The organism is Candidatus Arthromitus sp. SFB-turkey (assembly GCF_001655775.1).
GTDB classification, from domain to species: domain Bacteria; phylum Bacillota; class Clostridia; order Clostridiales; family Clostridiaceae; genus Dwaynesavagella; species Dwaynesavagella gallinarum.
Genome location: NZ_LXFF01000024.1, coordinates 1 through 57,671 on the forward strand (window position 1 = coordinate 1; position 57,671 = coordinate 57,671).

Genomic DNA, 57,671 nt, shown 5'->3' on the forward strand with positions numbered 1-57,671 from the left:
CATTATAAAAATGAAATGGAATTTACCACTGATAAGATGCTTAATTCTTCAAAGGAAAATTATAAGGAAGGAATTCTAGAGTATCCAAAACTTGAAAAAATTATACCAGCAAAATTTCATGAAATAACAAATAATCTTTTAATTGATTTCAAAACACTTAGTGATGAAGATTTTTATGATAAATACGAACTTATTGATCGAATAGATTATGATGATTATATTGAACAAAAGAAAAGATCTGAATTACTTGGGAGAGTTTTAATTTATTTGTTAATAGATAATTGGTATATTCTAGAATTTGATGAATTAGACGCACTTGAAGAAGTTGATCATTATAAGGATTTTTGGGGTAGAAGAAAAGTAAAGCCAGTATGTTTTTGTTTAGATGAAAATTGTTGTTATATAGCGTATATACCAAAGTCTTCAAAAATCAAATCAATATTTAACATAGATATTGTAGATATTAAAGAAATTGAAGGATTTGATGAGTATGAAGAATACTTTGGACAATTTGATAATGAATAAAAAACAACTAGATTCTTCTAGTTGTTTTAAAAAAGATTTTGTTAATTTTTACACGATTCAATGTAGTTATTTATTTCATCTAATGTAGCATATGAAGAGATAGCACCTTTTTTTGTTGTGCTGTATGCTGCGTAGTAATTAGAAAATAATAAGTATTTTTCTAATGTAGCATCACTTATTTTATCGAGTTCTTCAATGTTTATATTGTCTTTGAGTAAATTAAATAAAAATGAACCAATAAATGAATCTCCTGCACCTGTTGTATCAATTGCGTTTACAACATTTCCAGCTACTTTTATAGTTTTATTTGGAGTATGTGCTTCAGAACCATCTTTTCCTTTGGTAAAAATAATTAATTTAACATTTCCTTTAAACAAAACTTCTTTTGCTTTTTCGATATTATCAAATCCAGTTATAAATTCTAATTCTTCATCAGATATTTTTAAGATGTTAGCAAGTGGTAAAAATTCAAGTATAGCATTTCTACAATCTTCCTCTTTGTTCCAAAGAGGAAGCCTTACGTTTGGATCAAAACTTATTATTGAATTATTTTCCATTGCATACTCTATAGCTTTTTTGTGAGCATATTTCATAGGACATTCAATTAAATCAACTGAACAAAAATGAAGACTATGACAATCATGAAACCATTCTTTTTTTATTTCAGATTCTTCTAAGAGCATATCTGCACTTGGGTTTCTATAAAATGAAAAATCTCTATTTCCATTTTCTTTTAGTGAAACAAAAGCAAGTCCTGTATTTGCTTTGTTAGTTCTTAAAATATAATTTGTATCTATATTTGCTTGATTTAGAATATCTATTATATAATCTCCAAAAGCATCATTTCCAAGTTTTGAAATAAAGCTAGATTTTCCACCAAGTTTTGCAACTACAGCACTAACATTAGCAGGTGCTCCTCCAGCTACTCTTTCAAAATTTTGTACTTCTTTTAAGGAACAATTTTTTTCATTTGGAATAAAATCGATTAATGCTTCACCAATACTTATAACTTTTTTCATATTTAATCTCCTTTTATGTTAAAGCTTCCCATCTCGTAAATTTCAACCTTTAAATTTTCACCAGTTAAGTTTATTTCACGTACATTTTTATCTGGATAAAATCTAGATGTAAATACTTCTTCACCATTATTTAAAAATATTTCTATAGAAGATGTATCAACAAATGCTCTTAGATTTTCTATTCTTTCAAGCTTACAACTTCTTTTAGTTCTTCCAAACCCTATTTCATTAAAGCTTAAACTAAATAATTTTTCCTCTGATGAATATTCGAGAATTGCACCTTTTTTTATAATTAATTTAAAATCATTAGATTTTTCAAAATCAATATTTATTTCAAAAGTATCAAAAGCTTCATCAACTAAAGTTTTTTCAACTTTAAAATCTTTTTTAGTTTTTCTAAGACTTTCTAGTTCACAAATAGGTATTTGAATTAATTTGTTATTATTTATTTTTAATTCTCTTGGAATTGTTAAAGCGTGTTGCCAATGATATTCAGTTGTTGGATTAGTATATAAATCTTGTATGTCAGGAAGTCCCATCCAACCTATTAATATTGTTCTTTTCTTAGAATCAACAAATGTTTGAGATGCGTAAAAATCAAATCCTCTATCTATTTCATTAAAATCACTTAACTTATAATTTGAAGTTTTATAGTCTCCTTCTATGAAGTAATATCCTGTTTGATAAATGTTGTTATATTTTATATCATCAGGTTCGATACCTTGAGGTGACATAATCAATATATTTTTATTTTCTAATTTTATTAAATCTGGACATTCCCACATATATCCAAAAATTTCTTTGCTTTTTATAGTGTTTATGAATTTCCAGTTTTTCAAATCATGACTTTCAAATAAAAGAATTTGTCCCACGTTTTGTTTATCTCTTGCCCCTTGAACCATATAAAATTTATCGTTTTCAATAAATACTTTTGGATCTCTAACATGACAAGTTAAGTTATCTGGATAGTCAGAATTTCTCATTAATAAAGTTTTGTTTTCAAAATTCTCTCCATCTTCACTTACTATTAAAATTGTATTATGTTCTCTACCTGAATTTATATAATCGTGATTTCCTATGTTTTTAACATTTCCAGTATAAAATATATACATTTTATCATTATGAACTAAAGTTGAACCAGAATAAGCACCATGGCAGTCATACGGTTGATCGGAAAAAATTTTTGCTCCTTCATCTTTCCAATTTATAAAATCTTTAGTTGTATATAGTCCCCAAAATTTAGTTCCACCATTTGAATCGAATGGTGAATATTGGTAAAAAATATAATATTTTCCTTTAAATTCACAAAGACCATTTGGATCATTTAACCAACCAACAGGAGGCATTAAATGAAATTTTAATCTATGGTAATCTTCATTAACTTTTTCTTTGAAAGTGTTTTTATATAGTTTTACTAATTTTTTAAAGTCTCTATTTAAAGCATTCATAATATATCTCCTATCTAAAAGGTGTCATTAAAGACACCTTTTAAGTATTTATTTAGATTCTTTCCAACCAAGAGCTAAAGCTGTGAAAAATGCAACTCCAACCGATATAACCATCATTATTAAATAATGAACTGGTGCATGTAAATGAAGTAATAGACCAAATATTCCTGTTACTCCAGTTCCAGTTGCTCCAAGATTTACAATTGATGCATATAAAGCTCCAGCAGCTCCTCCAATTGCACCAGCTATAAATGGTTTCATAAATCTTAAGTTAACACCAAATATTGCAGGTTCAGTTATACCAAGCATGGCACTAATTGCTGCAGGAAATGCAAGAGATTTTATTTTTTTGTCTTTAGATCTTATAGCTACTGCAAGTGTTGCCCCACCTTGAGCTAAGTTTGCTGCTGATGCTATTGGTAACCAATAAGTTAAGCCGTACTGTGATAGTTGACCTAAATCAATAATTGAATACATGTGGTGAATTCCAGTTACAACAGTTGATGAGTAAATACCACCAATTATTGCAGAACCTATTCCAAAAGGAATTTGAACTATTTGTCGTACACCTGATAAAAGACCATTTTCTAAAAATACAAAAATTGGACCGACTATAGTTAAAGTAAGATATCCTGTTGTAAATAGTGTAACTAATGGAGTTACAAATAAATCAAGAGTTGAAGGTACTATTTTGTGAAGTTTCTTTTCAATAATGCTCATTATAAAAACAGCTATAACGATTGGTATAACATGCCCTTGATATCCAACTAAAGGTATTTCATAGAGTCCAAACCAAACGCTTTGCATTGTTTGATATCCATCTGAAGCAACGGTCCAAGCGTTTTGAAGATCTGGATGTATCATAATCATTGCCATAACAGCACCTAAAAATTGATTTGCACCAAACACTTTTGCACTACTGAATCCAATTAAAATTGGTAAAAAGATATATGCTGCATTACTAAATATTTTTAAGAATACAAACCAAGATGCACTAGTGTTAATTGATAAGAAACCGTTATTAACACAAAACATTATAGCTTCGGTGAGTCCCATCATGAGACCACATGCAACTATGGCAGGAATTATTGGAACGAAAATATCTCCCAAAACTTTTATAATTTGTTTTAATTTGTTTTGATTTGAAGTTGCCACGTTTTTTAATTCTTCTTTTGAAATTTCTTGTTGACCTGTTAATTTTGCAAATTCAGAATAAACATGATTAACAATACCTGTTCCAAAAATTATTTGAAGTTGACCAGATGCAAAGAAAACCCCTTTTACACCTTCTATTTCTTCAATAGCTTCTTTGTTGACTATTTCATTATTTTTTATAACTAGTCTTAATCTAGTTGCGCAGTGGGCTGCTGAAATTACATTTTCAGAAGTACCTATTTCTTTTACGATACTTTCTGCAATTTTTTTATAATCCATATGGATGTTCCTCCTTATATATTTTTGTAACTATATATAAATCCAATTAGATATTTTATATAAAAAGAATTATGTTTGTAAACACTCTTACTTGTTAAAATAAAATTGTTTTTGTTTAAAAAGTTTTGAAGTTTAAATGAAAAATTAAATTTAAAAGGAAGTATAGAAATTAATTTATACTTCCTTTTTTTTTTAGTAGTTAGTAATGGAAAATGTTTAAATATTGATTTTGGAAGGGAAAAATTGTAGAATATTGTAGTTTGTGGTTATTAATTTAAAATTATTTTACAAAAGATTTAAGTAGAAGATAAATTTCAATTTTTAAAATTAAGGAGGTATTGTTTGATAAAATGAAAAATCGAAAAAATAATAATTTTTCTATTTCTAAGTTGTTTTTTGCTATTGCTTTTATAATTGTAGTTTTTACAGCATTTTTCTATTATGAGCAAGTTTTAAAATATACTTATGAAGATAGAGGGGTACATGAATTTGTAGCTACAAAAATATCAACAGGAGAAGATGTATACCGAATAGGTTGGGGAATTGGATTTAAAAGAACTTTTTATACAGTGCATTATGAGTCGATTGATGGTGAAAATTATAGATGGTCAAGACGTTTAAGTGGAGAAAAAGAAGTAGAAAGATTAATTGAAAATGATGGTGAACAACTTAGTTTACGTGTTTTATATATTCCAGAGAAAAAAGAAGTGGTTGTAACTAAATTTGATACATTAGAAGGATATCTCAAAAATTTAAATATAAAATATCTCATACCAATTGGTTTAGGAATTGGATATATGATTATATATTTTGTATTTTTAAGAAAACGATTTAGAAAAAAGATTGATTTGATGAGAGATAGTAGATGTGATATGTATTTAGTGAAAAAATACAGGGATGATATGAAAAGTGATATAGAAGAATATAAAAAAGTTGCAGAACAGGCAGAGGGACATGCTTTTAATTCGGTTTATGCGTCTATTATTAATATGAGATTTTACGCACTAAGATACGGTTATATACTTGGTAGTGATTTAAATCAATTACATAAGGAATACTTAGAAATTAGCAATGATTTTCAAAAAATTGACTATTTAGTTCACAGCAATAACATTGTGGATATACTTGCACTTGGAATATTATTTGAAGATTCTATAGAAAATCTTAAAAAAATAGTAGAGCTAGGTAACCTTTCTAAAGTAAACGATATTGTGTTTGATTATCTTGCTAATGGTTGTGGAATTAAAAGGACATTTAATTCAAAGTATTTCCAAGATGATGACAATAAGATTTTAACAGAAATTATTCAATTGGCTCAAATAGATAATAAACAAGCATCTGAAAAATTTATAGATTACATAGAAAATGAATTTCCTAAAAATTATTGGGGAGAAGATTGGACAGGAGATGTTGGAGAAAAATTTTTAGGGGTATGTCTTTATGCTTATGCTGCTATTGCAAAAATTTTAAATTTAGATGATAGTTCGTTAAAGGACAATCCTTATTACACTTATGATCTTGTTCATTATAAAAAAGGAATGAAATTTTTCCCAGAAGAAACAGGAGATATGTTTAAAAACTATAAAAAAGGTATTTCTGAATATAAAGAATTGGAAAAATTAATTCCTGTACAATTCCATGAAGAAGCAAATAGAGTTTTTCTTGATTACAAAACTCTCAGTGATGAAGAGTTTTATAAAAAGTATAATCTTGAGCATGCAAGTCGTTATATGTGGAAAGTAGAAGATTACATTGAACGCAAAAATGAACCTTATTTATTTGGATTTCTATTAGTTTGTGTATTAGCAGATTATGGATACTTACTTGAAATTAAAAAACCAGAAGAAATTGAAGAATATGCGTTGTATAATTTCTGGGAAGATATGGAAGACATTGAGGTAAAAGCTGTAAATTTCAATGTTGATAATGGAAATTATTATTTAGCGTACATTCCTAAAGATGTTCAAATTGATTCTATTTTAGATGTAAAAATTGAAAACGTTAAAGGTTTAAGAGAATTTGATAAATATAAAGAAGAATTTTAATAGATAAAAAGGAGTTTATATTATGGCATATTTTTCTGTAACTATAAAAGCAAAGAAATCTTTATTTAGAAGGATACCTAAGTTAAATTTAGAAAAAATACTTAAAAATTGTAAATTGAGTTTTGGAAGCTATAATGATTTTTATATTTTAGAAGAGGATAACACGTATGATGATATGATGACTGTTTATAATCCTGAAAAAATTGGACGAGGTATATGTTTAGATTTTAAGGAAATTGGGAATGGTGAATTAACATTAGCTTGCATAGTACCAGCAACACCTACTGAAATAGATGATTTTTTTAATATAATTCGTGAAGTAAAGTCTCAATATAAAAATATGGAAATATATTTTGAAGATGAAAAAGTAGATGAAGATAAGTTTTTTGGTTTAACTAATACTATTTTAAATGTTTCTCTTGACTATTTAAAGAAAGATTGTTCTAAAGACTCAAAGATCGTTCATAAATTAGCGTGTTTTCCTTATACATTTTCAGATGAACAACGAAATTTATTTAAAAATGCAACTGATTTAAAAGAATATGAAGATTTATTACATAATGTACAAAGCAGAGATTCTTATTATGCAAAACCAACACTTAGAAAATTTCCAACAAATGATGGGATTTTAGCATGTTATGTTTTTACAAGTGATTGTGAAAGTATATTTCCTATAAAAGGAAATATATTTTTACACCGAAATAAATTTGAAATTAGTGATAGTTGTATTAATTTTTTTATAGGAGAAGCGAGACTTATAGATGGAATATATAAGTATGATGAGTTTATTGAATACGTATTAGATAAAGGTGTTGAGTATTTTGATAAAGACCACATAATAGTAAATATGTCTGATGAAGAAGTGCTTGAAATGGTAGAATCTTTACAGAAAATAGATTTGATGTAAAAGTTAAAAATATTTTTAGGTTTAATATTTGAATTTTTAATTTGAGAATACTCTTTCAAAAGGGTATTCTTTTTTATTTGTAAAAATATTGAAGAAAAAATTGAGTTTTAATATAATTTATTTATAGTATGTAGATTAAATGAGGGGATGATATATGTTTAAATATTTTATATATTTTATATATTTTATACTTGGAGTAGTAACTTATTTTTTAATATCGATAATTTTAGAATTCATGTAAACGTTTCATTGATTATTTAAAGAAAGATTGTTCCAAAAACTCAAAACTTGTTTAAAATTTAGCATTATTTTCTTATATGTTTTCAAATCAATAATGAAATTTATTACATGATTTATAAAACAGTTATTATAGAAAGCTGAGATTTAAAAAATTTAAATTTTATGTATAATCTAGTAAAAATATGTAGAATAAGTAGTATAAATTATAATCAAATTATTTTACAATAATTTTACCAAAATATTATAGAAATAAGAATTCACATATATTAGAATATAAGACGGAAATAAAATTAGATAATTTTCATCTTGCGTCTTAGAGTTTGAGTGTGACAGAATAATGTTTTTTATAATTAAAAGTGTGTTTAAAGAGGCAATAATAATTGCTGATTTGACAATATATTTATTTTTATTAAAAAAAGGAGATAAATTATGAAAAAGCGTGTTACACGTATGATGGCAGGTAGTTTATTAGCATTGTCACTTTTAACTGGATGTGTGGGTTCTTCAACAACTGAAGAAGATAGCTCAAAAATTGAAACACTAAATGTAGCTTTTGTACCTTCCAAAGATCCAGATCAAATTATTACAGCAACAGAGCCGTTAAAGGAAATGTTGAAAACTGAGTTAGAAAAAGAAAGTTATACAGTTGATAATGTTAACATTACAGTTGGGACAAGCTATGAAGCTGTAGGTGAAGCTTTAGTTTCTGGAACTGTAGATGTTGGATTTATTCCAGGTGGTACATATGTTTTATACGATGATGGTGCGGAAGTACTGTTAACATCAACAAGAGATGGTTTAAGTAAAAATTCTGAAAATCCAAAGGATTGGAATGATGGAATGCCAACAGAGTATATAGATGAGCAAGCTGTTTTTTATAGATCACTTATTATTGCTGGACCTTCTGAAAAAGGACAAGAACTTAGTCAAAAAATAAATAATGGTGAAGAATTAACTTGGGAAGATTTAGATAGTGCTAAATGGAGTATACTTGGTCCAACTTCATCAGCTGGATATATTTATCCAACACTTTGGTTGAAAGATAATTATGGTAAAGGATTATCAGATTTAAGTAATAAGGTTCAATCTGATTCTTATGGAAGTTCTGTTGCTAGGTTAGCTTCTGGACAAGTTGATATTGCTGTTATTTATGCTGATGCTAGAATTGATTATGCTGATAAATGGAATAGTGATTATGGAAGAGATTTATCGGTTTGGGAAGAAACTAATGTTATTGGTGTAACACCTCCTATTTATAATGATACGGTTAGTGTAAGTAAAAATTCTAAGATTATGACAGATGAGTTTAAAAATGCTCTTTCAAGAGCTATGATAAATATTGCTAAAACAGAAGAAGGAAAAGAGGTTATTTCGATTTACAGTCATAAAGGTTATGAACCTGCAAAATCTTCTGATTATGACAATGAAAGAAAAGTTCAAGAATTAATTCGTGAACTAAATGCACAATAAAATTAGGATTTGAGCAGGGTTTTTCCCTGCTTTTTTTATAAGTAAAAAGAAAGAAGGATTTTTATGATTGAATTTAAGGACGTTTCTAAAATATATCCAAATGGTGTTAAAGGGCTAGATAATATAAATTTAAAAATTGATCAAGGTGAGTTTGTAGCAATTATTGGATTATCAGGAGCAGGAAAATCTACGCTTATTAGAACTATAAATAGGATGATTGATATAACTAGTGGAAAATTAACTGTAAATGGTAAAGAAGTAAATAATTTAAAAGGAAAAGAACTTAGAAAATTTCGTCGTAAAATAGGAATGATTTTTCAATCTTTTAATCTTGTTACAAGAACAAGTGTAATTAAAAATGTTTTAACTGCAAAAGTTCCAGATATTCCATTTGTTCGTTCTGCATTTAGTATTTTTACGAAAGATGAAAAACTTCAGGCTTTAGAAGCCCTTGATAAAGTTGGTATTGTTGAAAAGGCATTTATAAGAGCAGATCAACTTTCTGGAGGACAGCAACAACGTGTTGCACTTGCAAGAACTTTAGCACAAAATCCCGAAATTATTCTGGCAGATGAACCAGTTGCAGCCTTAGACCCAATTACTGCACGAAGAGTTATGGAGGATTTTAGAAAGATTAATAAAGAAATGAATATTTCTATTTTGATTAATATTCACCATGTTGAACTTGCGTTAAATTATGCTGATAGAATCATAGGTATACGAGATGGAAAAATTGTTTATGATGGTAAAGCTGAAGACGTTACTGAAGAGATTTTAGATGATATTTATAAAGGAAAGGCGGATGGAGTGGCGTGAAGAAAAATTTTAGCAAATTATTTCTGCCTCGCAAATTAAAGTTAAGCAATGGAAAAGAAGTTTTAGAATACCCTTCAAAGACACCATTAATAATTTTATTGTTAGTTATCGCTATAGTTGTGTCAGTTAGAATTACAGGATTTAATTTAATGACATTAATAGAGAGAGGAAAACAGTTCTTTACAATTATTGGGCAAATGTTTCCTCCAAAATGGGATTACATAAATAAAATTTGGACGCCTTTGTTTGATACAATTAAAATGTCATTGTTAGGTTCTGTTATAGGTTCTTTAGCTGTTATACCTTTTTCCATTATAGCTTCTAGCAATATTGTAAAAAATAGGTTTATTTTGTCGATATCAAGATTATTCTTAAGTATTATTCGTACTCTTCCAACTCTTGTTATTGCTTTAATAGCAACTTATGTATTTGGATTGGGTACTTTTGCTGGTACTGTTGCTATAGCGATTTTTACTTTTGCTTATGTTGGAAAAAAGCTTTATGAACAAATTGAAACAGTAGATATGGGAGCTTATGAAGCAGCTCAAGCACTTGGAGCAAGTAAGCCAAGAAGTTTCTTTAATGCTATTATTCCACAGGTTTTACCAGCGTATTTGTCTACTTGTCTATTTTGTTTTGAAGGTAATGTTCGTCATGCTGCAATTTTAGGTTATGTTGGAGCAGGTGGATTAGGATTAATTTTAAATGAGAAAATAGGGTGGAGAGAATATAGTAGTGTTGGTATGATATTAGTTGCGCTTTTTTCAGCTGTAGTTATTATTGAAATGTTAAGTCATTATCTTAGAAATAAATTGACGTAGGAGGATTAGTATGAATGAGAAAATTTTAAAACAATATGAAAAGGCTCCACGTAATTTTGGTATCAAAATAGTAATAACACTAATTTGTGTTATGCTTATTGTTTGGTCAGGGACAGCTGTGGAATTTAATGAAGTTTCAAGTAATGGATTGAAAATTGCAAAAAATATTTTCTTGGGGATATTTAATCCAGATAAACAGTTGCTTTTTAATTTTACAACAGCAGGTGTTGCATATCTCTTACTTGAAACAATTTGTATTGCATTTTTAGGTACACTTGTTGGGGCAATTCTTGCCATACCTTTTGCTTTTATTTCAGCAACAAATATTGTTCCAAAATTTTTAAGTGTTATTGGAAGATTTATAATAATGGCGATTCGTACAGTTCCGTCTATTGTTTATGCTTTAATGTTTATTAGAGTAACTGGACCTGGACCTTTTGCAGGACTTTTAACAATGTCTCTTTCGTCAATAGGAATGATTTCTAAAATGTACATAGAGTCGATTGAAGATTTAGATACAAAAATTTTAGAATCTTTAGATGCTTGTGGATGTAATTTTTTTCAAAAAATACGTTATGGAATATTACCTCAACTTTTTCCAGATTTTATATCAACGGTAATATATCGTTTTGATATGAATTTAAGAGATGCTAGTGTTTTGGGGATTGTTGGTGCTGGTGGAATTGGTGCACCTCTAATTTTTGCAATGAATGCTTATAGGTGGAGTGAAGTTGGTTCTATTATAATTGGATTGATTGTTCTTGTTTTAATTATAGAATTCTTTTCTACAAAAATTAGGGTTAAATTGGCTAGGGGGTAATAATGAAACAGGTTTTAAGGATTATTTTTACATCAGATGTTCATGGGTATTTTTTTCCTACAGATTATAATGATAGAAATGAAAAACCTATGGGATTATTTCATATTGCTTCAAAATTTAATAAAGATGAAAATACTCTTATTATTGATGGAGGAGATACACTTCAAGGTTCACCTTTTACATATTATTGCAAACTTAAAGATAAGCCCGAAATAATTTCAAAAATTATGAATGAGGTTGGATATGATATTATAACTATTGGAAATCATGATTTTAACTATGGATATTCATATTTTGAAAGATATTTAAATAGTTTGGATGCGGATTGTGTATGTCAAAATTGTTTTGATTCTCAAAATAAAGTTTTGTTTCCTTATAAAATATTCACTATGAAAAATGGGTTTAAAGTTGGAGTTGTTGGATGTATTACAGAATTTGTTAATTTTTGGGAGCGTAAAGAGAATTTAAACGGAATCTATATTAAAAATGTTTTTGATAGTGTAAAGCAAGCCTATATGGAAATTAAAGATAAAGTTGATGTAAGTATATGTGTTTATCATGGTGGTTTTGAATGTGATCTCAATTCAGGAGAGACATTAGAAACGTCTGGAGAAAATATTGGTGGAAAAATCTGTCGTGAACTTGGATTCGATATTTTATTAACGGGACATCAACATGTAGGTATTGAAGGAAAATATTTTTATGGTACTTATGTAGTGCAAAATTTATTTAATTCTTTAAGTTTTCAGGAAATAAATATTTTTAAAGAAGATGATGAAAAAATTATAAATTCTAAAATGATTTTATCAAAAGATATTGAAATTGAAGATAGAGAATTACCTTTTAGAGATGAGGAAGATAGTGTACAAAATTGGTTGGATAATGTAGTTGGATATTTAGATAAAGAACTTTTTCCTAAGAGTCATTTAGAAATGGCCGTTAATGGTTCAGAGCTTGCAGATTTTATAAATAAAATACAAATAGAATTTAGTAGAGCAGATATTTCTTGTACAAGCTTTGCGAATAAAGTAACTGGATTTCCTAAAGAAGTTCGTATTAGAGATGTTCTTTTGACATATCCATTTCCAAATACTTTGGTGGTTTTAGAAATTACAGGAAAAAATTTAAAAGATGCTCTAGAGCGTATGGCAGAATATTTTGATATTAAAGATGGAAATATATGTATATCGGAAAGATTTTTGAAACCTAAGATTGAGCATTATAACTTTGATTATTTTCTTGGAGTTGAATATGATATTTCCTATGAAAAAAATATTGGAGAACGTATTTCGAATATAAAAGTTAATGGAAATCCTATTGAAAATTCACAAATCTATAAAATATGTATGAATAGTTATAGAGCCAGTGGAGCATGTGGATATGATATGTATAAAAATTGTAAGGTTATAGAAAAATCTAAGGAAGAAATTTTTGAAATTATTGTATCTTATATAGAAAAATTGAAACATAAAAAATCTTGATTTTGTAGTCGTATTATTGAAAAAATAGTACGACTATTTTGTTTTAAATTGATAGATTTTTATGTTATACTTGTATGTGTTAAGGGGTTGTTTTAAAATTTATGTAAAGGATTACAAAAAATAATTATAAAGGATGTTTTAGAAAATGAAAAGATTAGGAATTTCAATTTATCCTGAAAAATCTAGTAAGAAAGAAATTTTAGATTATATAGATTTGTCTTCGGAAATGGGTTTTTCACGTATTTTTTCATGTTTGTTATCGGTTAATAAGAGTAAAGATGAAATTAAAAAAGATTTTATTGAAATAAATAAATATGCTAAATCAAAAGGATTTGAGGTAATTGTTGATGTAGCACCAAATATATTTTCAAATTTAGGTATAAGTTATAATGAGCTTGAGTTTTTTGATGAAATTAATGCTGATGGTGTTCGTTTAGATATAGGATTTACTGGCAATGAAGAAGCTATTATGACATTTAATAAATATAATTTAAAAATTGAAATCAATATGAGTAATAATGTTCATACAATTGATACAATTATGGATTATATGCCAAATCGTTATAATTTGTATGGATGTCATAATTTTTATCCACATATTTATAGTGGTTTAAATTTAGATTATTTTATTAAGTGCACTGAGCGTTTTTTAAAATATGGAATTAAAACAGCTGCATTTGTTACAAGTCAAAATAAAAATACATTTGGTCCATGGCCTGTTACTCAAGGGTTGCCAACTTTAGAGATGCATAGATTTCTTCCTTTAGATGTTCAGATTAAACATTTTTTAGCTATTGATTGTATTGATGATATTTTAATTTCAAATTGTTATCCAAGTTATGAAGAATTAAATTCTTTAAAAAATTTAGATATGCGATTAATAACTTTTGATGTTGAAATGAAGAAAGATGTACCAGAAGTTGAAAATGATATTGTATTTAAAGAATTACATTTTAATCGTGGAGATAAAAGTGAAAATATGATTCGTTCTACTCAAAGTAGATTGAAATATAAAGGATATGAATTTAAATTATTTAATGCACCTGAAATTATTAAACGAGGTGATATTGTAATTGAAAGTAGTAAGTATGGTCATTATGCTGGAGAATTACAAATTGCATTAAAGGAAATGAAAAATACGGGAATGTCTAACGTTGTGGGAAAAGTTTGTGATAATGAAATATTTTTATTAGACTATATAAAACCTTGGCAGAAATTTAAATTTAGAAAGAAAGATTAATTAAAAAAATAGATAAATATAATTTTTGACAAATATATAGCAAAACAAGTACAAATTAATATTTGTACTTGTTTTTTTGTTTACAACTTTATTATTATTAGTGTATAAAGCGTTATAAAAAGGGGTGATTATTTTGGATTTATATATTCTTGTATATTTATTGAGTAATATTTTTTTAACATATATTATCAATAAATTCATGTATCTGTTTTATGAAAAATGTAGAGTAAATAAATATATTGAATTTTGTATTTATAGTTTATATTTTGTTTTAATAACGCTTGTATTTTTGAATTTTGGTAATCCGGTTATAACTGTAAGTTTTAATATATTATGTATTTTTTTATTTACTTTGACTTACGATTGTATAAATTTAAATAAAAGTATTGCCGTAGCTTTTATAATATATTTGATATTGTTTTCCGTAGAAGCAAGTGTAGTAATTTTGATTAATTTTAATAGATTTTATGATGTTAATTTAGATAATTATAGAAATATGATTTCATTAATTATTAATAGTGTTATATATGTAGTTGTATATAATTTTATGTATATAAAAAAAATAAATTTTAGAAAAATGGATATTATTTTTTTGAATAGATATTGTTCTTTTTTTATATTTTTTCCATTTATATCAATATGCTTAATTATCATTGGTTCTATTTTTTTAAATAATATTTATTTGATAATTATATTAAATTTAGTATTACTTTTTTTAAATATATTTACTTTTAAGTATTGTAATTTTATTTATGGTATGTATAAAAGTTTTTTAGATAAGTTTTTAAATGATAAGCTTAAAAATTATAAAAGAGAAGTAGAAATTTTTGGAGATGGAATTGATTTTAAAAAGTATATAAATTCTAATAATTATGTTATAAATTCTATGCTAAATTTTAAAATTAATAATATATATGAAGAGGTTAAATTGACTTTTGATGTTTCTATTGAAGAAAATTTGAGGATAAATTTAAATGACTTGATAATTATTATTGGAAATTTAATGGATAATGCAATTTCAGGAGTAAAGTCCACTTTGAAAAATGAAGAAAAATACATAAATGTAAAAATTAAATATGTTAAAGGAACAATTATTTTGAATATAAAAAATTCATTTAATGAAACAAAATTGATGAAAAAAGGAGCAAAAATATTTAATAAGAAAAGAAAATTTCATAATTATGGATTAGGACTTTTGAGTGTTAAAGAAATTGTTGATAAGTATAAAGGAGTTTTAGAAATAAAATTTAGTAAAAGTAATTTTGAAACGTATGTGTTACTTTATGATGTGAAAGTTTAGTAATAAAAGTTAGATTAATCTAATAAATATAAAATGATTTTTAAAATTTTATATTTAGGAGATTTTTATGAAAAAATTATGTTTAAATTCATTATTTGTAAAATTAGGAACTATAGTTGCGAGTTTATCATTTGTAGTAACTGCTTTTAATGTTAATACAACTTGTGTTGGATTTATACATCAACCAGAATTACCTGAGGGAGCAAAGGATCTTCGTAGATTTTAATAATGAAGGTTATTAATAATTTTACAGAGTTTCTTATTAAAAACAATATTATTGAAGAAAAACGTAGAGAAATTTATGCGTATGGATTAAATCAGTTAATTGTTTATTTATATAATTTTTTAACTGTAATAATTGTAGGCTGGATTTTTGGAATGGTTTGGCAAAGTATAGCATTTACTGTATTTTATATGATGATACGTCCGTATGCTGGAGGATATCATGCAAGAACTCCAAAAATGTGTTATGTATTTTCTTTAATGATGATTATAGCAGTCTTATTTTTAATTAAAATAATTCCTTTAAATGGATTACTTTATTTGTTGATTTATGCTGTTTCAAGTATAGTAATTTTTAAATTATCTCCTGTAGAAGATGAAAATAAGCCTCTTGATAATATTGAAAGGGTTGTTTTCAGAAAAAGAGCCATTAAATCACATATTATATTGAGTTTATGTTGTTTGATTTTTTGGTTTGTAGGATTAAAGGAGTTGTCACCATGTGTAGTATTAGCATTATTTGTGTTATCAATTATGTTAGTATTAGGAGAAATTAAAAATAGGCGTTTGAAAAGAGAGGTTTAAACCTCTCTTTTTTATTTGTATTAAAATTTGGTTTATGTTACTATTTTGTCAAAAGAGAGGTGAATTTGTGTGAAAAATACTAAGTTTTCAGGTAAATTATTTGAAATAAATTTAAGGCACATTCGGCTTATAATTGGAATTTGTTTTACGATGATTCTATCAATTATAACAAGTGTGCTTTTAGGAAAATTTATAGATGTTTTGGGAAGTGGAAAATTTAGCGGAAGAGAAAACGTTTTTTATATTGTGGGGCTGTTTGTTTTAACAATTTTATCATTAATATGTACTTTGTTATTTGTAAAATGGTTTCCATTAAATATTCAATTACAAAAATCTATTGATATTTCTCAAGAAATAATGGAAGGAGTTTTAAAATTACCACAAAAATTTTACCAAGCAAAGGATTCAGGACATTATATTAATTTGGTAACTTCATCATCATTCACCTTTGCAACTATTTTTTCAGAAATTAATACGAATTTAATAGGAAATATTTTTTGTGTAATAATTTTAATAGTTGTATCTGGATTTATAAATCCAATTTTTGCAATTGTGTTTTTGATTTACATTCCATTGTTTTATGTTATGATTCATGCTCCGAGTAAACGTATATCGGAACTTCAAAAGAATGGATTACCAACGCAGGATAATTTTTTAAGTGGTACAAAACAAATTGTAACAGATAAAAAGTCTATTAATATTTCTAGAGCTGATGAATTTTATAATAAATCTTATCATGAAAAAAGTAATAAGTATCTTGATTTTGTAACAAAGTATAAGTTTTTTGAAACGGTGTCTCAAGAAATACCAATTATTTTATCTGGAGTTTTACAGATTTTAACTTTAGCTTTATCATCATATTTGTTTTACAAAAAACAAATTAGTTTAGGGACAATTATTTTAATGTTTCAATTTTCAAATCTTTTGCAATCGCCTCTTAATACATGTTTTCAAATTTTAATTTATAAGTCAGTTAACAAAGCTCATATTGAACGTATACGAGATTTTATAAAACTTTCTTCGGAGAAATCAGGATTTGAAAAATATTATAAAGATCAAGAAGAGTTGATATGTATTAAAAACGGAAAATTCTTTACAACAGGTGATAAGGACAAGTTGTTGTTCACAGTTGATGATTTGAAAATTACAAAAAATAGTTTGGTTGTAGTTAAAGGAGAAAATGGTTCTGGAAAATCTATGTTTGTAAATTTCATTACAGGATTTTCAGATCCTGAATCTTTTGAGGGAGATATAAGTTTAGATTCATCTCTCCAGAAAAGTTCGTATTTAAGCTATCCAATTTTATTGGTTCATGGGTCTTTGGAAGAAAATTTATTCAATGAAAAATCTAAGGAGAATTTATTTGAAGTTTTAAATATTGATTTCAGAAACAAAATTATTGATGACAAAAGTCGTAATCTAAGTTTTGGGGAACAACAAAAATTAAATCTTCTTAGAGTTCTTTCAAGAGATAGTAGTGTAATTATTTTGGACGAACCTTTCACAAATCTTGATAAAGAAAGTATTGATAGTTTAACAAAATATATTTTGAGTTTGAAAGGAAAAGTTTCAATAATTGCTATAACTCATTCACCTGAATTTGATGAGAGTGCTGATTATATTTTAAATATTGTTGACGGAAAAATAGTTTTATAAAAAAAGACTACGTAAAATTACGTAGTCTTTTTGATTTATTTCACAGGACGTTTTAAAAATCCTAAGATAATAGCTCCAACTATAGCTCCAACAATTATAGAAACTAAATACATTGGCCAGTTACCTATGATTGGTAAAACAAAAATTCCTCCATGAGGAGCTCTAAGTGTACAATCAAAAATCATTGTTAATGCTCCAGCAACTGCAGATCCAATTGCACAAGAAGGTATAACTTTTAATGGATCAGCTGCAGCGAAAGGAATTGCTCCTTCTGTAATGAATGATAGTCCCATTATATAGTTAACTTTTCCAGCGTCTTGTTGTTCTTTTGTGAAACGATTTTTAAAGAACGTTGTTGATAATGCAATTACTAGAGGAGGAACCATTCCACCAGCCATTACAGCAGCCATTATTCCAAAATTCCCAGACTCAAGTGAAGCAATACCAAACACATAAGCTGCTTTGTTTATTGGACCACCCATATCAATTGCCATCATTCCAGCTACAACAATTCCAAGTAAAACTTTTGAACTTGTTCCAAGAGAATTTAAAAATCCAATTAACGCGTTATTTGCAGCAGCAACAGGAGGGTTTATTGCAAATTTCATAATTACGCCGATTAATAATGTACCAAACAATGGGTAAAGTAAAACTGGTTTAATTCCTTCAAGAGATTGAGGAAGGGTGCTGAAAACTTTTTTAAGTAAAAGAACTAAATATCCAGCAATGAAACCAGCAAGTAATGCTCCTAAAAATCCAGCACCACCAGAATTTGCAAGAAATCCACCAACAAAACCTACAACCATAGCAGGTCTATCAGCGATACTTACAGCGATGAAACCAGCAAGTACAGGTAATAAAAATCCAAAAGCTGCATCTCCAACAGATTTAAAGAAGGCAGCAAGTGGAGTGTTTGATCCAAAGTTGCTAGGATTGATTTCATAATTATCAAATAGGAATGCTAAAGCAATTAAAATTCCTCCAGCTACAACAAATGGTAGCATATTAGAAACACCATTCATCAAATGTTTGTAAATTTGACGTCCAACCGTTTCGTTTGAATTTTCATTGGAAGAATTTTCTGACTCAGAAGAATGATAAACAGGAGCATCTCCATTTAATGCACGATTAATTAGCTCTTCTGTTTTATGAATTCCATCAGCGACTTTTGTTTGAATAACTTTTTTACCATTAAATCTTGCCATGTTGACTTTTTTGTCAGCAGCCACGATTATAGCATCACAATTTTCAATTTCTTCTTTTGTTAAAACATTTTTTGCTCCAGCAGAACCGTTAGTCTCAACTTTGATTGAGATTCCCATTTCTGAAGCTTTCTTGTTTAAAGCTTCTGCCGCCATAAATGTATGAGCGATTCCAGTTGGGCAAGCGGTTACAGCTAAGATGCGAGGAAATTTTGAAACTTCTTTTGAATCATTTTGTTTAGCTTCTTCAGGAAATTTTTCAGATTCTGTTTTATCAATCAGTGATAAAAATTCATCAGCAGAGCTTGCATTTATTAATGAGCTACGAAAATTTTCGTCCATTAAAATTGTTGATAATCTAGAAAGAACTTCTAAGTGAGTGTCGTTAGCTCCATCTGGTGCAGCAATCATGAAAAATAAATTTGATAGTGCTCCATCAAGAGAATCATAATCTATTCCAGTTTTACTAACTCCAGATGCAAGACAAGTTTTCTTAACAGCTTTTGTTTTTGCGTGAGGTATTGCAATTCCTTCACCAATTCCTGTAGTGCTTTTTGATTCTCGAGCAAGAATTTCTTGTTTATATTCGTTTTTGTTATTAAGATTTCCACTTGCGTCTACTAAGTCAACTAGCTCATTAATAACAGATGTTTTATCAGTAGATTTCAGATTAAGATTTATGGATTTTTTGTCTAATAAATCTATTATTCTCATTGTTACCTCCTAAAGTTTTGTAATTTGAATTTGGCTAGACAATTCATTAATGAAAGAAATTTTGGCAAGATCGTCTGAGTATGCGGTAGCACTTCCACTTGCAGCTCCAAGCTTTAATGCTTCTTTATAATCATTTGTTTTTAAATATCCAGTTATGAAACCACCAACCATAGAGTCACCTGATCCAACTGAATTTTTTAAAGTTCCTTTCGGAATATTGCTTCTGTAAATTTCATTTGACTCTGTAATCAAAATTGCTCCATCTCCACCCATTGAAATTAAAACATTTTGAGCTCCCATTTCTTTAAGTTTGTTTCCGTGGAAAATTAATTCATCAATTGTTTTAATTTCTTTGTTAAAAATCTCGGAAATTTCATTGTGATTTGGTTTGATTAGAAATGGACGATACTTTAGAACATTTAATAAGAGATTGTTTCTTGCATCAACAATAATTTTGACGTTTTTAGTACTTAATTGCTTCATAATTTCTTCGTAAAAATTATCTGATAGTGATGGAGGAATACTTCCTGCTAAAACTAAAATATCATTTGAAGAAAGTTTTTCAAGTTGATTAAATAGATCTTTAATATTTGAAGATGAGATTGAAGGTCCTAATCCATTAATTTCTGTCTCATTTTCATTGGTTTTAATTTTCATATTAATACGAGAATATCCATTCAAAACATTGATAAAATCATTTTTAATTCCGCATTGCTCTAAATTATTTTTAATGAATTCACCGGTGAAACCACTTATAAATCCTAAAGCAATATTTTCAACTCCATGTTCCTTTAAAATTTTCGAAACATTAATTCCTTTTCCACCTGCATAAAAGTTTTCGATATTTACTTTATTAACTATTCCTTCTTGTAATTCATTCATTTCAATAACGTGATCTATAGAAGGATTTAATGTAACTGTATAAATCATTACATCACACTACTTTCAAGGTCTAAATTTTATTTTTAATAATATATATACCCAAATGTTTTTTATATATTTAAAATTTTTTAATATTTTTTCGATATTAACAGATTGATTATATAAAAAAATATGTAATCAATCAAATTGATTAATTTAAAATGAATTTGTATAATAAATAATTATTTTTAAAAAACGGGGTGTTTATTTGGATATTTTAAAAATTGCAAAGGCAACTAATGGAGATTTTTCATTATAATAGAGATAAAATTTTTGATGCAAGTGCTGTTGTTATTTTTTCACGAAGACTTGATGTTAATGAAGATTATCTTCTCCATTTAGTTGACGTGGAAGATAAAGATAAAAGATTTATTAAACCAGATTTTAAAACTCGTGCTCATGAAGTTAGAAGTATGTTTGTTAATTTACATAAAGAAGTATTAAAAGATTTTAATGTTTGGACGGATAAACAATTGTATTTAAATTTAGGACATTTTCTTTTAGGAGCAGCAGCGATGGGATTGGATACCCTTGCGATGGAAGGATTTAATAATAAGATAATTGATGAAGAATTTTTACTTCGTGAAAAAGGCTTTGCGTCTTCAATTATAGTTGCGGTTGGATATCATAGAGAAGATGATTTTAATAAATCTCTTTCAAAATCAAGATTGCCAAAGAATGAAATAATAGAGCGAGTTTGATTTTTAAATAAAGTAATTAATTTTGATATATTTTTATTTTTTATGTAATATCTGGAAGGTGAATATTTATTTTTAAAAATTTTGTATAATGGTCGATAATAATAAATATAAATTCTTTGAGGAGGAATTTTTATGAAATATGCATTAGGAATTATAAGCTTAATTATTGGTATTGTTTCAAACTTTTTAATGTTCACTCAAGTGGGAAACAAAATTGTACAAACTTATTCTATAAACATGATGTATTTTGTAGTTTTGTCAGTTATAGGACTTATACTTGCTGTGTTCAATTTGATTAAAAATAAGGAAAAAGTATTAAATATCCTAGGAATTATATCAAATGTAATTTTTGTAGGATATTCACTTATGTTAATTAGCTTTGTACTTTAAAAAAATGCGAAAGATTTTATCTTTCGCATTTTTTTGTTTGCTGTTTTTGTAAATGATTATTTTTATGATATAATTTAAAACATAGTTTTTAAAAATTTAGGAGTAAAGTTAATGGTATTAAATTAACTTAGTTTTGGAATTATTATGAATGGTTATAGAAGTAAATCAAGAGAATTAGTTTTTCAAATTATTTTTGGGTTGAATTTTTATGAGAATAAAATGGATGATTACGAAGAAATTATAAATGAGTTTGAATCAGAACTTAAAGAAAATGATTATGAAATTGATGTTAAATTTTTAAACAAAGAATATTGTTTAGAAATTTTAAATGGTATAAAGTTTAATCAACTTAAAATTGATGATTTAATTCAACAAAATTTAAAAAAATGGAAATTAGAAAGATTATCTAAAGTTGATTTATCAATTCTTAGATTGGCTACATATGAAATGTGTTTTAAATCTTTAGACCCAAGAATTGCAATAAATGAAGCTGTGAATCTTAGCAAAAAATATAGCGGTGATAAATCTTCTTCATATATAAATGGAGTTTTAAATTCTATAAAGGATGTTCAAGTAGAGGAAAATTAATTTTATGAAATTAAAAAAGTTTAGTGTAACGTCTTTAACTAATTATATAAAGCTTAGTTTGGAAAGCGATATAATTCTTTCTAATGTGAATGTTGAAGGAGAAGTTTCAAATTTAAAATATCATAGCAATGGTAATATTTATTTTTCTTTAAAGGATGATACGTGCAAAATAAATTGTATTATGTTTAGTAGGTATGTTGAGAATTTAGATTTTGAAATTAAAGATGGGGAAAATATAAATATTGTTGGTAAAATTTCGGTTTATGATAGAGAAGGAACATATCAAATAGTTTGTTACATGATTGAGAAGCAAGGTATAGGTGAATTATATAAACAATTTGAAATTCTTAAAAAGAATCTTGAACAAAAAGGATATTTTAATGAATTACATAAAAAACCAATACCTAAAATTTGTTTTAATATCGGTGTGATTACCTCTGCGACAGGTGCAGTTATACAAGATATCTTAAATGTATCTAAACGAAAAAATAGATTTGTAAATATAAAAGTTTTTAATTCTTTAGTTCAAGGGAATGAAGCTTATAAAGATATTGTACAAGGTATCAGATATTTTAATATTGAAAATAATGTTGATGTTATAATTATTGCACGGGGTGGAGGTTCAATAGAAGATTTATGGGCATTTAATAATGAAATTTTAGCTGAAGAAATTTATAAATCAAAAATTCCAATAGTAAGTGGAGTTGGACATGAAACAGATGTAACGATTTGTGATTTTGTTAGTGATTTAAGAGCATCTACACCAACAGCAGCAGCTGAAATTTGTATACCAGATTTTGATTCAATTATTTTTTTAATAGATGATTGTAGAAACAGATTAGATAAAAATTTTAAAAATTACATAGATGTTTTGAAAAATAAAATTTTTGAAAGTAAAGTTTGTATAAACAAGTATTCTCCTTTGAATATTTTAAGAGATAAAAAATTTTTAATTAGCAATTTGTTTGTTAGGTTAAATAGTATCGTTAAAAATAAAATTATGGAAAGTAAAAACAAATTAAATGATTTGAAAATAAATCTTGAAAAAAATGATTTTAATCAGATTTTAGAAAAGGGATTTGTATTGATTTGTGATGAAGAGTCAAATTTTATAAAGAAGGCTAAGCAAATTAAAAATTCTCAGGAAATTTCTTTAATTTTTAAAGATGGAAAAGTAAAAGGTAAATTTTTGAAAGAAAAGAGTTGAGAAAGATAGAAAATTTAACATTTGAACAAAAATTAAGTTTGTTAGACAAAATTGTAAAAGAACTTGATAAAGGTGATTTATCACTTGAGGCTGTATTTGAAAAGTATAAATGTGGCGTTGAACTTTGTAATGAATTAAGCGGATTTATCAAAGAGTTAGAAGGTAAGGTTGAGTATATAGAGTCGTCTTTTAAGGGAGATTGAAATATGAATTTTGATTATTTAAAACAAGAAGTTGATTATGAGATAAACAAAATTTTTTCTGAAAAACAAGGGTTAAATAAAATTATATATGAATCAATGAATTATAGTTTGAACATGGGTGGAAAAAGGATTAGACCAATTTTATTTTTGTATACATATTCTCTATTTAAAGAAAATTATAGAGACGTAATTCCCTTTTCTTGTTATATTGAAATGATACATACCTATTCTCTTATACATGATGATTTACCAAGTATGGACAATGATATGTTAAGAAGGGGAAATTTAACAAATCATATAAAATTTAGTGAAGCAATTGCATTGCTTGCAGGAGATGGACTTTTAACAGAAGCATTTAAAAGTATGCTAGAGTATTCCATAAAAAATGGAATTAACGCTTTGTATGCAAGTTTTATAATTGCAAAAAGTGTTGATTGTGATGGTATGATTGGTGGTCAAGTTGTAGATATTATAACAAAAGGAAGAGAACTTGATGAAGAAACATTAAATTATATAAATAAAAATAAAACTGCATCACTTATAAAAGCTTGTGTGTTGGCTGCAGCTTATATGGGAGATGCTAGTGATGATGAAATAAATAAACTTTCAAGGTACGGATATTACATAGGAATTGTTTTTCAAATAATTGATGACATTTTAGATAAAACATCAGATACCTCAACACTAGGAAAGACTGCTAACAGTGATGAAAAAAATAACAAATTTACTTATGTTGATTTATATGGAATTGAAGAATGCAAGAAGATTTGTGAAGATTTAAATAATAAGGCATTAAATATACTTAATTCTTTAGATAGAGATGTAACTAACTTAGTTGAATTTACGAAATTTATGTTAAATAGGAAATTTTGATAATTTATGGGTGAAAAGAAAAGATTAGATTTAATTTTAACCGATAGAGGTTTTTTTAATTCTAGACAAATTTCTAGAACAAATATTATGTGTGGAAATGTTTTAGTTGATGGGATTAAGGTTTTTAAACCGGGTGAAAAATTAGATGAAAATGTTAAGATAGAAATTATTGGTAAGAAAGAAAATTTATATGTTAGTCGTGCGGGTGTTAAGTTAAAAAAGGCCATTGATGAATTTGGTATAGATTTAAAAAATAAAATTTGTTTTGATATTGGAGCATCTACAGGTGGATTTACTGACTGTATGCTAAAAGAAGGAGCCTCAAAAATATTTGCCATTGATGTTGGTTATGGACAACTTGATTATAGACTTCGTATTGATGAACGAGTTGTTGTTTTAGAGAGAACAAATGTTAGATATGTTGATGAGGATTTTTTTGATGTTAAAGGTGATTTCTCTTGTATTGACGTATCATTTATTTCTTTGGAAAAAATACTCGGTAAAGTTAGAAGTTTTTTAAAATCAGATGGTGAAATTGTAGCTTTAATAAAACCACAATTTGAAGCTGGAAAAGGAAAAGTAAATAAAAAAGGAATTGTTAAAGATAAAGAAATTCATTTTGAGGTTATTGATAAGATTTTAAATTTTTTAAGATTAAATAAGTTTGGAATTTTAGGATTGTCATATTCTCCCATACGTGGTGGAAATGGCAATATAGAGTTTCTTGTGCATTTGAGTGTTGGATCTAAAAATGATTTTATTGATGAAAATTATATTTGGAATATTGTAGAACTTTCACATGAAAATCAGAATTTTAGTTAAGGAGAAATTTTATGATATTTGGCATATCTGTTAATACTTCAAAAGCTAACTATGAAACAATTTTGAAGAAGATATGGGTAACATTAAAAAATAAAATTCCTGATTGTAAAGTAAAAATATTTTTGGATGGAATTGATCTTGAAAAGGAAAAGCATACATTATCATTTTTGTTTATTATTGGAGGAGATGGAACGATTTTAAGGAATGTTAGGATTCTTAAAGACCATCAAGTTCCAATAGTTGGAGTTAATTATGGAACTTTAGGTTTTCTAGCTAGTATAGAGATAAATGATATAGGTGAAGCAGTAGAGTTTATAAAAAATAATAATTATTATATTGAAAAAAGGATTATGCTTAGTGCATTTATGGATGCGGATGATTGTGTGAAAAAGTATGTTGCGCTAAATGATATTGTTGTAATGAAATTACCTATGTCTAGATTATTAAAATTTAAAATTTTTATAGATGATAAATATTATAGTACTTTTTCAGGTGATGGTTTAATAATTGCAACTCCAACTGGTTCTACAGCGTATTCTTTGTCAGCAGGTGGTCCTATAGTATTACCGAGTATTGAATCTATAATTATAACACCGATTTGTCCACATTCTTTGAATGCCAAAAGTTTAGTTATTGGTTCAGAAAGTACAATAAAATTAGAGATTGATGGCATTGATGATAATTGTTATGTTGTTGTAGATGGTCAAAGACAGGAAATGCTTTTAGGAAAACAACTTCTTAAAATTTGTAAATTTGAAAAAAGTTGTTCAATTGTTAGATTTGATTTTTATGATTATTATAGTGTTCTAAGAGAAAAATTAATTAACAGAATTTAAATCTACAAGGAGAAATACTGATATGTTGAAGAATAAACGGCATGAGAAAATAATAGATATCATAACTAATAAAGATATAGAAACTCAAGAAGAATTGGCTGATGAATTAAGAATTGCAGGTTTTGATGTAACTCAAGCAACGGTTTCGAGAGATATAAAACTTTTAAAACTTATAAAGGTTTCAACAAGTTCGGGTACATATAAATATGGAATTTTGAGTAATAGAGAACTTGAAGAAGCTAAGAAGATAGAGAGATATAAAAACATAATTGCTAGTAGTATTTTATCTATGGAAACTATAGATAAAATTTTAGTTATAAGAACACTTCCAGGAGCAGCGTCTGTTGTTGGAGAAGTTATAGATTCATTAAATTTAGAAGATATTGCAGGAAATATTGCAGGAGATAATACTATTTTTGTTCTTGTTAGAAATGAAAATTCACTTAACTATATACAAAATAAAATAAATAAACTTATAAAAAGTTAGGTGAATTTAAATGTTAAAGGAAATGAAAATAGAAAATTTTGCTTTAATAGATAATCTTAATTTGGAATTTAAAAAAGGTTTTACTGTAATTTCAGGAGAAACAGGATCCGGAAAATCTATATTAATTGATGCTATTTGTTTTATATTAGGTTTTAAATTTAACAAAAATATTGTAAGAAATGGAGAAGAGAAAACCGTAGTTGAAGCAGTTTTTGATATAGATCATGAAAAAATAAATAAGATTCTTGAGGAAAATGGTATTAGCATAGATGATTATTTATTTATAAGACGTGAAGGATATTTAAATGGAAAAAGTATTGTAAGGATAAATGGGAAAACTGTTACAAACAATATTTTAAAATTGATTTCAAAATATTTGATGGATATTCATACTCAACATCAAAATTATGAGTTGTTGAATAACAGTAAACACATTAATTATTTAGATAAGTATATAGGAAGTAATATAAATTTTGATAGTTATTTAAAAATTTATAAAGAATGGATTTTTGTTAAATCTAAAATAGATGAAATAAAAAATAGTAAGTTAAATGAGAGTTATATAGATTATGTAAAATTTCAAATTAATGAATTGGATAAAGCAAATCTTATTGTGGAAGAAGATGAAGAATTAGAATCTAAAATTAAATTGTTAAATAATAGTGAGAAAATAAGTAAAATAATTAATCAATCGATGGACAATTTAAAGTATAAAGAAGAGAATTCAATAAATACAAATTTGATGAATGTTATTAAATCTTTAAAGACCGTTGATTATATTTTAGATGATGTTAAAAATATAGTTGATAGGTTAGAAAGTATTTATTATGATTTGGAAAGTATTTTTGATGATGTAAAGTCTATTGGAGATAATATTCATTTTGATTTAAATGAATTTGATAATATAAATTCTAGAATATATTTTATAAATTCTTTGAAGAAAAAGTTTAATAAAGCCACGGTTAAAGATCTTATTGATTATAATGAAGAATTACATATTTACTTGGATGAAGTTTTAAATCAAGAAAGTATATTGAAAAATTTACAGAATCAAGAGAAAAATTTATATGATGAATTGTGTTTTGAAGCAAATAAAATAAGTGATATTCGTGAAAAATATTCTAAGCGTATTGAAGAAGAAATTATTTCTGAGCTTAATTATATGGGAATGGAAAATATTGTTTTTAAGATCGATATAACTAAAGATTCTGAATTTGGTTTACTTGGTAATGATAACGTTAATTTTTTTATATCGACTAATAAGGGAGAGCCTTTAAAAAATTTATCAAAGATTGTATCGGGCGGAGAATTATCTAGAATAATGCTTGCTCTTAAAATAGTATTTTTAGGAAATGAACCTATTTCAGGAATTATATTTGATGAAATTGATACGGGAGTTAGTGGTAAGATAGCACAAAAAGTTGGAGAAAAAATGTATTATTTATCATCACGATGTCAAGTTTTTTGTATAACACATTTACCGCAAATTGCTAGTCTTTCAGATAATCATTATGTAGCAACGAAAAAAATTGAAAACGAAAAAACTTATACAGAAGTTAAAATTATAAATTTTGATGAAAAAATAAATGAGATAGCAAAAATGATTGGTGGAGAGAATGTCACAGAAAGTGCTTTTATAAGTGCAAAGGAACTTATTGGTAATAAAAAATTGATAGAATAAAATATATTTAAAATGAAACAATAAATCATGAGTATATTTGCTCATGATTTTTTTTGTTTGTTTTAATATGTTCTTGTGAAGAGGAGGAATTAAAATGCGGATGAAAAATTTTATTAAAATTTTCGCAATATTTACTCCTATATTAGTATTGTTTTTGTATATTTCCTCTGTTTTTATTAGTATTCCAGAGGTTGTATTTTTAAGAGATGGAAATAATTTAGAATCAAATAAAGGAATAATAAATTATACTTTAAAAAAAATATACGATAACATATCAGAGTATGATGCTGAATTCTTAGGATTTAAGATTAAAACTGTTGAGGTTATGGCAATTCCTAAAGAAATTCAATTGTATCCTGGAGGTAATGTTGTTGGAATAAAACTTCAAACTAATGGACCACTTGTTGTTGGATTTTCTGATATAGAAAATGAAGAACAAAAACCATACAGTCCTTCCAAAGAAAGTGGTATAAATTTAGGCGATGTTATACTAGCTATAAATGAAATAGAAATAAATTCATCTGAATTTTTAGCTGAAACTTTAAATTCTCTAAAGTTAGATGAATTAGATGTAAAAATAGAAAGAGATGGAAAAATTTTATATAAAAAAGTAAAGCCTGTAAAAACATCTGATGGAAAAAATAAAATTGGTTTGTGGGTTAGAGATTCGACAGCTGGTATTGGAACTGTAACTTTTATTGATCCAGAAACAGGACTTTATGGAGCGTTGGGTCATCCTATAACTGATGTTGATACTGGAGACATAATAAAAATAAGTAAGGGGAACATTGTTAATTCATCTATAGTAAATGTTAAACGAGGAGAAAAAGGAAATCCAGGTGAATTAAAAGGTGTTTTTATAAACGATGATATAAAATTAGGTAGTGTTAAACACAATACTAAATACGGTATATTTGGAGAATATAGTTTAGAAAATTTTTATGGTGAAAAATTGAGTATAGCATTGAAAAATGAAATACAGGAAGGTCCAGCTAAAATAATTTCTACAATTGATAACGATGAACCTAAAATGTATGATGTAGTAATAGAAAAATTACTACAACAAGACAATCCTAGTTCTAAAAGTATGATTATAAAAGTTGTAGATGAGGAGCTTTTAGAAAAGACTGGAGGTATTGTTCAAGGTATGAGTGGTAGTCCTATAATACAAAATAATAAACTAGTTGGAGCTGTTACACATGTGTTAGTTAATAAACCAGACACAGGATATGGTATATATATAGAATGGATGCTTAAAGAAAGTAAAATTTTCGATTAATAAAACTACATTAACTAAGTTAATGTAGTTTTATTTTTAGAAAAAAATATTAAATAAAAGGATATTTTTATCTTTTGTCGAACAATTTAAAGTAGATTAAAAGAGGCGAATTTTTTAAAGGAGCGAAAAACATTGGAAGATAAGAATATAAAAATTTTAATTGCTGATGATAATGATGAATTTTGTATAATTTTAAAAGATTATCTAAATAATCAAGAGGGTTTTAATGTTGTTGGTATTGCTAAAAATGGTATTGAGGCATTAAAGTTTATAGACGAAAATAAACCTGATTTAGTTATACTAGATATAATAATGCCGCATCTAGATGGCTTAGGTGTTTTGGAAAAATTAAATTTAAATAAAGACTCAGAATTAGCTCCTAAAGTTATTGTATTATCAGCTGTTGGACAAGATAAAATTACACAGAATGCTATTAAATTAGGTGTTGATTACTATGTCCTTAAACCTTTTGATATGGATGTTTTTATTAAAAGAATAAGACAAATGTTTAATATTGCATCTGATCAAAAATATTTTGTTCATAAAGAAGAGTGTGTTGTTAAATCTTCAAATCAAGATTTAGAAAATTCTCCTAAAGAGATAGAGTCTATGGATTTGGAAAGTGAAATTACAAGTATTATACATGAGATTGGAGTTCCAGCTCATATAAAGGGATATTTTTATTTAAGAGAAGCGATTTCGATGGTTGTTAATGATATAGAATTGTTGTCTGCGGTTACTAAAGAATTGTATCCGTCAATTGCGAGAAGATATAATACAACTTCTAGTAGAGTTGAGAGAGCTATTAGACATGCTATAGAAGTTGCTTGGAGTAGAGGGCAGATTGAAAGTATAAATAAAATCTTCGGATATACAATACATAATGAAAAAGGAAAACCAACAAATTCTGAGTTCATTGCAATGGTTGCAGATAGATTACGATTGAAAAATAAAGTTGGATAAGTTTTAAAAACAAAAAGCAAGAGTTTGATTTTTAAAATCTTCTCTTGCTTTTTAAAATTATTTACGAACTCTTTGAACTTTAGTTAAACTTTTAGGTTGTGGTTGGTCAACGGGAATTAAATCTTGTCTGTTAGATAAATTTCTTATATTTAATATTTTTAAATTTTCTCTCACTTTTTTATCTTTTAGGGCTTGAACTATAACAAGGTGTCCTTGATTAATATTTATGAAGAAGGGTTTTTTAAACCATCGTTTTTTCTTATAAGTACATTTTATTATATTTTTGCTACGTTCTGGTTTAATCAAAACAACAGCTGTAAGTACATAAAAAATCCACAAATATCTTTTTACATCAATTTTAACTGATAGTACATTTCCTTGAGCTTGAGTTAATCTATCTCCGTATTTTTTGAGATAAGATTTCGTGTAATAATCTGTTATTTTATCTTTAAAACCCATTTATAAACTCCTCTTTCTAAAAATTATATACTTATATAGTATTATTTTATTTTTTGTAATTCAATATTTTTTTTATTAATAACGCTTAACTTTTATTATATGTTATAATTACAAAAATAAAAAATATCAAATTAAAGGGAGATAATAATGTTTAGTAAATATTTTGATCATACAATTTTAAAAGCAGATGCAACTGAAAAAGAAATTATAAATTTATGTGAGGAAGCTAAAAAATATAATTTTGCTTCAGTTTGTGTTAATCCATGTTATGTAAAAAAATGTGTAGAAATTTTAAAAGAAACTGATGTAGATGTTTGTACTGTTGTTGGATTTCCTTTAGGTAGTATGAGTACAGAATCAAAATTATTTGAAACAGAGCAAGCTTTAAAAGATAATGCTGATGAAATAGATATGGTTATAAACATAGGAAAACTTAAAGATAAAGATTATGATTATGTGAAAAATGAAATTAATCTTTTGAAAAAAGCTTGTGGAAATAAAATTTTAAAAGTGATAATAGAGACTTGTCTTTTAACTGACGAAGAAAAGATTAAAGCATGTGAGTTATCCAAAGAAGCCGGAGCAGATTTTGTTAAGACTTCAACTGGAATGTCAAAAGCAGGAGCTAAGAAAGAAGATATAATTTTAATGAAGAAAGTTGTTGGAAATGATTTGGGTGTTAAAGCATCTGGAGGAATAAAAGATTTAAATTCTGCAAAAATTATGATTGATGCTGGAGCAACAAGAATTGGTTGTTCTTCAACGGTTAATATTATGGAAGATTATGCACAAAATACAAAATAATATAATATTTTAAAATATTTTAGAATATAAAATTCTGGTGCGATAAAATTAATTTGCCACCAGAATTTATTTATATATTTAAAAATAATATAAAATCTACGAAAATGAAAATAAGATTTTTGGATATGTGATTATTAGATGAAAGGGGGAGCAATTTATGGAGAAAAATATTTGTTTTGGTGAAATAAAATTGAACGAACAAGATTATAAAGATATAATTAAAGAATCCTTAAAGGAAACTTTTGAATAAATATATTTTTAAAAATATTTATTTTGTAAAAAAATAGTGAATAATATATATGTAAATAATTTTAAATATTTGTGAGGAATTTAAGTGGCAAAGAATTATTTATATGAAAAATTTCAAATAGAAGAATATATGGTAAATTTTTTAAATAGTGTACTTTCTACACAATGGGACGGAGAAACTAAGGAAATTGTTTTTTTAGGTGATTCGTTAATTAGAGATTATGATTTAAATAGATTTTTTCCAGATATTAAAAGTAAGTTGTTTAATTGTGGGGTATCTGGAATAACTACAGAAGGATTGTTTTATATCATTAAACAAGGAGTTATACGTCATAATCCTAAAACAGTTGTTATGTTAGTTGGTACGAATGATATGAGTGAGTATTATAATAAGCGGGATGAAGAAATAATTTTTAATATTGCTAGAGTGATAACTGAGTTAAAAATTATTCTTAAAAAGGTTAATATAGTATTGATATCAATATTGCCATGTGATGAGGCAAGATATGGAAAAGATGCAATAGGTGGAGGCGGAAGAGAAAATTCTCGTATAATAGAGATAAATAAAACTCTTAAAGAATTTGAAAATCATTTTAAAGATCTAACTTATGTTGATGTATTTAAAGATTTATCTGATAAGTCAGGAAATTTAATTAATTCTTATACTCATGATGGAATACATCTTACTTTAAAAGGTTACGAGAAGTTGACTTCTGCATTGAAACCAATTATTCAAAAATTACTTAAAAAAGATGAAGATTAATATATAAACTAATTTAAGTTTACATACTAAGTATGTAAACTTAAATTTTTTTTTGGCACAATAGATTTTTATGGTTTTTATTGTTAATTATGATGTCACTTATGTGATTGTAAGCAGATACATATAGTTTGATTAATACGTCCATATCTTCTTGATTAAATTCATTAAATTTATAATCATTTTTGTTTGAAGATTTAGATTTTAAATAGAGTCTAAAATTGTTTTCTGCGTATGTACGCGACAAATTTCATATTGATCTGTCATTGGAAAAAGCGTGTTTAAATTCACGAAAAGTTATACTCATTTTTAAAACTCCTTATCCTTTAATTTATTTAATTATAATTTATATAGGGATTATGTGAGTTTAATTAAAGTAACAAATAGTTAATATTTAAAATATAGAATTTGGTTTAAGAAAATTTTATAATATATAAGTTGTTTATAATATTTTTAAATTGTGTGAGGTTGCAAATGAAAAAATTCTTATTGAAAACATTGATAGCTGTTACTTTATTCTCTTTTACAGGTGTTGGAGGTTTTTCTGGTTTTGAACATAAAACAATAATTGTACAAGCTCAACAATCAATAGTTAATGCGTTAGGTAATCCAACTGTTTATTATACTCCTAGTGGAAAATCATTTCATTTAAGTAGAAATTGTTCTGCATTATCTAGGAGTAAAACTGTTTATAGCGGACAACTTAAAGATGTAATATCAAGTAAATCTGATCCTTGTAATATTTGTGTAAAGTATACATCTTCAACAACATCATCTAGTTCAAGTAGTAATGTATCTAATTCTAATACAAGTACTCAAAAAAATAATGTTGTACAGTTAAATGTTAATAAAGAAGAATTGAAAAAATATTTAGAAAATGCATATAAAAAAGCGTTTGAAAGAGAGATAGATGATGAGGGATTAAATTATTGGATGAATCAATATAATAAGAATTTGAAAAATAATAATTCTAAGAATGCTATTGTATTAACTGTAAAAGAAATGATGAAGTCTGATGAGTTAAAACAAATAGCACAAAAAATAGGAATTTTGTATTAAAATTAGAAACCATTTAAAAATAAAGTTGTGAAATATAAATATTTTAAAAAACCTTTAGTATTTTTACTAGAGGTTTTTTTATTTTACTAAAAATTGAAAAAAATTTTTTGTTTATTCTTTTAGTAATTATTTAAATAAAAAGAAAATATATATTTACTAAATAATTATGATGGAGGAAAAATTGGTGAAAGATATAGGATTAAATGGTTTAACTCAGGAACAAGTTGAAAAAAATATTAAAGATTATGGTAAAAATAAAATAAAAGAAAAGAAGAAAAACTCTGCATTATCTATTTTGTTGTCTCAATTCAATGACATAATGATTTGGATTTTAATATTTGCAACGATTATTTCTGGAATTCTTGGAGATGTTGCAGATTCTATAGTTATAGTTGTAATTATTGTAATAAATGCTATCCTTGGTTTTGTTCAAGAATTTAGAACTGAAAAATCATTAGAATCATTAAAAAAACTTTCATCTCCCACAACAAAAGTTATAAGAGATGGAAATTTAAAAATAATTGATGCTTCAGAATTAACAATTGATGATTTAATACTTCTTGAGTCTGGAGACAGAATACCTGCAGATGCAAAAATTATAAATGGAAACTTGAGTGTTGATGAGTCTTTATTAACAGGAGAATCGGTTGGTGTTAATAAAAGTATTAAAGATAAAGAAAATAATATTTTCATGGGAACAACAGTTTTAAAAGGAAAAGCGTATGCCAAAATTTCAAATATCGGAATGGATACTGAAATGGGTAAAATAGCCAATATGCTTCAAAATATTGATCAAGATAAATCACCTTTAAAAGAAAGATTGGAAGGTTTAGGAAAAGTTTTAGTTATTATTTGTTTAGCAATTTGTGCAGTTGTTACTGTTATAGGAATAGCAAGAGGACAATCTATAACTGATATGTTTTTAATTGGTGTAAGTTTAGCTGTTGCAGCTATACCTGAAGGATTACCAGCAATAGTTACTGTTGCTTTAGCACTTGGAGTTTCAAAAATGTTAAAGAGAAGAGCTTTAGTTAGAAAACTTCCATCAGTTGAAACATTAGGTTGCACTTCTGTTATATGTAGTGATAAGACAGGAACTTTAACAGAAAATAAAATGGCAGTTAGAGGAATTTATTTTGATGGAAAAGTTTATGAAAATTATAATGAAGAAGTAAATAAAAATGAAATTTTAAAGAAGATTTTTGTAATATGTAATGACTTTAATATAAACAAAAGTGAGCAAAATTTTAAAGACCAAATTGTAGCAGACCCAACGGAAAAAGCACTTATTGAGTATTATTTTAACGATGTTGAAATGCTTGAAAAATATTATAACTCATATAAGAGAATAAATGAGATACCATTTGATTCAGATAGAAAGATGGCTACGGTAATTGTTCGCGATCCAATTAATAAGGAAAATATTTTACTTTCTAAAGGAGCGCCAGAAAAAATTCTTTCAAAGAGTAAATATTACTTACATAGGGGAAATGTTGTTTCTCTTACTCAAGCTAAAAAGAGAGAAATTTTAAAAGAAATTGAAATGCTATCTTTAAGGGGTTTAAGATGTCTTGGGGCAGCATATAAACAAGAAAATTTAACAAATATAAATGATGTTGAAAAAGATTTTATCTTTGTTGGATTTTGTGCAATAATAGATCCTCCGAGAAAAGATTCTAAAGAGGCGGTTGTTAAATGTAAAGAGGCTGGAATTACAACTGTTATGATAACTGGTGACCATAAAAATACAGCTTTTGCAATAGCTAAGGAGCTTAATATTTGTAATTCAGTTAGTGAAGTTTTAACAGGGAATGAAATAGAAGATATGTCCGATAAAGCTTTAGAGCATGCGACTAATACGGTAAAAGTTTTTGCGAGGGTAACACCTAAACATAAATTAAGAATTGTACAAGCTTTTAAAAATAAAAATCATATAGTTGCTATGACTGGTGATGGAGTTAATGATGCTCCAGCAATAAAAGAAGCTGATATTGGAATTTCTATGGGGATATCAGGAACTGATGTAACAAAAGAAGCTTCTTCAATGATTTTATTAGATGATAATTTTAGTACCATTGTATCTGCAGTTGAAGAAGGAAGAAAAATTTATTTGAATATCAGAAAGTTCATAAGATATCTTCTTTCATGTAATATTGGAGAAGTTTTAACAATGTTCTTAGCGTCAATGTTTAGTTTACCTAATCCACTTACGCCAATTCAAATTTTATTTGTAAATTTAGCAACTGATGGTCTTCCAGCATTGGCTCTTGGTGTTGATAATTCTCATGATAGTATAATGAGTCAGCCACCTCGACCTAAAAATGAAAGTATTTTCTCAAGGGGGCTTTGGGAAAAAATATTATTTAGAGGTACATTAATTGGTATAAGTACAATTTTTACGTTTATTATTGGGCTTTATATGGGATTTAGTATTCGTACTTGTAGAACTATGACTCTTGTAACCCTTGTTTTATCTCAGTTAATTCATGTTTTTGAATGTAAATCTGAAAGTAGAACTTTGTTTGAGATAAATTTATTGTCAAATAAATATTTGTTATTATCTGTGATTATATCAGTTGTAATGATTTTAGGCATAATATATGTTCCTTTTTTACAACAGATTTTTAAGACTACTTCTATGAATTTAATACAATGGGGAATTGTTCTTTTATTTTCAGGATTTATCGCAGTTGCTAGTAGTGTTTATGCACTTTTTAAAAGAAGTAAGTCAAAGTAAAAAAACATTGAGTATTTATTTAAAAAGTATATTATAATTAATTATAAAAATTTAAATAAATAGGTGATAAGGGTTTATGGAAAAAATAGATTATAGTTCATTGAAGAAGGAAGATTTTTTAAAAGAACAAAAAGATAGACATGAAATTTTTGAAAAGATTGCAAATAGCATTTCAAGTAAAAGCTTTGATGATGAAGATGTACAAGCTCAAATTTTAAATCTTTTTAATTGGATGAATAAATTTTATGATTGTTCAATTGAAATGTTTAAAGGTTTAGCTGAAGTGTATGAATTTAATTCTGATTTTTCACAAACATTAATTAAAAATTATGGTGAAGATATGCCAAGTTATTTATCAAAAGCCATTGTATATTTTTGTGATGAAAAATCCAAACATTAAGATGGGATAATTCCCATCTTTTTAATTTTTTTGTATAATATTAAAACTTTTCTGAAAAAATGAAATTTATAGTTTTGAATTTATATTCTAAATATTTGTTTTAAAAATTTTTATAATAAATATTTTAATTTGATTAATAAATTATTATAAAAAATATTGAGAAAAAATTTTGTTTACTATAGAATGATTGTAATAAAGAGTGTGTTTATAAAAATTCTTAAATCTATGGAGATTATAATGCTAAAAATAGCTATTTGTGATGACGATTATGTATTTGCAAACAAGATAAAAGAGTACATAAATGAGATAAAGAATAATAATGATGATATTGATTTAAAAGTTAATGTATTTTCATCAGGGATAGACTTTTTAAAATGTATAAATAATAATGAAAAATTTGATATTATTTTTATGGATATTCAAATGCCAGGTATAAATGGAATTGAATTGGGAAGAAAAATACGCTCTATGTTTGATACGATAATTGTTTATATATCTGTTAGTGATCAGTATTTTGTGGATATATTCAATATAAAACCGTTTGGTTTTTTAATAAAGCCTTTGAAGTTTTCAGATTTTGAACATGTTTTTTTTGTAATATATAGATATATTTTTGATTCAAATAATTTTTATGAATTTAAATCTAGGAAATCAAATTTGAGAATTAAGTTTAAAGATATAATTTATTTTAAAAGTTTTAGAAGAATGGTAATTGTGTATGCTGTTGATGGTCAGCATGAATTTTATGGAAAGTTAAGTGAAATATATAAGATAGTTAAAAATTTTGATTTTATGTTTATTCATAAATCTTATATAATTAATTACCATCATATTTATCAAATAAGATATGACTACGTTATAATGAGTGATGGACAAAAATTAGATATAAGTGAGAGAAAAAAGAAGGATACTAGGAAATTGTATATGCAGATAAGTGAAAGAAATGATTTCAAATTTAAATAGTGTTATTTTTGAAACACTTATATTGATGTTTGTTAATATTTTTTATATTTACGTAGTTTTTTTGTTTTTGGATAATTATTTTGAAAAAAATATCTTAATTGGAAACGATTATAAAAGTTATATATATACATGGTTTTCAAGTGTTATTTCAATTATACATATGGTTCAAATGAAATATTTTCTTGTTTATTTGTTATCTTTTTCAATAATACTAGTTATTTGTTTGAAAAATAAGATTGGGTTGAAAGATACATTTAAAATTTTAGGATTGTTTTGTTTTATAACGTTAATATTTAATTTTTTACTTAGATTTTTATATGTGTTTTATAATGTTACTCAGGTGATTTTTATAGAAAAATGGATAGTACATATAATCATAATTATATTTTTGAAAATATTTATAGGTCTTATATTAAAATTAATAAAGCCTTATTTTGATTTTTTAAGGTACAATAAAAATTTGAAAAATATTTATTTAATTACTTTAACTTTGATACCATTATTCATAGGTTTTATAGTTGGAGTAGCTTATAATATAGAGCGTAATCAGAATGTTATAGGAAATATAATATTTTTTATATTTATAATGAATACAGCTTTTATAATTAATTTTATAATTGTTGTTTTATATCTTAATTATAACCAAGAGATAGTAACTAATGCTAAATTTAAAATAAATTATTATGACGAATTGATGATTCAGTTTAAAAAACATATTGATGAAGTGAAAAAACTTAGACATGATTTTAAGAATCATATTTTGGTTATGTCTGTTTTGATTAAAGATAAGCGATATGAAGAATTATCAAATTATATTAAAAAAATGTTTTATGAAGAGCAGATTGTTATTAGTAGATTAATTATTACAGGCAATCCAGCGATGGACGTTATTATTAATAACAAATTAAACAAATCCATTATGTTAAATATTAAAGTGCATACAAATATTTATGTATCGCAAGGATTAAAAATTGATGAATTTGAATTAGTAGTTGTTCTAGGAAATATTCTTGATAACGCAATAGAAGCCACATGTAAACTTGAAGAGAGTATGAGATACATAAAAATATTTATAAGGTATTATGATAAGAAAACCTTAACTATTTCTGTATCAAATACTTATGATGGTAAAAATCGATTTTTAGAATCTAAAACAAGTAAAGAAGACAAAGAAAATCATGGAATTGGACTTAGAAATGTTAAAGAAGTTATGAAGAGAAATAATGGATTTTTTGAAATTTACTGTGATGATAAATTTTTTAAAGTTAAAGTTATGTTTTATGATGTTGATCAAATAGATGATAAAGATAAAAAAGTGTAATTAAATTTTTAAATTTAGTTACACTTTTTTGTTTAAACAGATCTTTGAACTTTTCCAGAACGTAAACATCTAGTACAAACTTTTATAGTTTTTGGAGAATTATTCACTATAGCCTTAACCTTTTTTAAATTAGGAAGCCATTTTCTATTAGATTTTCTATGTGAGTGACTGTATTGGCAACCAAAAACTACACCTTTATCACAAACTTCACATTTCTTAGACATTTTATATACACCTCCATCTTTTGACGTTATGATATATAAACAACCTCAATCGTAACACGAAATAATAAAAAAATCAATAACTATATTATTGAATTAATATTATCAATAATATAAAATAAAAAAAAGAGAAAAAGGAGACCGTTTATGTTACAAATTGAGACATCAAGAGGAAATATTTATTATAGTGAGGAATTGATAAAAAATATAGTGGCTATATCTGCAATGGAGTGCAGCGGTGTTGTTGGAATGGCTAATCGTAATGTTAAAGAAGGTATTGGAGAAATTTTAAAAAATAATAACATAAACAACGGAGTTAAGATTAGTTTTGCTGATAAAAAAATAAATATTAATGTGTTTGTAATTGTAAAATATGGAATTAAAGTATCTGTTATTGCGAATGATGTGATTCAAAAAATTAAATACAGTATTGAAAATTATGCAGGAATTGTTGTTGATTCAATAACTGTTAATATACAAGGGATTAGAGTTGAAAGTTAATTTTTATAATTATGTAGTTTGAATTTGTAGAAGGTGAGCATGCTTAATAAAAATATTACAAGTGTAAAAGGGGTAGGGAAGAAATATTCTGAATTATTTTTTCAAAATGGAATTAATACAATTGAAGATTTGATTATGTATTTTCCAAGGGGATATGATTATATTAATTTAAATTCTGGGAAATGTGTTTTTGAGGGAATTGTAAGTGAAGTTTTAAAAGATGTTATTGTAAGAAAAAATTTAATAATAACCACAATAAAAATGAGAAATGAAAATCAAAAATTTGCAAAACTAGTTTATTTTAATAAACCTTATATGAAACATAGTTTTATAGTTGGAAATGAATATAAAGTTTATGGTACTTTTAAGGAAAGTAAAAATTACATAGAGATATTTAATGCTGAGAAAGTTAAAGATTTTACAAGTGATGTTGTACCAAAGTATAAAACTATAAAAGGTATGTCAAATACATATTTAATAAATATTGTTAGAACGGTTTTAGATAGTGTAAATCTTAAAGAGAATTTGCCTAAAGAAATTATTAGTAAGAGAAAATTAATTTCATTAAATGATGCGATAAAAAATATTCATTTACCTAAGAATAAGGAATCTTTGGAAGAATCTATAAAGAGATTTAAATATCAAGAGTTATTATATTTTTTCATAAAAACGAAATTTTTAAGGGATAAACTGAATCGTAAATCGGAAGGAATTAAATTTAAAATTTTCACAGATGAGCTGATAAAATTAAAAGAGTCGTTAGATTTTCAATTAACAAGTGATCAAAATAAAGTTATAAAACAAATTTTATTAGAACAAAAAAGTGATTTTTCAATAAATAGGCTTTTGCAGGGAGATGTTGGTTCAGGAAAAACCATTGTTGCATTTATAACTATATTTAATGTTATTTTAAATGGTTATAAAGTTTGTATGATAGTTCCTACTGAAGTTTTGGCAATGCAACATTATAACGAAGCAATGCATTTGTTTGAAAAATTTAATATAAACATAAGACTTTTAGTTGGAAGCGTAAAAGAAAAGGATAAAAAAATTATAAAGGAAGAACTCAAAGGAGATAGTCCAATTTTTTTGATAGGCACTCATGCAATTTTAGAAGATGATGTTGAAATAAATAAGCTTGGATATATTGTTTTTGATGAACAACATAGATTTGGCGTAAGTCAAAGGTCTAAATTAATACATAAGAGTAAAGAAAAGAATTGTGATGTTTTGGTTATGACAGCAACACCCATACCAAGAACATTATTTTTGTACATATATAATGGCATGGATATATCCACTATAAAAGAGCTTCCATCAAATAGAAAAAAAGTTGAAACTATACATATGAAACAGGAAAACAGAGATGCGATTTATACAATTTTAAAAACTGAAATTAATAAAGGGGGACAATGTTATATTGTTTGCCCTTTGATTGAAGATAGTGAAAAAATGGATTTAGTTTCAGTTGAATCAATCTATAACGAATTAAAATCCTCGGAACTTTCTTCATATAGCATAGGTTTTTTACATGGTAAAATGGATAATAAAACAAAAAATGAGGTTATGAAGAATTTTAAAGATGGAAATTTAGATATTCTTATTTCAACTACGGTTATAGAAGTTGGTATTAGTGTTTCAAATGCTACTGTCATTGTTATTGAAAATGCAGAGAGATTTGGTCTTTCACAAATTCATCAATTAAGAGGACGAGTTGGAAGAGGATCAAAAGAAGGAATGTGTTTGCTTGTAACAAATTCGATGAATAACGTAACAAAGAAAAGAATTTCAACTCTTGTTGAAAGTAATGATGGTTTTTATTTATCCGAACAGGATTTAAAAATAAGAGGTAGTGGAGATGTATTTGGATATAAACAACATGGAGATACAGGGTTTGTATTTGCAAATGTAATGAATGATATAGATGTTTTAAGAAACGTTAAAGAAGATATTGAGTATATGGATAATTTGAATAAAGAAGAAATAAATGAGTTTTATGTTAATGTACAGAAAAAGTTAGATGCAATTGATAAAACTATTTGTTTTAATTAAGGAGATAAAAATGAGAATAATTACGGGAAAAGCTAAAGGAAAAAAACTTATTTCTCCAGATGGTTATGATGTTACAAGACCTACATTAGATAGAGTTAAGCAATCTATTTTTAATATACTTCAAAATAATTTGAATAATGATACTGTTGTGCTTGATTTATTTGCAGGTACGGGTAGTTTAGGTCTTGAGGCTTGCAGTAGGGGAGCTAAGATTACATATTTATGTGATAGAAATGATGTTATATTTTCATATTTAAAAAAGAATATTGAAAATTTAGGTTTTGAAAATAGTGCATTTGCAATAAAAGGTGAGTTTGATGCAAATCTTGGACGATTTAAAGGGAAACAAAAATTTGATTTAATTTTTGTAGATCCACCTTACAACACTGATTATGTTGAGAAAAGTATAAATCTTATTGATGAATTAGAGATTTTAGATAAAAATGGTATTATTGTTACAAAAATCTCAACTTCAGAAAGAAAATTTATTGAATCAAAAAATATAAATTTGGTTGATTATAGAAAATATGGAAATACAACAGTTTGTTTTTATAGATATAAGGAGAATTTAAATGAATAGAGCAATAATACCAGGTAGTTTTGATCCTATAACTTTAGGTCATCTTGATATAATAGAACGTTCTTCAAGAATTTTTGATGAGATAACTGTTTGTGTACTTGTAAATCCAGATAAAAAAACATTATTTTCTATAAAAGAGAGAGAGAAACTTATTATAAAATCAATATCTACTATTGAAAATTGTGGTAAAATAGTTGTTGATAGCCACACTGGTTTATTGATAGACTATATGAATCAAAAAAATATTAACATAATAATAAAGGGTCTTAGAGCTTTTTCAGATTTTGAATATGAAATTCAAATGGCGTTTTTGAATAATAAAATGGCACCAAATATAGAAACGTTTTTTCTTATGACTACAGAGAATTTGTCATATATAAGTTCATCTTCTATAAAACAAATTGTAAAATTTGGTGGCAAAATTTCAGGATTGGTTCCATCTAATATTGAGCAAGATATAATACGTAAAATTTTGGAGTGATTTATTATGGATGTTTTACAGTGGTTAGATTATTTGAATGAAGTTGTTGAAAATGCTACAGAAATTCCTATAACAGGGAAAATTGTTTTACATAAAAAAGATATGTTAGAATTGATAAAGAAAATTTTACATGCTTTACCTGATGAATTGAAAAGATCTAAATGGATAATAAGTGAAAGAGATAGAATAATTGGAGAAGCCAAAAAATTTAGTGAAGAAGCTATTAAAGATGCAAAACTTAGAATAGAGAAAGAAGTAGAGGAACATGATATAGTTATCGAGGCAAGAAATAAAGCGAAAAGTATAATTGATATAGCTAAAGGGGAGGCTAAGGCTATAAGGTGTGGTGCTAATGACTACGTAAAGGAAGTTTTAAAGTCATTAGTTGAAGATATGGAAAATAATAGGAAGAGTTTTGTAGAAACTTTGGAAAAAATTAATTCTAAAAATGTTTATGATATGTCTGAATTATATAAAGATATATCTGAGAGAGTTAAGGCGGATTTAGACAAAATAAAATAATTTCATTTTAATTAATGGAGGTTTGAATTTGTATAAGTTAATATCTATTGATATGGATGGTACTCTTTTAAATAGTCAAGGAAAACTTTCTAATGAAAATATTTCTGCTATAAAAAATGCAATTAATAAAGGGGTAAAAATTGTTTTTACAACTGGAAGAGGAATCAGAGCTATAGTTGAATTTATAAATGAAGTTGGACTCGGCGATAGAGAGGAATATGCTATAACAAATAATGGTGTATCTTTGTACAATACTAAAACTCTAAAATGTTTAAAAGCGAATTTAGTTAGTGGAAATGATTTAAAAACTTTGTGTAATACTGGTATTGAGCTTGGAGCAAAACTTCATATTTATGATTTTAATACTGAAGGATGTATTGTACTAGAAGATAATGAATTTACTCAGTTTGAGAGAAAGCATATAGGTATGCCGGTTTTTATTGAGCCAAATTTTTATAAAAATATTGATGATAGTAAAAAAGCGTTTAAAGTTTTATATTTAGGAAAAGAAGATAAAATAAATGAAATTCAAAAAAATGTACCGAACTTTATATATGAAAAATTTGCTGTTGTTCGTAGTCTTCCTATAGTACTTGAGTTGTTTCATAAAGATTGTAATAAGGGAAATGCTGTTAGAGATTTAGCTAATATGTTTAATATTTCAAGAGAGGAAATTATTTCGATTGGTGACCAGCAAAATGATTTTGAAATGATAAAATTTGCAGGTTTAGGTGTCGCAATGGGGAATGCAATTGATGAAATTAAGAATGTTGCAGATTATATAACAGATACTAATGATAATAATGGAGTAGCAAAAGTTATAAATGAATTTGTGTTATAAATAATTTTAAGTATAGATTAAGCATCTATACTTTTTTGTTGCTGTAAAAAATAATTATAAAATTTTAAAATTGTACTTGCATTATTTTTGAAAATTTGTTATATTATATTTATGATAATGATAATCACTATTAAATAAATTTTAAAAGTCATTTTAATTTATCCATACGAGATTTGTTAGTTTTGAAATATTATGTTAAATTTTTATACCTCCAAAATATAAAGATTTGCAAATTATTAATTTGAAACTAACATGAAAAAACCTCTGCAAATTGTTTTGTAGAGGTTTTTTCATGTAAAAATTATACAACTTATGTAAGTGATAATAAATGAGATTATAGATTGAATTAATTTGTAAAATATATATTTGTTTAATTTGAAAGATTGATTTTTATAAACAAACGAGTAACATTGAAGAATTATACAAATTCCACTAAATGCACAAAGAGCACTTATAATAGAAAGTTTTAATGGAATAGAAATATTTGTTTGACTTAATAAATTTATCCCATTGGTTATTTCAAAAAAGCCAATTACTAAAGATTTTAGTATTGGAAAATTATTAAATAAAATTTGAGAGTAAATGTTATTTATAAGAATTTCTTTTATTAGAGAAAACAGTATGATAAATCCTCCAACAATTGAACAAGTTTTTATAGCATTTTCTAATGAAGCTTTTAATATTTCCCCAAAATTATTTTTTGTGTTTGTACTTTTGGGAAGTTCATTTATTAAAATGTCTTTTTTATATGGAATTAAAAAAGATATTAGTATACATGATAAATAATTTGCAATTAGAAGTATGTATCCTAGGGTTTTGTTATTAAGCATTGATACTCCAACTGTTCCTATTAAAAATAAAGGACTTGCATTCGATGCGATGTTTATCATGCGTTGAAATTCATTGTTTGAAATTAAATTTTTATTATGTAAATCATTTAGATATTTTGTTCCAAGAGGATATCCACAAATAAAACTTACCATTAAAGGGAAAATTGAATTTTTAGAAATTTTTAGAGGTTTAATTAATAACTTTCCAAATAGTTTTCCAAATATGTTTATCCCACCGTAGTTTATTAAAATATTTGTTAAAATCAAAAATGGAAATAATGTTGGAAATACGGATTTTATAAAAAGATTTGTTCCTGATGATACAGATTCAATTGATGATTTTGGAAATATTACTAAGTATGTGATTATGATTGTTATTAAAAATGTAACTAATACGTTTATTTTTGATTTTTCACATATATAGAAAAATATTAGAATTACTATAGAAAAAATAAAAAAAATTAACAATTAAATATACTCCCTTTCTTTTGTTTGTATAATTAATTGTTATGAAAGAAAAAAAATATTATGATATTATAAATTTCAAATGAATTATAATTTTATTATTGGAGGTTTTTCAAAATCTTGAAGAGGAGAAATGCTTTTATTTAAAATTGAATAGGATTTTGTGGCTAGAATGTCTAGTGGAGCAAGTGTAGAATTTTTTTTATTAAATTTTGAAATTAAGTTTAGTTTTGATTTCTTTTTTAACTTGTTTAAAAGTTCCAATCCTTTTTTGTCAAATCCAAGAATTCTTACGTAGTTGTCTAAAGTTTTTATGTAATCTCTATCAAAATTTTCAAATCCAATAAAATATTTTGACAAAATTCTGCTGATTCTTGAATATGTATAACGTTTTGATTTTACATTTAATATTAAATCATTTAAAGAATTTGATTTTAAAATTTCACTGTAGAATTTATTTTCTAAACCTTCATTCACATCTTCTATTTTATGTATGTTTTTGTTTGTCATAAGTTTGTATTTTATATATTTGAACATGAATTCTTTGTTGATGAAATTTTTATTTGAATATTCTTCGTTTAATATTTTATACGTTTCTTCAGGGATATGATTTTTTAAAATTGAAATATCATTTTTAGAGTCTAAGAGAACATTTCTTATAGCGCTTGCAGAAGAAAATTGATTGTGTAAAAATGTATCGTTATAATTTCCACCTATTCTTTGTATTGGAATTATTTTAATTGGACTATTTAAAATTTTTATAGATTTCAAATATTCGATTCCTAAAATATTGTTTGGTGATTTTATGAAATTCGTTAAATTAATATCATTAAATTTCTCAGATATCATTAATTCTTGAGATTTTGGAAATGAAAATCCTAGATCTAAATATTTTTTTAAATCATTTTTATTAACTGAGATTAATGTATCTGCAATAATATTTAATTTATTTTCATCAGGAATTTCACACCCAAAACAAATAAAATCTATAAGTTTAAATTCATGAAGAATTTTTATAGCTCCATATGCAAATCCTTCAGCAGACGAAAGAGAAACTTGAACAGGTATTTCAAAACATAAATTTATTCCATTATTAAGAGCTGTTTCACATCTTTTGAACTTATCAATAATACTTGGTTCCCCACGTTGTATAAAATTTCCACTCATTATTGAAATTATTATTATATTTTCATTTTTAAATATTTTTTTTATTTCATTTATTTGGTGTAAATGTCCAAGATGAAACGGATTATATTCGGAGATTATAGCAATAATTTTCATAATATTTTTACCCCTTAAAAATTCAAATAAAAATTTGTTTTATAACAATAATAAGAGTATAGTACATTTTTAATTATAAATATATAATTTACTTTTGTGTTATATTGGTAACAAATATTGAACACGTTAATTAACTGGTTTATAATTGAAATTAAGTTTATTGTGCTGTAGTTGAAGGGAGTTTATTATGAGATTATTAGATAAAATATGGGAATTGGCTAGGAATAACGTACAAAGGGTAGTTTTACCAGAAGGAAATGAAGAAAGAACAATTAAAGCCACTGAGATTATATTGAAAGAAAAAATAGCAGATGTTTTATTAGTTGGAAACGAAAATGATATAAGAAAACATGCTAAAGATTTAAATGTTAATATAGATGGTGCAACAATAGTTGATCCTAAAACTTCTGAAAAATATGATGAATATGTGAATTTATTTTTTGAGCTTAGAAAGAATAAAGGAATGACCCTTGAAAAAGCTAAAGAGATTATAAAAGATGAAATGTATTTTGGAACTATGATGCTTAAATGTGGTGATGCAGATGGACTTGTGTCAGGTGCAGTACATACTACGGCTGATCTTTTAAGACCAGGTATGCAAATAATTAAAACTTCTCCAGGAACTAAAATTGTTTCAAGTTTTTTCATAATGGATGTTCCTAATAGAGAATACGGAGAAAATGGAATAATGTTTTTTGCAGATTCTGCTGTAAATCCAAATCCAACTTCAGAAGAACTTGCATGTATTGCAATATCAACTGCAGATAATGCTAGAGCATTAGCAGGAATATTGCCTAAAGTTGCTTTGTTATCTTTTTCATCTATGGGAAGTGCAAAACATGAGTTGGTTGATAAAGTTGTTGAGGCTAGTAGGATAGCAAATGAATTGAGACCTGATTTATTAATAGAAGGTGAGCTTCAATTAGATACTGCTATAGTTCCTGAAGTTTGTAAATCAAAAGCTCCGAACAGTAAGTTAGAAGGTAAAGCAAATATTTTGATATTCCCAGATTTGCAATCAGGAAATATAGGTTATAAACTTGTTCAAAGATTGGCTAATGCTGAAGCTATTGGACCTATATGTCAAGGGTTTGCAAAACCTCTTAATGATTTATCAAGAGGTTGTAGTGTAAGTGATATAGTAAATATGGTTGCAGTTACAAGTGTTCAATCACAAAGTAAAAATTAGGGATAAAAATAAAATTTGTTTATAAGGAGATGGTTTTAAAATGAAAATTTTGGTTATAAATTGCGGAAGTTCTTCTTTAAAATATCAATTAATTGATATGAAAACAGAAATTGCTATGGCAAAAGGATTAGTGGAGAGAATAGGGATAAGTGGATCAAACTTAGAACAAAAAATTGAAGGATCAAGTGAAAAGTATAAAGTAGAGAAAGATTTAAAAGATCATAAGGAAGCAATATCATTAGTTTTAGAGACTTTATGTAATGATAAGTTTGGAATTATAAAGAGTTTAGATGAAATTAATGCTATAGGACACAGAGTAGTTCATGGTGGTGAAAAATATTCAAAATCAGTAATCGTAGATGATGAAGTTATTAAAAATATAGAGGAATGTTCAAAACTCGCACCTCTACATAATCCTGCTAACCTTGTTGGAATAAAAGCGTGTCGAGAATTAATGAAAAATACTCCTATGGTTGTTGTATTTGATACTGCATTCCATCAAACTATGCCTGAGAAAGCGTATATGTATGGATTACCATATGAAATGTATGAAAAGCATTCTATAAGAAAATATGGTTTTCACGGAACAAGTCATTTTTATGTAGCCAATGAATGTGCTAAAGCAATGGGAAAAAATATAGAAGAATTAAAAATTATAACATGTCATTTAGGGAACGGCGCAAGTGTGAGTGCTATTAATAAAGGAAAATGTGTTGATACTTCTATGGGGTTCACTCCTCTTCAAGGTTTAATAATGGGTACTAGATGTGGTGATATAGATCCTGCTGTTGTTACTTACTTAGTAGGTGATTTGAAGATGAGTCCTGATGAAGTAAATGATATTATGAATAAAAAATCTGGATTCTTAGGAATTTCTGGAAAAAGTAGCGACTCTAGAGATATAGAAGATTTAGAAGAAAAGGGCGATAAGAGAGCTGTTTTAACATTAGAAATGTATTATTATAGAATTAAATCTTATATAGGTTCTTATATTGCTACAATGAATGGGGTAGATGCTATAGTATTTACTGCAGGTATTGGTGAAAATTCATCAAAAACTAGATTTGGTGTTTGTAAAGATATGGAGAATCTTGGAATAATAGTTGATGAAAATAAAAACAATGTTAGAGGTAAATTAACAGAAATTTCTGCTGATAATTCTAAGGTTAAAGTATATTTGATTCCAACTAATGAAGAGCTTGTAATAGCAAGAGATACATGTGAACTTTTAAAATAATTTTAAATATTGACAATTAATGTTATTAAATTATATAATCTATATGTTAATTTACTTCAAATCAAAAGAAGTGAGGTTAAATGAAATCTTATGCAAATAAATTTGAAAGAATGTAGTAAGAATAAAGTTATTGAATTTTTAAATAAAGAGTCTGTAATAAAAAATGATGAATTTGATATTCTTCATGGAGAAGATTTAAAAATTATTGACGATGTTGCAGTTAATGGCGATATTTTTGTTTTAGATAATTTGTTGAAAGTTAAGTTTAATTTGTCTACAAAGTTTGAGTTTGTTTGTTCAAGATGTTTAGGAAATTTTACTTATGATTTGAATTTAAATTGTAGTGATGAAATTTTATTGGATGATTTAGATGAGGATATTATTTTAGATTCAGATGGAAATTTGGATTTTACGGATTATATAAAAAATTACATAATTGTTAATATTCCTCAGAAGAAATTGTGTAAAGTTGATTGTTTAGGTTTATGTCAATATTGTGGTGTAAATTTAAATAATGGCACATGTAGTTGTCAAGGAAATGAGTTTGAAAATGCGTTTTCGCGGTTGAGAGAAGTTTTTGTTGATTCTAAGGAGGTGTAATAGTGGGAAATCCAGCGCGTAAGTTTTCTAAAGGAAGAAGAGATAGAAGAAGGGCTCAAACTTTTAAGTTGTCAGCACCTAGTATAGTTGAATGTCCACAATGTCATGAGGTTAAGTTATCTCATAGAGCTTGTAGGAAATGTGGTTTTTATAACGGTAAACAAGTTATATCTGTAGAAGATTAAATAAACTACCTAAATTAGTTTTTCTAGTTTAGGTAGTTTATTTTTAGAGGGAGAAAAATGGTAAATATAGTACTTGATTGTATGGGAGGAGAAAATTCTCCTAAAGATTTGGTTAAGGGTGCTGTATTGGCGTTAAATGAAAATGAAAATATAAATGTAATTCTTGTTGGTAAAGATGAAAAAATTGTTTATGAATTGAAAAAATATAAATTTGATAAAAATAGAGTTGATATTATTAATGCAAATGATGTTATAGAAGGTAATGATGAACCAGTTAAAGCGATGCGGATGAAAAAAAATTCAAGTTTAATTGTTGCTCTTAATGAGATAGTAAATAAAAATTATGATGCTATAGTTTCTGCAGGAAATAGTGGCGCTTTTTTGGCAGGATGTTTGTTTTTAGTAGGTAGAATTAAGGGAGTTAATAGAGCAGCTTTAGCACCTATTATTAATAGTGAAAATAATAAATTTATTCTTTTAGATGCTGGTGCAAATGTTGATTGCAAAGTAATTGACTTTGTACAATTTGCTAAAATTGGAAGCGTGTATTATAAAATATTATTTGGTGAACAGAATCCCATAGTAAAACTTTTAAATATTGGAGTAGAAAGTAATAAAGGAAATTTTATTGTAAAAAAAGTTTATGATGAACTTTTAAATGATAAGAGTATAAATTTTAAGGGAAATATTGAAGCTAGGTACATAATGAATGATGATGTTAATGTAGTTGTTTGTGATGGATTTGTTGGGAATATAGTGCTTAAAACAATTGAGGGCACAAGCAAATATATAATATCTAAATTAAAAGATGATATTAATAAATCATTTATCTATAAAATTGGGAAAAAAATATTTTTTAACAGTGTTAAAAATAAATATGATTATCAAAAATATGGTGGTGCTATATTTCTTGGTGTAAAAAAAATTTGTATAAAATCTCATGGTAATTCTAATGAAATAGCTATTAAAAATTCAATAGATATGGCTTATAAATTAAATTCTAGAGATTTTATAGGAGTTTTGGAAAAAAATTTATTTATAAAATAAAAATATTGACTATGAAAGTTTTATATTTTATTATGTTTATGAGGTAACAGGAGGTGATTTTTAATGTTTGAAAAAGTTAAAGCGATTATAGCAGAAAAATTAAATGTTGATCAAGATGAAATAAAATTAGAGTCATCAATTGTTGATGATTTAGGTGCTGATTCTATAGATTTAATAGAATTGATTATGAATCTTGAAGAAGAATATGGTATAAGCATATCAGATGAAGAAGCAGTTAAGCTTAAAACTGTTGGAGATGTTGTTGATTTTATAAATTCTCAAATAGAAAATTAATTAAAGTTTAATATATAGTCGTCTTGTAAACTCACTATGTTTGTGTTTTATAGGCGACTTTTAAGTTTTAGGAGAAACATGTATGAAGGAAGGGTTTATTGATAAATTTCAACATAAAATTGGAATTAAATTTGATAATTTAAAAATTTTGGAATTAGCATTAACTCATAGTTCGTATGCAAATGAACATAATCTAAGTGAATATAATGAGAGATTAGAGTTTTTAGGAGATTCTGTGTTGCAATTATGTATAACAGAATATTTGTATGAAAATTGTAAAGATAATAATGAAGGTGATTTGACTAGAAAAAGAGCTACTATAGTTTGTGAATCATCACTTTATAAAGTTGGTAAACAATGGGATTTAGGAGAATTTATAAAATTAAGTAAAGGTGAAAGTTTAAGTGGAGGGAAAACACGTATTTCCACAATAGCTGACACAGTTGAAGCTGTTATAGCTGCTGTTTATTTAGATAAAGGATATAAATTTGCGTGTAAATTTATATTAAAGTTTTTTAAAGATATTATTAAAAGTAGTGAAGTTATAAATTATTTAGATCATAAAACAAGACTTCAAGAATTTATACAGGCTAAAACAAGTGATAAGATAAAGTATAATCTTATTAAAGAAGAAGGACCTTCTCATAAAAAAATTTTTCATGTTCAAGTTGTTATAGGTGAAAAAGAATATGGTATGGGAATCGGTAATTTTAAAAAGGAAGCTGAACAAAGTGCAGCTGAAAAAACTTTAAAAATGTTAGAATAATGACGACATTGAATTAGGTGTTTAATTAATTAAAAGTCTAGTTGAATGTATACGTTATATAAGTATTTTTGGTACTTTAAAGAGGAGTGTATTTTCGAAATTTTAAGTGCGTAATTTGTAGAAATTAAAATAAAGGAAAAAAAAGGAAATTATAGAAATCATATAAGGGAAAATATTTAATAAAACTTAAGATAATTTTGGGAGGTACACTTATGGAAATTTTAAAAGTATCAGCGCAATCTCAACCTAAAGCAGTTGCAGGAGCTTTAGCAGCAGTATTAAGAGATAAAGCAGTAGCAGAGGTGCAAGCAGTTGGGGCTGGTGCGGTTAACCAAGCTATAAAAGCTATAGTTATAACAAGAGGCTTTGTAGCGCCAAATGGAATTGATTTGGTTGTTATACCAGCATTTTCTGAAATTTCAATTGATGGAGAAGAAAGAACAGCAATTAAATTTATTGTTGAACCTAAATAAATTTATATATAAAAAAGGAGTAAAATATTTTTTACTCCTTTTCGTTTTTGTAATTTATAAACTTTCGTATATGTTTTTCATTAAAAGTGCATCTTTTTCAAGAATTGGACTTTCGCAAATTATACATCCTTTAACATCATAATTTAAAAAAGCTTTTAAACAATCTTTTATATTAAAATCACTTTCTTCAAAAGGAAGGTGATTTTTTTCACCTTTTGCTGTGTATTCAATTCCAGATAAATGTACGTGTATATCTTTTAATGCTTCTTCTCCTAAATTTTCACCGATATAATCAAAAATTTTTGCGAAATCATCGTATTGTTTTAATATTCCAACATATCTTGCGTGAATGTGTGAGAAATCAACACAAAGTTTTACATGTTTATGATTTTTAACAAGTTCACATAATTCTTTTAAATTTCCAAACTGAGTTTCTTTTCCAGTAGTTTCAAGTCTATAAAAATTGTTTTCAAGCACTGGTAGTTTTCCAAGTTCTTCATTTATTGATTCAAATGCTTCTTCTTTTGTTGAGTCTAAATAAAATCCAGGATGAAAAATTATATCAGTTCCACCAACAGATGCAAGAGCATTAATTCCTTTTGTAAGTCTTTCGATTGACTTTTCTTTCTTTTCTTCTTCTTTTGCATTCATATTTACAAAATAAGATCCATGGGCTGTTAAATGAAAATTTAATTTTTCACGAATGTTTTTGACAGCATCACGGTTTTTATCAGTGATATTTACAGAACGTACAAATGGTAATTCCATCGCTTCAAGTCCCAAAGAATTTAAATATTCAATTCCAGTCACATATGTAAATTTTTCTGAACCATTTCCTAATGGTAATCCAGAAATTCCAAAAATTAGCTTATCCATTTTAAAAAGTTTGCTCCTTTAAATAATAATAATTATTATTTATTATATCACGTAAAAGATATAAATTAATGAAAATACAAAAATTTATTTTTCTTGAATAATTTTTTACCCTAATCTATAATTAAAATGGTTTAGAAATGGAATTAAATGTATGATAAATTTTTATAAATTAACTGATTTTGTTAAGCAAATTTTAATTGAAAATGTCAATAATAAAGACGTTTCTGTTGATTTTACATTAGGTAGAGGAAATGATACAGTTTTTCTTAGTGAAAATTTTAATTTTGTATATTCTTTTGATATACAAAAAGAATGTATTGATGATTTTGAACGTAGAAAAATTGAAAATGTAAAATTAATTTTAGATACTCATTCTAATGTAGATAAATATTTAAATTGTTTTGATTGTGGTATGTATAATTTGGGATATTTGCCACGAGGAGATAAAACAATAACAACTTTAAAAGAATCAACTATAATAAGTTTAATTAAAGCTACCAATATGTTGAATGTTGGTGGTTTTATATCTATTGTGCTTTATGTCGGACATGAGCAAGGTAAAGATGAAAGCTTAGAAGTTTTAAATTTTTGTAGTAAACTAGATAATAGAAAATTTAATGTTGCTTATTTAAATTTTATAAATAAAAATTCTCCACCATCTCTTGTATTGATTAACAAAGTGAGGTAGATGATAAATGAAAAATGTAATAGTTGTTGGTTCTGGTCCAGCTGGAATGATGTCTGCTATATCTGCTGCAAAGTGTGGGCATAAAGTTACATTAATTGAAAGAAATAATAAAATAGCTAAAAAATTGTATATTACAGGTAAGGGAAGATGTAATGTAACGAACAAGAAAACTATAGAGAATTTTTTTGAGAATGTACTTACAAATAAGGAGTTTTTATATAGTGCGTTATATACTTTTACAAATGAAGATACTATAAAGTTCATAGAAGATGGTGGAACTCAACTAAAAGTTGAGCAAGGTGATAGGGTTTTTCCTATATCAGATAAATCTGTAGATATAATTAAAAGTTTTGAAAAGCATTTACATAAAAATAAGGTTAAAATTAAATTGGATTCAAAAGTTTCAAAAATTAATGTTGAAAATAGTTTGATAAAATCTCTAGTGTTATCAAATGGAGAAGAAGTTTCAGGAGATAATTTTATTTTTGCAACTGGAGGAGCATCTTACCCGTTAACAGGATCTGATGGAAAATTATTTGATGAATTTAAAAAAATGGGACATAGCATAGTAAAGTTAAAGCCATCATTAGTTCCCATTGAATTGGTTGAAAAATGGCCAATAAATTTACAAGGTTTAACTATAAAAAATGCTTTGTTAACTTTATATAAAAACAATAAAAAGGAAATTTCATTTCAAGGAGATTTTATATTTACACATTTTGGAATTTCTGGTCCAATAGTTTTGAAAATGAGCAGGTATATATTTGAGAACAATATTATTCTATAAAAATAGATTTAAAACCTGCGTTAGATGAAAAAGCTTTTGATTTGAGAATTCAAAAAGATTTTATGAAATACAAAAATAAAGATTTTATGAAATACAAAAATAAAGATTTTAAGAATTCTTTAGATGATTTATTGCCACAAAAATTTATACCAGTTATGATTGAACTTACAGGTATTAATGCTGAGAAAAAAGTAAATTTCATAACACGTGAAGAAAGGAAAAAACTTGTTGAGTGTTTTAAGAATCTAATGGTTAATGTTAAAAATTTGAGACCTATTAGTGAAGCGATAGTTACTAGTGGTGGAGTAAGTGTTGATGAAATAGATCCAAGTACTATGAAGTCAAGAATTATAAAAAATCTTTCCTTTGCTGGAGAGGTTATGGATGTTGATGCTTTTACTGGTGGCTATAATGTACAAATAGCAATATCTACTGGTTTTTTGGCTGGTAGTAATATTTAGGAGAGGGATGATGAGTTTATGAAAATATCTATAGCAATTGATGGTCCTGCTAGTTCTGGTAAAAGTTCTATTGCTAATTGTATATCTGAAAGATTTAATTTTGAATATATAAATACCGGATTACTTTATAGATTAGTTACTTACGTGTCATTAAATGAGAATATAGATTTTGATAAAGATGAAGATCTTTTAATAGAGAAATTGAAAAAATCAAAAATAGAAATACATAGTGATTATGTTATTTTTAATGGTAAAATTTTAAATTTAGAGTTGAGAAGTCAAGAAATTGATTCCAATGTTTCATTTGCTGCAAAAAAGATTAAAGTAAGAAGTTTAGTCAATGAAATATTAAGAAATATTGTTTTCAAAAAAAGTGTAATAATGGATGGGCGTGACATTGGAACAGAAGTTTTAAAAGATGCGGATTTAAAATTTTTTATAACAGCAGATAATGAAGTAAGGGCTAAAAGAAGATACGATGAATTAGTAAGAAATGGTTTAGATGTAGAATATGATAAAATATTAAATGAAATTGAAAAAAGAGATAATATAGATTATAATAGAAGTGAAAGTCCTTTAAAAAAAGCAAATGATGCAAAGATTATCGATACTTCTAATATGAGTTTTAGTGAATCAGTGGATGAAGTTTCAAAAGTTATAGTTGAATATATGATTCCTAAAATGAAACTTAAAAGAGTTAGAGTTGCAGAAAATAATGGATTTTGTCACGGAGTTTTAAGAGCCGTTAATGAATTAGATAAAGTTGTTGAAAGTGAAAAATGTAAAAATGTTAGCACTTTAGGAGAAATAATTCACAACAAAGAGGTTATAAGATATTTTTCTAAAAAAAATGTAAATATAGTTCAGAAAGATGATTTAGATAAATTAAAATTTGATAAAGATATTTTGGTAGTAAGAGCACATGGAATTCCCAGAGATATTGAAAATGTTTTAATAGATAAAAATGTAGAGTATGTGGATGCTACTTGTGGTAAAGTTAAGTTAATACATAAAAAAGTTAAAGATTATTATGAAAAAGGTTATGACATTGTAATAGTTGGAAATAAGAATCATCCAGAAATAATGGGTGCAAATAGTTATTGTGATTATAATGCTAAATTTTTCTTTGGGGACAAGTTGGAAGGAGAAATTTCATCGGATAAAGTTTGTGTTTTATCTCAAACAACCGAAAAATATGAAAATTTTGAAAAAGCAATAGATTTAGTGAGTCAAAAATGTAAAGATGTTGTTTCTTTAAATACTATTTGTGATGCTACATATCTTAGACAACGTGACGCGGCAGAATTGGCAAAGAATGTGGATTATATGATTATTGTTGGAGATAAATTAAGTTCCAACTCTAATAAGTTGTATGAAGTTTCTAAAAAATATTGTGAAAAGTCTATAATAATTGAAAGGGCTTCAGATTTAGATAAAGAAATTTTGAAAGATATAAGTATAAATGGCTATGATGTAGGAATAACATCTGGTGCATCGACGCCAGATTGGATTATGAAGGAGGTAATTTTAATGATAGAAAATAGAACTGAAAATGATATGAAAATAGGGAAATTGTTGTCAGGAAAAATTGTATCTGTTAATGATAAAGAAATTGTTTTAAATGTGCATGAGAATGTAGAAGCTGT

The 57,671-nt window shown here is 26.1% G+C and carries 57 protein-coding genes and 2 pseudogenes (1 of these 59 running past the window's edge); 49 read left to right on the forward strand and 10 right to left on the reverse strand.

The annotated features are described in order from the left end of the window. Positions 1–525: pseudogene (locus A6P36_RS08220) on the forward strand (hypothetical protein); the annotation flags it as partial. A gap of 41 nt (positions 526–566) precedes the next feature. Here the strand turns inward: A6P36_RS08220 and A6P36_RS04845 are convergent. Genes A6P36_RS04845 through A6P36_RS04855 form a run of 3 tightly spaced genes read right to left on the reverse strand, consistent with a single transcriptional unit; the run spans position 567 to position 4,426 of the window. Next, positions 567–1,544, reverse strand: a complete 978-nt coding sequence (locus tag A6P36_RS04845; RefSeq protein ID WP_066761517.1) for a carbohydrate kinase family protein — start codon at positions 1,542–1,544, stop codon at positions 567–569. 2 nt (positions 1,545–1,546) lie between these two features. Beyond that, the gene (locus tag A6P36_RS04850) at positions 1,547–2,992 is read right to left on the reverse strand and encodes a glycoside hydrolase family 32 protein (protein ID WP_066761519.1); all 1,446 of its coding nucleotides are present in this window, start codon (positions 2,990–2,992) and stop codon (positions 1,547–1,549) included. Positions 2,993–3,040: 48 nt separating this feature from the next. Then, a complete protein-coding gene (locus A6P36_RS04855) occupies positions 3,041–4,426 on the reverse strand; it encodes a PTS transporter subunit EIIC (protein WP_066761520.1) in 1,386 nt (461 codons plus the stop codon). Between the two features lie 350 nt (positions 4,427–4,776). Here A6P36_RS04855 and A6P36_RS04860 point away from each other — a divergent pair, with 350 nt between their 5' ends. The 12 genes from A6P36_RS04860 to A6P36_RS04910 all read left to right on the forward strand — a co-directional run bounded on the left by A6P36_RS04860 (position 4,777) and on the right by A6P36_RS04910 (position 18,029). Then, a complete protein-coding gene (locus A6P36_RS04860) occupies positions 4,777–6,471 on the forward strand; it encodes a PoNe immunity protein domain-containing protein (protein ID WP_066761521.1) in 1,695 nt (564 codons plus the stop codon). 22 nt (positions 6,472–6,493) lie between these two features. Then, entirely contained in the window at positions 6,494–7,378 is an 885-nt protein-coding gene (locus A6P36_RS04865; protein WP_066761522.1) for a DUF4299 family protein, read from the forward strand. 669 nt (positions 7,379–8,047) lie between these two features. Continuing rightward, on the forward strand, positions 8,048–9,088 hold the full coding sequence (locus A6P36_RS04870) for a phosphate/phosphite/phosphonate ABC transporter substrate-binding protein (RefSeq protein WP_066761524.1): 1,041 nt from the start codon (positions 8,048–8,050) through the stop codon (positions 9,086–9,088). Positions 9,089–9,151: 63 nt separating this feature from the next. Then, a complete protein-coding gene (gene phnC, locus A6P36_RS04875) occupies positions 9,152–9,904 on the forward strand; it encodes a phosphonate ABC transporter ATP-binding protein (RefSeq protein ID WP_066761526.1) in 753 nt (250 codons plus the stop codon). Continuing rightward, complete coding sequence (gene phnE / locus A6P36_RS04880) at positions 9,901–10,725, forward strand: phosphonate ABC transporter, permease protein PhnE (protein WP_066761528.1); 825 nt, start codon at positions 9,901–9,903, stop codon at positions 10,723–10,725. The genes phnC and phnE (A6P36_RS04880) overlap by 4 nt, the downstream gene beginning before the upstream one ends. Before the next feature lie 10 nt (positions 10,726–10,735). Next, positions 10,736–11,545 (forward strand): phosphonate ABC transporter, permease protein PhnE, encoded by an 810-nt coding sequence (phnE, locus tag A6P36_RS04885; protein ID WP_066761533.1) that lies wholly within the window; start codon positions 10,736–10,738, stop codon positions 11,543–11,545. 2 nt (positions 11,546–11,547) lie between these two features. Next, positions 11,548–13,026: a bifunctional metallophosphatase/5'-nucleotidase gene (locus A6P36_RS04890; RefSeq protein WP_066761534.1), complete on the forward strand. Its 1,479-nt coding sequence runs from the start codon at positions 11,548–11,550 to the stop codon at positions 13,024–13,026. A gap of 145 nt (positions 13,027–13,171) precedes the next feature. Continuing rightward, positions 13,172–14,266, forward strand: a complete 1,095-nt coding sequence (locus A6P36_RS04895; protein ID WP_066761536.1) for a DUF871 domain-containing protein — start codon at positions 13,172–13,174, stop codon at positions 14,264–14,266. Between the two features lie 133 nt (positions 14,267–14,399). After that, entirely contained in the window at positions 14,400–15,566 is a 1,167-nt protein-coding gene (locus tag A6P36_RS04900) for a GHKL domain-containing protein (protein ID WP_066761538.1), read from the forward strand. 67 nt (positions 15,567–15,633) lie between these two features. Then, complete coding sequence (locus tag A6P36_RS07965; RefSeq protein WP_082917620.1) at positions 15,634–15,792, forward strand: cyclic lactone autoinducer peptide; 159 nt, start codon at positions 15,634–15,636, stop codon at positions 15,790–15,792. 2 nt (positions 15,793–15,794) lie between these two features. Beyond that, the gene (locus tag A6P36_RS04905) at positions 15,795–16,373 is read left to right on the forward strand and encodes an accessory gene regulator ArgB-like protein (protein ID WP_066761540.1); all 579 of its coding nucleotides are present in this window, start codon (positions 15,795–15,797) and stop codon (positions 16,371–16,373) included. Positions 16,374–16,442: 69 nt separating this feature from the next. After that, positions 16,443–18,029: an ABC transporter transmembrane domain-containing protein gene (locus A6P36_RS04910; RefSeq protein WP_066761541.1), complete on the forward strand. Its 1,587-nt coding sequence runs from the start codon at positions 16,443–16,445 to the stop codon at positions 18,027–18,029. Between the two features lie 35 nt (positions 18,030–18,064). Here A6P36_RS04910 and A6P36_RS04915 read toward each other — a convergent pair whose 3' ends face one another. Both A6P36_RS04915 and pfkB read right to left on the reverse strand, forming a co-directional pair. Then, on the reverse strand, positions 18,065–19,945 hold the full coding sequence (locus A6P36_RS04915; RefSeq protein WP_066761542.1) for a PTS fructose transporter subunit IIABC: 1,881 nt from the start codon (positions 19,943–19,945) through the stop codon (positions 18,065–18,067). Between the two features lie 9 nt (positions 19,946–19,954). After that, positions 19,955–20,875 (reverse strand): 1-phosphofructokinase, encoded by a 921-nt coding sequence (gene pfkB / locus A6P36_RS04920; RefSeq protein WP_066761543.1) that lies wholly within the window; start codon positions 20,873–20,875, stop codon positions 19,955–19,957. A gap of 230 nt (positions 20,876–21,105) precedes the next feature. Here pfkB and A6P36_RS04925 point away from each other — a divergent pair, with 230 nt between their 5' ends. The 12 genes from A6P36_RS04925 (at position 21,106) to spo0A (ending at position 30,896) form a co-directional block, all read left to right on the forward strand. Continuing rightward, a complete protein-coding gene (locus A6P36_RS04925) occupies positions 21,106–21,567 on the forward strand; it encodes a nitroreductase family protein (protein WP_066761545.1) in 462 nt (153 codons plus the stop codon). A 132-nt stretch (positions 21,568–21,699) separates the two neighbouring features. Next, the gene (locus tag A6P36_RS04930) at positions 21,700–21,957 is read left to right on the forward strand and encodes a hypothetical protein (protein ID WP_066761547.1); all 258 of its coding nucleotides are present in this window, start codon (positions 21,700–21,702) and stop codon (positions 21,955–21,957) included. Between the two features lie 144 nt (positions 21,958–22,101). Continuing rightward, a complete protein-coding gene (gene nusB, locus A6P36_RS04935; protein WP_066761548.1) occupies positions 22,102–22,545 on the forward strand; it encodes a transcription antitermination factor NusB in 444 nt (147 codons plus the stop codon). Positions 22,546–22,549: 4 nt separating this feature from the next. Next, entirely contained in the window at positions 22,550–23,752 is a 1,203-nt protein-coding gene (gene xseA, locus A6P36_RS04940) for an exodeoxyribonuclease VII large subunit (RefSeq protein WP_066761553.1), read from the forward strand. Further along, positions 23,749–23,955 (forward strand): exodeoxyribonuclease VII small subunit, encoded by a 207-nt coding sequence (xseB, locus tag A6P36_RS04945; protein ID WP_242861664.1) that lies wholly within the window; start codon positions 23,749–23,751, stop codon positions 23,953–23,955. Before xseA ends, xseB begins: the two co-directional genes overlap by 4 nt. Before the next feature lie 3 nt (positions 23,956–23,958). Beyond that, positions 23,959–24,828, forward strand: coding sequence for a polyprenyl synthetase family protein (locus A6P36_RS04950; RefSeq protein WP_066761556.1), 870 nt, complete (start codon positions 23,959–23,961; stop codon positions 24,826–24,828). Between the two features lie 6 nt (positions 24,829–24,834). Continuing rightward, a complete protein-coding gene (locus A6P36_RS04955) occupies positions 24,835–25,650 on the forward strand; it encodes a TlyA family RNA methyltransferase (protein ID WP_066761558.1) in 816 nt (271 codons plus the stop codon). An 11-nt stretch (positions 25,651–25,661) separates the two neighbouring features. Continuing rightward, the gene (locus A6P36_RS04960) at positions 25,662–26,486 is read left to right on the forward strand and encodes an NAD(+)/NADH kinase (protein ID WP_066761560.1); all 825 of its coding nucleotides are present in this window, start codon (positions 25,662–25,664) and stop codon (positions 26,484–26,486) included. A gap of 25 nt (positions 26,487–26,511) precedes the next feature. Further along, the gene (locus tag A6P36_RS04965; protein WP_066761626.1) at positions 26,512–26,973 is read left to right on the forward strand and encodes an arginine repressor; all 462 of its coding nucleotides are present in this window, start codon (positions 26,512–26,514) and stop codon (positions 26,971–26,973) included. 10 nt (positions 26,974–26,983) lie between these two features. Further along, on the forward strand, positions 26,984–28,654 hold the full coding sequence (recN, locus tag A6P36_RS04970; RefSeq protein WP_066761561.1) for a DNA repair protein RecN: 1,671 nt from the start codon (positions 26,984–26,986) through the stop codon (positions 28,652–28,654). Between the two features lie 94 nt (positions 28,655–28,748). Next, positions 28,749–29,933 (forward strand): SpoIVB peptidase, encoded by a 1,185-nt coding sequence (gene spoIVB, locus A6P36_RS04975; protein WP_066761562.1) that lies wholly within the window; start codon positions 28,749–28,751, stop codon positions 29,931–29,933. 132 nt (positions 29,934–30,065) lie between these two features. Next, the gene (gene spo0A, locus A6P36_RS04980) at positions 30,066–30,896 is read left to right on the forward strand and encodes a sporulation transcription factor Spo0A (protein WP_066761564.1); all 831 of its coding nucleotides are present in this window, start codon (positions 30,066–30,068) and stop codon (positions 30,894–30,896) included. A 57-nt stretch (positions 30,897–30,953) separates the two neighbouring features. Here the strand turns inward: spo0A and A6P36_RS04985 are convergent, their stop codons facing one another. Next, positions 30,954–31,355, reverse strand: coding sequence for a hypothetical protein (locus tag A6P36_RS04985; protein ID WP_066761566.1), 402 nt, complete (start codon positions 31,353–31,355; stop codon positions 30,954–30,956). A gap of 147 nt (positions 31,356–31,502) precedes the next feature. Between A6P36_RS04985 and deoC the strand changes: the two genes are divergently transcribed. The 7 genes from deoC to A6P36_RS05020 all read left to right on the forward strand — a co-directional run bounded on the left by deoC (position 31,503) and on the right by A6P36_RS05020 (position 39,648). Next, positions 31,503–32,159, forward strand: a complete 657-nt coding sequence (deoC, locus tag A6P36_RS04990; RefSeq protein ID WP_066761568.1) for a deoxyribose-phosphate aldolase — start codon at positions 31,503–31,505, stop codon at positions 32,157–32,159. Positions 32,160–32,493: 334 nt separating this feature from the next. Beyond that, positions 32,494–33,171, forward strand: a complete 678-nt coding sequence (locus tag A6P36_RS04995; RefSeq protein WP_242861665.1) for a GDSL-type esterase/lipase family protein — start codon at positions 32,494–32,496, stop codon at positions 33,169–33,171. Positions 33,172–33,642: 471 nt separating this feature from the next. Then, positions 33,643–34,227, forward strand: coding sequence for a DUF4214 domain-containing protein (locus A6P36_RS08465; RefSeq protein ID WP_066761570.1), 585 nt, complete (start codon positions 33,643–33,645; stop codon positions 34,225–34,227). Between the two features lie 166 nt (positions 34,228–34,393). After that, a complete protein-coding gene (locus A6P36_RS05005; RefSeq protein ID WP_066761571.1) occupies positions 34,394–36,964 on the forward strand; it encodes a calcium-translocating P-type ATPase, PMCA-type in 2,571 nt (856 codons plus the stop codon). Between the two features lie 76 nt (positions 36,965–37,040). Further along, positions 37,041–37,364, forward strand: a complete 324-nt coding sequence (locus tag A6P36_RS05010; RefSeq protein ID WP_082917623.1) for a TipAS antibiotic-recognition domain-containing protein — start codon at positions 37,041–37,043, stop codon at positions 37,362–37,364. 237 nt (positions 37,365–37,601) lie between these two features. Next, positions 37,602–38,327, forward strand: a complete 726-nt coding sequence (locus tag A6P36_RS05015) for a LytR/AlgR family response regulator transcription factor (RefSeq protein ID WP_066761577.1) — start codon at positions 37,602–37,604, stop codon at positions 38,325–38,327. Continuing rightward, positions 38,308–39,648 carry a sensor histidine kinase gene (locus A6P36_RS05020; RefSeq protein ID WP_156507981.1) on the forward strand — a complete coding sequence of 447 codons (1,341 nt, stop codon included), beginning with the start codon at positions 38,308–38,310 and terminating at the stop codon, positions 39,646–39,648. The genes A6P36_RS05015 and A6P36_RS05020 overlap by 20 nt, the downstream gene beginning before the upstream one ends. A gap of 32 nt (positions 39,649–39,680) precedes the next feature. On the opposite strand, the gene rpmB is transcribed toward A6P36_RS05020, so the two are convergent. After that, entirely contained in the window at positions 39,681–39,872 is a 192-nt protein-coding gene (gene rpmB / locus A6P36_RS05025; protein ID WP_066761590.1) for a 50S ribosomal protein L28, read from the reverse strand. Between the two features lie 144 nt (positions 39,873–40,016). On the opposite strand from rpmB, the gene A6P36_RS05030 reads away from it, so the two are divergent. Genes A6P36_RS05030 through A6P36_RS05055 form a run of 6 tightly spaced genes read left to right on the forward strand, consistent with a single transcriptional unit; the run spans position 40,017 to position 44,846 of the window. After that, positions 40,017–40,370 carry an Asp23/Gls24 family envelope stress response protein gene (locus A6P36_RS05030; protein ID WP_066761592.1) on the forward strand — a complete coding sequence of 118 codons (354 nt, stop codon included), beginning with the start codon at positions 40,017–40,019 and terminating at the stop codon, positions 40,368–40,370. Positions 40,371–40,409: 39 nt separating this feature from the next. After that, the gene (recG, locus tag A6P36_RS05035) at positions 40,410–42,422 is read left to right on the forward strand and encodes an ATP-dependent DNA helicase RecG (protein WP_066761596.1); all 2,013 of its coding nucleotides are present in this window, start codon (positions 40,410–40,412) and stop codon (positions 42,420–42,422) included. 10 nt (positions 42,423–42,432) lie between these two features. Further along, the gene (rsmD, locus tag A6P36_RS05040) at positions 42,433–43,002 is read left to right on the forward strand and encodes a 16S rRNA (guanine(966)-N(2))-methyltransferase RsmD (RefSeq protein WP_066761631.1); all 570 of its coding nucleotides are present in this window, start codon (positions 42,433–42,435) and stop codon (positions 43,000–43,002) included. Further along, positions 42,995–43,483 carry a pantetheine-phosphate adenylyltransferase gene (gene coaD, locus A6P36_RS05045; protein ID WP_066761598.1) on the forward strand — a complete coding sequence of 163 codons (489 nt, stop codon included), beginning with the start codon at positions 42,995–42,997 and terminating at the stop codon, positions 43,481–43,483. Before rsmD ends, coaD begins: the two co-directional genes overlap by 8 nt. Positions 43,484–43,489: 6 nt before the next feature. Next, positions 43,490–44,005: an ATPase gene (locus A6P36_RS05050; protein WP_066761600.1), complete on the forward strand. Its 516-nt coding sequence runs from the start codon at positions 43,490–43,492 to the stop codon at positions 44,003–44,005. 28 nt (positions 44,006–44,033) lie between these two features. After that, a complete protein-coding gene (locus A6P36_RS05055; RefSeq protein ID WP_066761602.1) occupies positions 44,034–44,846 on the forward strand; it encodes a Cof-type HAD-IIB family hydrolase in 813 nt (270 codons plus the stop codon). A gap of 290 nt (positions 44,847–45,136) precedes the next feature. On the opposite strand, the gene ylbJ is transcribed toward A6P36_RS05055, so the two are convergent. Continuing rightward, positions 45,137–46,144 carry a sporulation integral membrane protein YlbJ gene (ylbJ, locus tag A6P36_RS05060; RefSeq protein ID WP_066761603.1) on the reverse strand — a complete coding sequence of 336 codons (1,008 nt, stop codon included), beginning with the start codon at positions 46,142–46,144 and terminating at the stop codon, positions 45,137–45,139. Positions 46,145–46,228: 84 nt separating this feature from the next. Continuing rightward, complete coding sequence (locus tag A6P36_RS05065) at positions 46,229–47,422, reverse strand: nucleotidyltransferase (RefSeq protein WP_066761605.1); 1,194 nt, start codon at positions 47,420–47,422, stop codon at positions 46,229–46,231. A 187-nt stretch (positions 47,423–47,609) separates the two neighbouring features. Between A6P36_RS05065 and pta the strand changes: the two genes are divergently transcribed. The 8 genes from pta (at position 47,610) to A6P36_RS05105 (ending at position 53,213) form a co-directional block, all read left to right on the forward strand. Next, positions 47,610–48,611, forward strand: a complete 1,002-nt coding sequence (gene pta, locus A6P36_RS05070; protein WP_066761606.1) for a phosphate acetyltransferase — start codon at positions 47,610–47,612, stop codon at positions 48,609–48,611. Positions 48,612–48,651: 40 nt separating this feature from the next. Further along, positions 48,652–49,848 (forward strand): acetate/propionate family kinase, encoded by a 1,197-nt coding sequence (locus A6P36_RS05075; RefSeq protein WP_066761608.1) that lies wholly within the window; start codon positions 48,652–48,654, stop codon positions 49,846–49,848. A 90-nt stretch (positions 49,849–49,938) separates the two neighbouring features. Next, complete coding sequence (locus A6P36_RS05080; protein ID WP_066761610.1) at positions 49,939–50,448, forward strand: YceD family protein; 510 nt, start codon at positions 49,939–49,941, stop codon at positions 50,446–50,448. Between the two features lie 2 nt (positions 50,449–50,450). Next, complete coding sequence (rpmF, locus tag A6P36_RS05085; RefSeq protein ID WP_066761612.1) at positions 50,451–50,633, forward strand: 50S ribosomal protein L32; 183 nt, start codon at positions 50,451–50,453, stop codon at positions 50,631–50,633. A 57-nt stretch (positions 50,634–50,690) separates the two neighbouring features. Beyond that, positions 50,691–51,680: a phosphate acyltransferase PlsX gene (plsX, locus tag A6P36_RS05090; protein WP_066761615.1), complete on the forward strand. Its 990-nt coding sequence runs from the start codon at positions 50,691–50,693 to the stop codon at positions 51,678–51,680. 63 nt (positions 51,681–51,743) lie between these two features. Next, positions 51,744–51,974, forward strand: a complete 231-nt coding sequence (gene acpP / locus A6P36_RS05095; RefSeq protein WP_066761616.1) for an acyl carrier protein — start codon at positions 51,744–51,746, stop codon at positions 51,972–51,974. A gap of 82 nt (positions 51,975–52,056) precedes the next feature. Beyond that, positions 52,057–52,740, forward strand: coding sequence for a ribonuclease III (gene rnc / locus A6P36_RS05100; protein ID WP_066761617.1), 684 nt, complete (start codon positions 52,057–52,059; stop codon positions 52,738–52,740). A gap of 212 nt (positions 52,741–52,952) precedes the next feature. Next, positions 52,953–53,213 carry a stage V sporulation protein S gene (locus tag A6P36_RS05105; protein ID WP_005806504.1) on the forward strand — a complete coding sequence of 87 codons (261 nt, stop codon included), beginning with the start codon at positions 52,953–52,955 and terminating at the stop codon, positions 53,211–53,213. A 54-nt stretch (positions 53,214–53,267) separates the two neighbouring features. Here the strand turns inward: A6P36_RS05105 and A6P36_RS05110 are convergent, their stop codons facing one another. Then, entirely contained in the window at positions 53,268–54,089 is an 822-nt protein-coding gene (locus A6P36_RS05110) for a TIM barrel protein (RefSeq protein ID WP_066761618.1), read from the reverse strand. A gap of 151 nt (positions 54,090–54,240) precedes the next feature. Here A6P36_RS05110 and A6P36_RS05115 point away from each other — a divergent pair, with 151 nt between their 5' ends. From A6P36_RS05115 to A6P36_RS05125, 3 genes and pseudogenes are all read left to right on the forward strand, one after another. After that, a complete protein-coding gene (locus A6P36_RS05115) occupies positions 54,241–54,777 on the forward strand; it encodes a tRNA (mnm(5)s(2)U34)-methyltransferase (RefSeq protein WP_066761619.1) in 537 nt (178 codons plus the stop codon). 7 nt (positions 54,778–54,784) lie between these two features. Continuing rightward, positions 54,785–56,025, forward strand: a pseudogene (locus A6P36_RS05120) (NAD(P)/FAD-dependent oxidoreductase). 18 nt (positions 56,026–56,043) lie between these two features. Then, positions 56,044–57,671, forward strand: partial view of a bifunctional 4-hydroxy-3-methylbut-2-enyl diphosphate reductase/30S ribosomal protein S1 gene (locus A6P36_RS05125; protein ID WP_066761620.1) — the 5' portion only. 925 nt of this gene lie beyond the right edge of the window; only the first 1,628 of its 2,553 coding nucleotides appear in the window; it begins with the start codon at positions 56,044–56,046; the stop codon falls past the right edge of the window.

What these genes read in the sequence shown, in the direction of transcription:
- A6P36_RS04855 (WP_066761520.1), bottom strand. Translation starts at nt 4,426, where the DNA reads ATGGATTATAAAAAAATTGCAGAAAGTATCGTAAAAGAAATAGGTACT.
- A6P36_RS04865 (WP_066761522.1), top strand. Translation starts at nt 6,494, where the DNA reads ATGGCATATTTTTCTGTAACTATAAAAGCAAAGAAATCTTTATTTAGA.
- A6P36_RS05020 (WP_156507981.1), top strand. Translation starts at nt 38,308, where the DNA reads ATGATTTCAAATTTAAATAGTGTTATTTTTGAAACACTTATATTGATG.
- A6P36_RS04890 (WP_066761534.1), top strand. Translation starts at nt 11,548, where the DNA reads ATGAAACAGGTTTTAAGGATTATTTTTACATCAGATGTTCATGGGTAT.
- plsX (WP_066761615.1), top strand. Translation starts at nt 50,691, where the DNA reads ATGGTAAATATAGTACTTGATTGTATGGGAGGAGAAAATTCTCCTAAA.
- xseA (WP_066761553.1), top strand. Translation starts at nt 22,550, where the DNA reads ATGAAATTAAAAAAGTTTAGTGTAACGTCTTTAACTAATTATATAAAG.
- spoIVB (WP_066761562.1), top strand. Translation starts at nt 28,749, where the DNA reads ATGCGGATGAAAAATTTTATTAAAATTTTCGCAATATTTACTCCTATA.
- A6P36_RS05110 (WP_066761618.1), bottom strand. Translation starts at nt 54,089, where the DNA reads ATGGATAAGCTAATTTTTGGAATTTCTGGATTACCATTAGGAAATGGT.
- nusB (WP_066761548.1), top strand. Translation starts at nt 22,102, where the DNA reads ATGAATGGTTATAGAAGTAAATCAAGAGAATTAGTTTTTCAAATTATT.
- A6P36_RS04925 (WP_066761545.1), top strand. Translation starts at nt 21,106, where the DNA reads ATGGAGATTTTTCATTATAATAGAGATAAAATTTTTGATGCAAGTGCT.
- A6P36_RS04895 (WP_066761536.1), top strand. Translation starts at nt 13,172, where the DNA reads ATGAAAAGATTAGGAATTTCAATTTATCCTGAAAAATCTAGTAAGAAA.
- deoC (WP_066761568.1), top strand. Translation starts at nt 31,503, where the DNA reads ATGTTTAGTAAATATTTTGATCATACAATTTTAAAAGCAGATGCAACT.
- phnC (WP_066761526.1), top strand. Translation starts at nt 9,152, where the DNA reads ATGATTGAATTTAAGGACGTTTCTAAAATATATCCAAATGGTGTTAAA.
- A6P36_RS04950 (WP_066761556.1), top strand. Translation starts at nt 23,959, where the DNA reads ATGAATTTTGATTATTTAAAACAAGAAGTTGATTATGAGATAAACAAA.
- pta (WP_066761606.1), top strand. Translation starts at nt 47,610, where the DNA reads ATGAGATTATTAGATAAAATATGGGAATTGGCTAGGAATAACGTACAA.
- A6P36_RS04985 (WP_066761566.1), bottom strand. Translation starts at nt 31,355, where the DNA reads ATGGGTTTTAAAGATAAAATAACAGATTATTACACGAAATCTTATCTC.
- A6P36_RS05030 (WP_066761592.1), top strand. Translation starts at nt 40,017, where the DNA reads ATGTTACAAATTGAGACATCAAGAGGAAATATTTATTATAGTGAGGAA.
- A6P36_RS04870 (WP_066761524.1), top strand. Translation starts at nt 8,048, where the DNA reads ATGAAAAAGCGTGTTACACGTATGATGGCAGGTAGTTTATTAGCATTG.
- A6P36_RS04960 (WP_066761560.1), top strand. Translation starts at nt 25,662, where the DNA reads ATGATATTTGGCATATCTGTTAATACTTCAAAAGCTAACTATGAAACA.
- A6P36_RS05015 (WP_066761577.1), top strand. Translation starts at nt 37,602, where the DNA reads ATGCTAAAAATAGCTATTTGTGATGACGATTATGTATTTGCAAACAAG.
- A6P36_RS05075 (WP_066761608.1), top strand. Translation starts at nt 48,652, where the DNA reads ATGAAAATTTTGGTTATAAATTGCGGAAGTTCTTCTTTAAAATATCAA.
- A6P36_RS04930 (WP_066761547.1), top strand. Translation starts at nt 21,700, where the DNA reads ATGAAATATGCATTAGGAATTATAAGCTTAATTATTGGTATTGTTTCA.
- A6P36_RS05105 (WP_005806504.1), top strand. Translation starts at nt 52,953, where the DNA reads ATGGAAATTTTAAAAGTATCAGCGCAATCTCAACCTAAAGCAGTTGCA.
- recN (WP_066761561.1), top strand. Translation starts at nt 26,984, where the DNA reads ATGTTAAAGGAAATGAAAATAGAAAATTTTGCTTTAATAGATAATCTT.
- A6P36_RS04915 (WP_066761542.1), bottom strand. Translation starts at nt 19,945, where the DNA reads ATGAGAATAATAGATTTATTAGACAAAAAATCCATAAATCTTAATCTG.
- acpP (WP_066761616.1), top strand. Translation starts at nt 51,744, where the DNA reads ATGTTTGAAAAAGTTAAAGCGATTATAGCAGAAAAATTAAATGTTGAT.
- A6P36_RS05005 (WP_066761571.1), top strand. Translation starts at nt 34,394, where the DNA reads ATGATGGAGGAAAAATTGGTGAAAGATATAGGATTAAATGGTTTAACT.
- recG (WP_066761596.1), top strand. Translation starts at nt 40,410, where the DNA reads ATGCTTAATAAAAATATTACAAGTGTAAAAGGGGTAGGGAAGAAATAT.
- rpmB (WP_066761590.1), bottom strand. Translation starts at nt 39,872, where the DNA reads ATGTCTAAGAAATGTGAAGTTTGTGATAAAGGTGTAGTTTTTGGTTGC.
- A6P36_RS04845 (WP_066761517.1), bottom strand. Translation starts at nt 1,544, where the DNA reads ATGAAAAAAGTTATAAGTATTGGTGAAGCATTAATCGATTTTATTCCA.
- A6P36_RS05010 (WP_082917623.1), top strand. Translation starts at nt 37,041, where the DNA reads ATGGAAAAAATAGATTATAGTTCATTGAAGAAGGAAGATTTTTTAAAA.
- A6P36_RS04860 (WP_066761521.1), top strand. Translation starts at nt 4,777, where the DNA reads ATGAAAAATCGAAAAAATAATAATTTTTCTATTTCTAAGTTGTTTTTT.
- rnc (WP_066761617.1), top strand. Translation starts at nt 52,057, where the DNA reads ATGAAGGAAGGGTTTATTGATAAATTTCAACATAAAATTGGAATTAAA.
- A6P36_RS05080 (WP_066761610.1), top strand. Translation starts at nt 49,939, where the DNA reads ATGCAAATAAATTTGAAAGAATGTAGTAAGAATAAAGTTATTGAATTT.
- A6P36_RS05065 (WP_066761605.1), bottom strand. Translation starts at nt 47,422, where the DNA reads ATGAAAATTATTGCTATAATCTCCGAATATAATCCGTTTCATCTTGGA.
- pfkB (WP_066761543.1), bottom strand. Translation starts at nt 20,875, where the DNA reads ATGATTTATACAGTTACATTAAATCCTTCTATAGATCACGTTATTGAA.
- A6P36_RS07965 (WP_082917620.1), top strand. Translation starts at nt 15,634, where the DNA reads ATGAAAAAATTATGTTTAAATTCATTATTTGTAAAATTAGGAACTATA.
- A6P36_RS04905 (WP_066761540.1), top strand. Translation starts at nt 15,795, where the DNA reads ATGAAGGTTATTAATAATTTTACAGAGTTTCTTATTAAAAACAATATT.
- phnE (WP_066761533.1), top strand. Translation starts at nt 10,736, where the DNA reads ATGAATGAGAAAATTTTAAAACAATATGAAAAGGCTCCACGTAATTTT.
- A6P36_RS05050 (WP_066761600.1), top strand. Translation starts at nt 43,490, where the DNA reads ATGGATGTTTTACAGTGGTTAGATTATTTGAATGAAGTTGTTGAAAAT.
- A6P36_RS04850 (WP_066761519.1), bottom strand. Translation starts at nt 2,992, where the DNA reads ATGAATGCTTTAAATAGAGACTTTAAAAAATTAGTAAAACTATATAAA.
- coaD (WP_066761598.1), top strand. Translation starts at nt 42,995, where the DNA reads ATGAATAGAGCAATAATACCAGGTAGTTTTGATCCTATAACTTTAGGT.
- A6P36_RS08465 (WP_066761570.1), top strand. Translation starts at nt 33,643, where the DNA reads ATGAAAAAATTCTTATTGAAAACATTGATAGCTGTTACTTTATTCTCT.
- A6P36_RS05115 (WP_066761619.1), top strand. Translation starts at nt 54,241, where the DNA reads ATGATAAATTTTTATAAATTAACTGATTTTGTTAAGCAAATTTTAATT.
- A6P36_RS04955 (WP_066761558.1), top strand. Translation starts at nt 24,835, where the DNA reads ATGGGTGAAAAGAAAAGATTAGATTTAATTTTAACCGATAGAGGTTTT.
- rsmD (WP_066761631.1), top strand. Translation starts at nt 42,433, where the DNA reads ATGAGAATAATTACGGGAAAAGCTAAAGGAAAAAAACTTATTTCTCCA.